We start from the raw sequence: 55,771 nt of genomic DNA, 5'->3' as shown, positions 1-55,771 counted from the left end.
CACAGTAAGCCGCCAAGGGAGTGTACCGGTGACGCCGCCGGTACAATTTTTCGCACGATATCAACCAGCCCAGAGATCGCCGTTGGGACCGGTACGCGGCGCAGTAACGCCGAAGTGGGTATACGCCAGCGGCGTTGCCACCCGACCGCGCGGGGTGCGCTGCAGATAGCCTTGCTGGATCAGATAAGGCTCGAGCACGTCTTCAATGGTGTCGCGTTCTTCGCCGATCGCTGCGGCGAGGTTGTCGAGCCCGACCGGTCCGCCGTTGAATTTGAACAGCACCGCTTCGAGCAGCTTGCGGTCCATCACGTCGAAGCCGACCGGATCGACGTCGAGCATGACCAGCGCAGCATCGGCCATCGCTTGCGTGATCCTGCCGTTGCCCTTCACCTCCGCATAGTCGCGCACGCGGCGTAGCAGGCGATTGGCGATGCGGGGGGTGCCGCGGCTGCGCTTGGCGATTTCCAGCGCGCCTTCTTCGACGATGGGCGCGTTGAGCAAGCCGGCGCTGCGCGTAACGATGCGCGCCAGTTCCGGCGGGGTATAAAACTCCAGGCGCGCGACGATGCCGAAACGGTCGCGCAGCGGATTGGTCAGCATGCCGGCGCGCGTCGTGGCGCCGACCAGCGTGAACGGCTGCAGGTCGAGGCGCACCGAACGCGCCGCCGGGCCTTCGCCGATCATGATGTCGATCTGGTAATCCTCGAGCGCGGGGTAGAGGATTTCTTCCACCACCGGCGACAGCCGATGGATCTCGTCGATGAACAGCACGTCGTTGGCTTCGAGATTGGTCAGCAGCGCCGCGAGGTCGCCCGCGCGCTCCAGCACCGGGCCCGAAGTCTGGCGCAGGTTGACGCCCATTTCACGCGCGATGATGTGCGCCATGGTGGTCTTGCCGAGACCCGGCGGGCCGAACAGCAGCGTGTGATCGAGCGCTTCGCCGCGCTGGCGCGCCGCCGAGATGAAGATCTCGAGCTGGCCGCGCACTTTTTCCTGGCCGACATATTCGTCGAGCTGCTTGGGCCGCAGCGCGCGTTCGATCGCTTCCTCGTTGGCCGAGGCCGGCGTGGCGGCGATGATGCGTTGTTCGGAAAAGTCGTCGGTCTGGATGCTCATGATTTACCGTTCAGGCTTTGGACAGGGCTTTCAGTGCATGCTTGATGCCGTCGGAGACGCTGGCGTCGGCCGGCACCTGCTTCAGCGCGAGGGTCGCTTCCTTGTCGGAATAGCCGAGCGCCAGCAAGGCGTTGAGGATATCCGAAGTCGCATCGTGACGTACCGCGCCGCCGACCGCACCGAGGTCGGCGCCGAGCTTGCCCTTGAGTTCAAGCAAGAGGCGTTCGGCGGTCTTCTTGCCGATGCCGGGGACCTTGGTGAGACGGCCGGCTTCCTGCAGCGTCACGGCCTGCGCCAGATCGCTGACCGACATGCCGGACAGGATCGACAATGCGGTGCGCGCGCCGACGCCGGATATCTTGATCAGCTCCTTGAAGGTGTTGCGCTCTTCGGCGCTGCCGAAACCGAACAGCACGTGCGCATCTTCACGGATCGCCAGGTGCGTCAGCAGCACCACTTTTTCGCCGAGGCCCGGCAAATTGTAGAAGGTGCTCATCGGCACGCCGACTTCGTAGCCGACGCCGTTGCAGTCGACCAGCAATTGCGGGGGATTTTTTTCGAGCAGGATTCCGGAGAGGCGACCGATCATGATGGCAGGTATCGAAAGTGAGTCGAAAAATGGATTATCGAATGATACAGTACTGTTCGGATAAACAGTATCTCTATCCGTCCGGAATCATCCCGAGCGGTCCGCCCTGCTTGCCTTGAAGCGCCCTGCCGGGATATCGTCTGGCCTCACGCACCAATCACCACGCAAGGATCCCATGGCAGGCAGCAGCTTTTTCGCATTGATCGACGACATCGCCGGCATCCTCGACGACGTTTCCGCCATGACCAAGGTGGCTGCCAAGAAAACCGCCGGCGTGCTCGGCGACGATCTGGCGCTCAATGCGCAGCAGGTGTCCGGCGTCAACGCCGACCGTGAGTTGCCAGTGGTATGGGCGGTGGCGGTCGGCTCGCTGAAGAACAAGGCGATCCTGGTGCCGGCGGCACTCGCGATCAGCGCCTTCGCGCCGTGGGCGGTGACGCCGCTGCTGATGCTGGGCGGCGCCTTCCTGTGCTTTGAAGGCTTCGAGAAGCTGGCGCACAAATACCTGCCGCATGAAGACGAGCACCATGGCGAAGCTGCAGCGCCTGAGGCCATGGAAAGCGAACAGGACAAGATCAAGGGCGCCATCCGCACCGATTTCATCCTGTCGGCGGAAATCATCGCCATTACCTTGGGCACGGTCGCCGACGCGCCGCTGCAGCAGCAGATTACCGTGCTGATCGGCATCGCGCTGATCATGACGGTCGGCGTCTACGGCGTGGTCGCCGGCATCGTCAAGCTAGACGACGGCGGCCTCTACCTGCTGCGCACCGGCGGCGCCATCGGCCGGCGCATCGGCCGCGCCATCCTGGTGGCGGCGCCTTACATGATGAAGAGCCTGACCGTGATCGGCACGGTGGCGATGTTCATGGTCGGCGGCGGGATTCTGACGCACGGCTTTGCGCCGGTGCATCACTGGATCGCCGACGTCAGCGCACCGCTGGCGGCGGTGCCGGCCATCGGCGGCTTGTTATCGGTATTGGCGCCGTCGGCGCTGGATGCAGTGTTCGGCGTGGTCGCCGGCGGTGCGGTGTTGCTGCTGGTGACACTGATGCAGCGCGTGCTGAAAGTCTTTAAAAAGGACTAGCCGACCAGACGACCGCCGCGCATGCGCAAGCCTTTCTTCGCCAGCCCCGGCGCCAGTCCGCCCAGCGCGCTGAGGATGTCGCCGCTGTGTGCATGGCAGATCGCCACTCCGAGCGCGTCGGCCGCATCGGTGCCGGGCAAACCCGGCAGCGCCAGCAAGCGCTGCACCATATCCTGGACCTGCTGCTTCTGCGCCTTGCCGTGACCGGCGACGGCTTGCTTGACCTGCAGTGCGGTGTATTCCGCGACCTGCAGATCGGCCTGCACCAGCGCACAGATCGCCGCGCCGCGGGCTTGGCCGAGCAGCAAGGTGGATTGCGGATTGACGTTGACGAAGACTTTTTCGATCGCCGCACAATCGGGCGCATACGTCTGGATGACTTCGCCGACGCTGGCCAGGATGACCTTGAGCCGCTGCGGCAAGTCGCCGTCCGGCGTCTTGATGGTGCCGGAAGCGATGTAGGTGAGCTTGCTGCCCTGCTTGTGGATCACGCCAAAGCCGGTGGTGCGCAAGCCGGGGTCAATGCCGATAATTTTCATGCAAAAAATAAGAGTTAATCGCTTCAGACGGAGGCCAGGGTGACTTGACAATCAATGTCCCTTGACCACCTTCACTATTTTCCAGTCGCCGCCCTGGGCTTCATATACGGTGAACACCGGATCATTCAGATTGCCGTCCCGGTCGAAGGAAATGACGCCGCTCAGCCCCTTGAATTTTTCCGCATGCAGCGTGTCGATCAGTTTGCGGGGATCGACGGAATTGCTCAACCGGATCGCTTCGCCCGCCATCTGCACCGCATCATAGGCGCGCAAACTGCTGACGTCGATATACGATGAAGAAAATCGCGCGACGTAGTTCTTTTCAAAATTCTTCCATCCCGGCAGTTTATCGCGTTGCTGGTCGGATTCGAGCGTAAAGATATTGCCGGCGCCGTTCACCTGAGCGAGGAAGTTCTGGTTGTTCATTCCGTTCATCGCATTCAGGAAGCGCGTCTTCACGCCCAGCCGCCTGGCGCTCACGATCATCTTCGCGGCCTGCAAATGCGTGCCGCCCCAGAATATCGCGTCTGCCCTGCTCTCCCTGATATCGGCCAGCGCCTGGTTGAAATCTGAAGTCTTGTCGCTCACCGAATAGCGCCCCAGCAACAGACCGCCGGCCTTCGTGAAGCCCTCGCTGAACTGGTCCGCCATGGTCATGCCCGACGGCGTCTTGTCGTCGATCACCGCCATGCGATCGACCTTGAGGTCGCCATATACATACTGCCCGAAAAGAATGCCGCCCTGTTCGCTGTGGCCGAACATGCGAAACGTGTTGTCGTAGCCGAGCTGGGTGAATTTGTGGTTGGTCGCGCCGACCGAGATGTACGGAATGCCCGCGGCCTGGACCTGTTCGGCGGTGGCGATGCACACCGTCGAACTGTGGCAGACCAGCGCCGCGAGATTTCTCTTCAGCAGATAGTCCGTCGCCAGCTTGCCGGCGTTGGCGTCGAAACGATCGTCCTGCGGAACCAGTTCGAAGACAAGCTTGAGGTTGTTGACCCTCATGGCTTTCTTGTTCAGTTCATCGATCGCCAGTTGCGCGCCGTTGGTCATGCTGACGCCGCGCGCCTGATTGGATCCGCTGAGGGGCGCCAGAAAACCGATGAAGACCTTGCTCTCCTGCGCCAAAGCCTGGGCAGGAAAGACGCTGAGCCCGAACCCGAACAGCAGCAGAAACACCCCGAGGCGCCATTCGGAACTGCGTGGATGCGTGCTGTGAAACGACAGAAACAGACGGTTCATCGACAACCTCCAACGAGAGAAAGTGTTGGCTCATTATCTATCGAAGAATTGTCTTGATGACAATTTGAGGCCGCGCCTACGCAAAAAACAACAAGCCCGGCACGTATGCCGGGCTTGGATGCAATGTTGCAGCGTCAGGGAAGAAGCCGCCAGGGATCAGCTAAGGATCAGTGACGGAAGTGACGCGTACCGGTCAGCAGCATCACGACGTCGCGCTCATTCGCGGCATCGATCACTTCCTGGTCGCGCATCGAGCCGCCCGGATGGATCACGCTGGTCGCGCCGGCGTCGACCACCACGTCCAGGCCGTCGCGGAATGGGAAGAAGGCATCCGACGCCACTGCCGAACCGGCCAGCGTCAGGCCGGCGTTCTGCGCCTTGATCGAGGCGATGCGGGCGGAATCGATACGGCTCATCTGGCCGGCGCCGACACCCAGCGTCATGCCATTGCCACAGAACACGATCGCGTTGGACTTGACGAACTTGGCGACGCGCCAGGCGAACATCAGGTCTTGCAGTTGTTGCGGTGTCGGTTGCTTCTTGCTGACGACCTTGACGTCGGCCAGCAGCACGTTCCTGGCGTCCGGCGATTGCACCAGCAGGCCGCCGCCGACGCGCTTGAAGTCATGCGTATTCAAACCATTGCCGAGCGGGATTTCCAGCAGACGGACGTTTTGCTTGGCGGCGAAAATCTTCTTCGCCTCGGCGCTGAAAGATGGCGCGATCAGCACTTCGACGAACTGCTTGGCGACCGCTTCGGCGGCGGCGCCGTCGAGTTCGCGGTTGAAGGCGATGATGCCGCCGAAGGCCGAAGTCGGATCGGTCTGCAGAGCCTTGCTATAAGCCTCCAGCGGATTGCCCCCGACCGCCACGCCGCAAGGATTGGCATGCTTGATGATGACGCAGGCGGTAGTGTCGGCAGCGTCGAAGGTCTTGACGCATTCCCACGCCGCATCGGCGTCGGCGATGTTGTTGAACGACAGTTCCTTGCCTTGCAACTGGGTGTAGCTGGCCAGCGCGCCGTCAATCTTCCTGACGTCGCGGTAGAAGGCGGCCGACTGATGCGGGTTTTCACCGTAGCGCATGTCTTGCACTTTTTCGAAGTGCAGGTTCAGCGTTTCAGGATACGCGCTGCGCGTGGCATGCTGCTTGTCTTCGCCCAGCGAGGTGAAATAGTTGGTGATGGCGCCGTCGTATTGCGCGGTGTGGGCGAATACTTTCTTGGCCAGCGCGAAGCGCTTTTCGTACGGCAGGTCGCCGCCGGCTTGCAGGTCGGCCAGTACGCCGGCGTAGTCGGTCGGATCGCAGATCACGACCACGTCCTTGTGGTTCTTGGCCGACGAACGCAGCATCGCCGGGCCGCCGATGTCGATGTTTTCGATCGCGTCTTCCAGCGAGCACTCTTCCTTGGCGACGGTCTGCTGGAACGGATACAGGTTCACCACCACCATATCGATGGTCGGGATGCCGTGCTTGTCCAGTGCGGCCACGTGCTCAGGGAAATCGCGGCGCGCCAGGATGCCGCCATGCACTTTCGGATGCAGCGTCTTGACGCGGCCATCCAGCATTTCCGGGAAACCGGTGTAGTCGGCGACTTCCGTCACCTTGACGCCATTGTCGGCCAGCAGCTTGGCGGTGCCGCCGGTGGACAGGATGTTGACGCCCAGGGCGGACAGCGCGCGCGCAAAGTCGAGCACGCCGGCTTTGTCGGAAACGGAAATGAGTGCTTGTTTGATCATGATGGCATGAAGATGGAGAAAACTGCGTGGATGAAGGAATTCGACGTGATACGGATAAAGGTGCGGGTGCAGGTACAAGACCGGCGGCGCGCTTGCGGGCGCACCGCCGCATGCAAGTGTTGCAACAATTACAGCAAGCCGTGCTGCTGCAATTTCTTGCGCAGGGTATTGCGATTGATGCCGAGAATTTCTGCGGCTTGCGACTGATTGCCGTCGGCGCGCGCCATCACTGCTTCGAAGATCGGTTTCTCGACCGTCAAAACAACCATGTCATAGACATTTGATGGCAGCTGCTCGCCCAGGTCCTTGAAATACTTGTCAAGGCTCTTCCTGACGACATCCTCGATACTTTCTTTACTCATTACGAAATGCTTCTGTTCTTTTTAGTGTGTTAGTCAATGAAGCCGATACACGCTGCAGCTAAGCTGCCAGCGCCTCTCCGGCAATCCCGTATTGTAACCGCTCGCCATATGCCGCCTGCGATTCAAAGAAATCGCGCACTGCGTTCCACTGCAGCTGAGTATCCTCGAGGCGGTTCATGCGCTGCCGGAATTGTTCCCCCTCCGGCAGGTCGCGGACATACCATCCGATGTGCTTGCGTGCCGTGCGTACGCCGAGATACTCGCCGTAAAACGCGTAGTGCGCCTGCAGATGTTCCAGCATCAGTTCCTGCACTTCGGCCACCATCGGCGCCGGCAGATGCGTGCCGGTGCGCAGGAAGTGGTCGATTTCACGGAAGATCCACGGCCGTCCCTGCGCCGCCCGGCCGATCATGACAGCGTCGGCGCCGGTCACCGTCAACACGTGTTTTGCGCGCTCGGGCGTGGTGATGTCGCCGTTGGCGACCACCGGGATCTTCACCGCCGCCTTGACGGCCGCAATCGTTTCATACTCGGCTTCGCCGCTATAGCCGTCGGCGCGCGTGCGGCCGTGCAGCGTCAGCATGGCGATGCCGCTTTGTTCGGCCATGGCGGCGATGGCCAGGGCATTCTTGTTTTCCCGATTCCAGCCGGTGCGGAATTTCAGCGTCACCGGCACGTCGACGGCGTTCACCACTGCGTCGAGAATCCGGCCGACCAGCTTTTCGTTCTGCAACAGGGCCGAACCGCACCAGCTGTTGCATACCTTCTTGACCGGGCAACCCATGTTGATGTCGATGATCTGCGCGCCGCGGTCGACGTTATGTTTCGCGCAATCGGCCAGCATGGCGGGATCGGCGCCGGCAATCTGCACCGCTTTCGGCTCCATCTCGCCGTCGTGGTTGGTGCGGCGGGACGTCTTCTCGCTTTGCCACAGGCGCGGATCCGAGGCCGCCATTTCCGACACGGCATAACCCGCCCCCAGTTGCTTGCACAACTGGCGAAAAGGCCGATCCGTCACACCAGCCATCGGGGCGACGAAAACGTTATTGCGCAGGGAATGCGGGCCGATATTCACAGGTCGTTGGACGGTGCGGTCGTGTGGTTGCCGGGGAAGGGCGCTATTTTAGCGCGATTGGTCCTGCGCCCCAACAAGAATCGGTCTTGCAGCGCAGCGGCGGCAACATATTGCCGAAGCGACAAGAACTGCCGTGCAGCGTCGCGTTTCAGCCGATACGGGCGGGGTCAGCGATCCACTTCGTCCAGCACATCGGCCGACAAATGGGCCACGTCGGCCCATTGCACGATGTGCAGGCGCTCGCCGTCCCATTGCATGCGATTGATGCCGGCGTTGAAAATGTCGAAATCGCGCGCGTGCGCAAAGCCGGTCCGGCGCGACCAGCGATAAATGCATTCGAGCACGCCGCCGTGCGTGACGATGGCGATCTTGCGGTGCTGTCGGCTGTTGCTGTGCTGGATCAGGCGCGTGACCGCGCCGACGGCGCGCTCTGAAAACTCGCGCATGGTTTCGGCGATACGTTCACCAGCTGGATAGCGGGCATCGAGTTCGCGTGCTTTCCAGGCGGCATAGTCTTGCGGATAGCGCTGTGCAATGTCGTGATGCTGCAGGCCTTCGAAGCCGCCGTAGCAACGCTCGCGCAAGGCTTCATCAATGTGCACGTCCTTGCCCTGCAGCGTCGCCACCGCCTGCGCGGTGTCGCGCGCGCGTTGCAGGTCGCTGGCGTAGATGGCGTCGAGCGGCTCGTTACCGAGCGCCCGGCCCAGCGCCGCCGCCTGCCGCTGCCCTTCGGCGTTGAGCGGGATGTCGATGTGGCCTTGCAGGCGCTTGTCGACGTTCCAGTCGGTTTCACCGTGGCGGATCAGCAGGATGTCCGTGGTTGCAGCGGTTGCAGCGGTTGCAGCGGTTGCAGCGGTTGCAGCGGTTGCAGTCGTGGCGGTCATGGCGCGTTACGGTATTTATTTGATCAGGTCGGGGTTAAGCGTGTACGTGCCGGTGATCGCTGCCTGCCCCAGCACATGGCCTTGCAGCGCGTTGCGCACGTCGGTGCCGGTGAACTTACCGGTGACGGTAAGTTGCTCCTGGTCGATGGCGTACAGCGTGAAGATGTAACGGTGCGCGATGGCGTCGTTCCATGGCGGACATGGGCCGTCGTAGCCGAAGTAATCGCCGCTCATGTCGCCGTCGCCGGCGAACCAGCTGGTGTAATCGTTGAGGCCGTGACGCGCGCCCGACAGCGGATCGCCGGGAATCGCCGGACCGGCCTTGCCGCGCGTGGTGACGGCGCTGCTGAATTGCCCCCCGGCCAGTTCGCTTACGCCAGGTGGTATATCGACCAGCGTCCAGTGGAAGAAGTCGACCCGCGGCAGATCGGCCGGCACGGTCTTTCCTTCCTGGTTGACGTCGTCGCCGCGCGACGGCACGTCCGGATCATGCATGACCAGCACCAGGGATTTCGTGCCGGGCGGCAAATCGCTCCAGGCCAGGTGGGGATTCCTGTTCGACGACAGGGCCACGTGACTTTTGGGATCGGGAACGGCGAAGGCGAATTCGCCCGGAATGACTGCGCCGTCCTGAAAAGAATCGCTCCAGAGTTTCATGTGTGCTCTCCTTTGAAAATCAGCCTGCTGTTGAATGCTATCGGAATGCGGCGCCGGCCATCAAGCCGCCGGCTTCAGCTGCAGCCAGAACGTGACGGGGCCGTCATTGGTTAGCGACACTTGCATGTCGGCGCCGAAACGACCGGTCTCCACCACGCCGTGCCTGGCTTTCGCCTGGGCGACAAAATGGTCGAACAGTTGGCGGCCTTCCGCCGGCGCGGCTGCCGGCGTGAAGGACGGCCGCGTGCCGGAGCGGGTATCGGCCGCCAGCGTGAATTGCGGCACCAGCAGCAAGCCGCCCTGCACGTCGGTCACGCTGCGGTTCATCTTGCCCGCATCGTCGGCAAACACGCGATAGGCCAACAACTTGGTCAGCAGCGCATCGGCTTCCCTGACGGTGTCGCCGCGTTCGGCGCAGACCAGCACCATCAGGCCGGAGCCGATGGCGCCGATTTGCTCGCCTTCCACTACGACATCGGCTTTGCGGACTCGTTGCAACAATCCGATCATGGCGCCGCTACCGGTGCTGTCGCGGTCGTTCTCATTGTGACAAGGTCACGCGGGCGAACTTGCGCTTGCCGACCTGCACCACGAACACACCCGCTTCGACCTTCAGCCCCTTGTCGCTGATCACCGTGCCGTCGATGCGCACGCCGCCCTGCTCCACCATGCGCAGGGCTTCCGAAGTGGAAGCGCACAGGTTGGTTTGCTTGAGCAACTGGCCGATGCCCAGCGGCGCCCCGGTCAGGCTGACTTCCGGCACGTCGTCCGGAATGCCGCCCTTGGAGCGGTTGACGAAATCGGCCAGCGCGTCTTCGGCGGCCTGTTGCGAGTGGAAGCGCGTGACGATTTCCTGCGCCAGCGCGACCTTGATGTCGCGCGGGTTCTTGCCGGCGGCGACATCGGCCTTGAAGCCGGCGATGTCGGCAATCGAACGGAACGACAACAGCTCGTAATAACGCCACATCATCACGTCGGAGATGCTCATTACCTTGGCGAACATGGTGTTGGCCGGCTCGGTGATGCCGATGTAATTGTTCTTGGACTTGGACATCTTGTCGACGCCGTCCAGGCCTTCCAGCAACGGCATGGTCAGGATGCATTGCGGCTCCTGGCCGAAATCCTTTTGCAGCTCGCGACCGACCAGCAGGTTGAACTTCTGGTCGGTGCCGCCAAGCTCGAGATCGGACTTCAGCGCGACCGAGTCGTAGCCCTGCATCAGCGGATACAGGAATTCATGCACGGAAATCGGCGTGCCTTCCTTGAAGCGCTTGGTGAAATCATCGCGCTCCATCATGCGCGCCACGGTATAGCGCGAGGCCAGCTGGATCATGCCGCGGCTGCCGAGCGGGTCGCACCATTCCGAGTTGTAGCGGATCTCGGTTTTGGCCGCGTCCAGCACCAGGCTGGCCTGGGCGAAATAGGTCTTGGCGTTGACTTCGATCTGCTCACGCGTCAGTGGCGGGCGGGTGGCGTTGCGGCCGGACGGGTCGCCGATCATCGAGGTGAAATCGCCAATCAGGAAAATCACGTTGTGACCGAGGTCCTGCAACTGGCGCATCTTGTTCAAGACCACGGTATGGCCCAGATGCAGATCGGGTGCAGTCGGGTCCAGGCCCAGCTTGATACGCAGCGGCTGGCCGCTCTTTTCGGCACGCGCAAGTTTTTGCGCAAATTCGCTTTCGATGAGCAACTCGTCGACGCCGCGCTTGGTGATGGCCAGCGCTTCCTGGACTTTATCGGACAGGGGCAGAGGGGCTTGAGGTGTAAGTTGTTCGGCGGTCATTGATATAACTAAAAAATAGGCTTTTGTAGGACAGTACCGGATTGACGCTTTGCTATAATCACGCTTTTCGTCTTTCTGCCGCACGCCATCTTAGAAGCGCAATCAGCAGAGAATTTAGCATTCATCGCCTGTCGAGAATCTGTAAAAAGCGTGCGTCATCGGGGAGTCATTGACGACGCTTGCGGTTGAATGGCAACCTGATTGGCCGGTATATGTTTCACCTACCGGCGACGCGGAACGATCCGCCCATCTCATTGCCATCCTGCAACAGAATTCGGAACAAGCGTAAACGGTAGATTTTAACGTATTGCATGTTCCCTAAAGATAAATTCGCGCGCGCCGCCTCCCTGTACCGCACTACCCATCTCTTCTGCCAGGAGAAATTCCACGGCTCTTCCCGCAAGACCAAGATCCTGTCCGCCGGCGCCCTGTTCCTCGGCGCCTTCACGATCGGCGCCGCCGGCTTCGCCCCGGCCGAGCCGGACACCTCCGATGCGCCGGTCCACGCCATCGTCAAGGACCTGGCCTTGCCTGATTTGCAACAGCAGATCGCACAACTGGCCGACCGTGAAGAGTTTTACGTCAACGAAGAAAAAGTCCGCTCCGGCGACACGCTGGCGACCTTGCTGACACGCCTGGGCGTGGACGACGAGGCGGCCGCCAACTTCATCAAGTCCGATACCCTGGCGCGCGCGGTCATGCAGTTGCGCGCCGGCAAGCGCGTGATGGCGCGCACCTCCGAAGACGGCGAGCTGCAACAGCTGACGGCGACGCTGAGCGACGGCCGCGACGGCCAAGCGGTCAACAATCTCGTGATCGAGCGCAGCGGCGACAGCTTCAAGGCCAGCACCGCGCCGGCCGTGCTGGAACGTCGCGTCGAAATGCGCTCCGGCCAGATCCGCTCGTCGCTGTTCGCGGCGACCGACAATGCGCAGATCCCGGACAGCGTGGCGACCCAACTGGTCGACATGTTCTCCACCAACATCAACTTCGCGTCCGACCTGCGCCGCGGCGACCGCTTCAACGTGGTCTATGAAACCTTCTACAACAATGGCGAACCGGTGCGCACCGGCCGCGTGCTGGCAGGCGAATTCAGCAACGCCGGCAATACCTATCAGGCGGTCTGGTTCGACGAACCGGGCAGCAAGATCGGCGGCGGGTATTACTCGTTCGACGGCAAGTCGCTGAAGAAAGCCTTCCTCAAGTCGCCGTTGGCCTTCACACGTATTTCATCGGGCTTCTCGATGCGCGTGCACCCCATCCTCGGCATCTGGAAGCAGCACACCGGCGTCGATTTTGCGGCGCCGACCGGCACGCCTATCCATGCGTCCGGCGACGGCGTGGTTGACTTCGTCGGCAAGCAAAACGGCTACGGCAACATCGTCGTGATCAAGCACTGGAACAATTACTCAACCGCTTACGGCCACATGAGCCGCTTCGCCACCGGCCTGCGCAAGGGCGACAAGATCAGCCAGGGTGAAGTGATCGGCTTTGTCGGCATGACCGGCTGGGCTACCGGCCCGCACCTGCACTACGAATTCCGCGTCAGCAACGTGCCGCGCAATCCGCTGTCGGTTGACGTGCCGAATGCGCAACCGCTGAGCGGCGGCCAACTGGCCCGTTTCCGCGCCGTCTCGACCGACATGAACCGCCGCCTGTCGCTGTTGCGTCCGCCCGGCGAGAACGGCAGCGTGACCCTGGCGTCGCGCTGAACCCAACCTACGGGACGTCAAAACCGGTGAGGGAATCGCTGTAAAATTGCAGCGACTCCATCACCGGTTTTTTTTATGTCCGCCGAACTCTCCTCACCGCAGCGCTCCGCGTCTTCCTCCCTTTATATCGGGCTGATGTCCGGCACCAGCCTGGACGGCGTCGACGGCGTGCTGGCCTCGCTACCCGACGACGGCCAGCCGATGGCGACGCTGGCGACGGCCTACGTGCCGTTCCCGCAAGATTTGCGGGCGGCGCTGATGGCCTTGCAGGCCAACGGCGAAAATGAATTGCAGCGAGAAGCATTGGCGGCGAATCAGTTGGCCAATCACTACGCGCAATGCGTGGCGCAACTGCTTGAAAAAAGCGCGATCCCTGCGGCCTACATCCGCGCGGTCGGCGTGCACGGGCAGACCATCCGCCATCGCCCCGAGCTCGGCTACACGCGCCAGACCAATAACCCCAGCCTGCTGGCCGAACTGTGCGGCATCGACGTCATCGCCGACTTCCGCAGCCGCGACGTTGCCGCCGGCGGCCAAGGCGCACCGCTGGTGCCGGCCTTCCATCAGGCGGTATTTGGCAGCGACAACGACATGCGCGTGGCGGTCAACATCGGCGGCATCAGCAACATCAGCATCCTGCCGGCCGGCAAGCAAGCCGCCACCTCAGGCTTCGACACCGGTCCCGGCAATGTATTGATGGATGCGTGGATCGCGCGACATCAGGGCCAAAGCTATGACGCCGATGGCGCCTGGGGCGCTTCGGGAAAGGTTAATGCAACCTTGCTGGCGGCTTTGCGCAGCGACGTCTATTTCGCGCTGCCACCGCCCAAGAGCACCGGCCGCGACCTGTTCCATATTGAATGGCTGGAAGCGCGTCTGGCGGGTTTCCCGCCACTGTCGCCGGTCGACGTGCAGGCAACGCTGACCGCCTTCACCGCCACCACCATCGCTGACGCAATCGTCGCCCATGCACCTGCTGCCGCAGCGCTGTATGTCTGCGGCGGCGGTGCTTACAGCGGGTATTTGCTGGAATTGCTGGCGCAGGCCTTGCAAACCGGCGCGGGCCGCACGATTCCGGTCATGTCGACCGAAGTGCTGGGCGTGGCGCCGAATCACGTGGAGGCACTGGCCTTCGCCTGGCTGGCGCAACGTTTTTGCCTGCGCTTGCCGGGAAACCTGCCGGCCGTCACCGGCGCTCGCGGCCTGCGCGTATTGGGCGGACTCTATCCCGCGCAGTAGGCGCAGCAGTTACCGCAGTAGTGACAACCCTCAATATCGATACACGCGGCCGCCGTCCACGCGAACACGGTCGCCCGCGCGCAGATTATCGGTGCTGTCTTGCGCGAAACTCTGGATGGAGCCGTCGTTCATGCGCACCCGGATATTGTAGACCTCGCGTCCGCTGTGATTCTTTTGCACCTGGTTGCCCACCACGCCGCCGCCCACGGCGCCGGCCACTGTGGCTGCGGTCCGGCCCGAGCCGCTACCGATCTGGTTGCCCAGCAGCCCGCCTACCACACCGCCAACAACGGCGCCGCCCACACCATTGCTTTGCTGATGGCTGACCTCGATATCTTCGATGACTCCGGTATTGGCGTTGGAATAGGCCGGTGGCGGATTGCCTCCCACCGGGGCCGAACGATAATCCGGTCCGCCGGCACAACCGTTCAGCAACGCGAGCATGCTCAAGCCGACCACGAGCAGGGAAATGTAATGGTGTCTCATGCCGATATCCTTTATGCATCCGTGCCCTTTGCAAGGCGATGGATCCATTGTTCCCCGGTCACCCCGGAGGCGGCATCGGCAAACGACGCAAGTTGCTGTCAGACATCGCCTCATGCTGCGGCGCGAGGACGCAACAACGCTGAGGTTCGCGGAAGAAGAGAGAGGATACCGGCGCGCTGGCGCCGGGCGCGCTCAACGGACGATCAGTTGAGCCAGCCGCGCCGGCGGAAATACCAGAACGGCGCGATGGCCGAAGCAATCATCATGGCAATCGCCAAGGGATAGCCCCCGGCCCAATGCAGCTCCGGCATCCAGTCGAAGTTCATGCCGTAGATGCTGGCGATCAGCGTCGGCGGCAGGAAGGCCACCGAGGCCACCGAGAATATCTTGATGATCTTGTTCTGATTGATGTTGATGAAGCCGACGGTGGCGTCCATCAGGAAGTTGATCTTGTCGAACAGGAAGGCAGTGTGGCCGTCCAGCGATTCGATGTCGCGCAGGATCTGGCGCGCATCCTCGAACTGGTCCGAATTGAGCAGGCGGCCGCGCATCAGGAAACTGACCGCGCGGCGCGTATCCATCATGTTGCGGCGGATGCGGCCGTTCAAATCTTCTTCGTGGGCGATGGCGTTGAGCACTTCGGCGGCGGCCTGGTCGGACAGGCTTTTCTTGAGCACGCTGTGGCTGACCGTTTCGAGCTTCTGGTAAATGCCTTCGAGCGCGTCGGCCGAATACTCGGCGTCGGTTTCGTACAAATCCAGCAGCACGTCGCGGTAGTCGCCGATCGAACCGGGGCGCGAACGGGCGCGCATGCGCACCAGGCGGAACACCGGCAAGTCTTCGGCATGCATGGAAAACAGGATGTTGCGCGCCAGGATGAAGGCCACGGTCATGGTGGCCGAGGTGTCGTCATCGCCTTCAAACAGGAAATCGGTGCGCAGGTGCAGGTCGCCGTTCTCGGCTTCGAAATAGCGCGCCGAGGCTTCGATGTCGCTGAACTCGTCTTCGTCGGGCAGCGTTACGCCGTAGATGCTCTTGACCCAGGCGCGCTCGTCGTCGGTGGGCTCGGTCAGGTCGACCCAGACTGGCGCAGCCGTTTCCAGATCGCTGCGGCTGTCGATGTTGACCTGGTTCAGTCGACCGTTCTGCAAAACAAAAACATTAATCATGTGATCTCACTGTCAGGACAAGACGACTGAAGATGCTGGCGGGCCGGTTAACAAAACTTGCAGAAACTTGCAGAATCGACATGCACTGCAATGGGGCCGCCCGCGAAACGAACGCAAGTGTACGTTTTAGCTCCACGGCAGGCAAGCACGTTCCTGCAGCGGCGACGTCCGGGCGATCTATTTCTTCGCTGCAGACTTGGCGACCGGCTTGGTGGCGGGCTTTTCCACCGGTTTGGCCGGCGGCAGTTCGGCTGCGTTCATGCGGCGCAGGATCAGGCCGGTGCGATTGGCGAGGTAGGCCGAGCCGGGATTCTTGTCGTAAAAGCGCGGCCGCGGCAGCATCACCGCCAGGCGCGCCGCCTGGCTGGGACCGAGATTGGCGGCGGGCGCGCCATAGTAATGCAGCGAGGCGGCTTCGGCGCCGAACACGCCGTTGCCCCACTCCACCACGTTGAGATAGATCTCGAAGATGCGTTGCTTGTCCATCAGGAACTCAAGCATGTAGGTGATGATGAATTCCTGCGCCTTGCGCAGGTAGCTGCGTTCGCCCGACAGGAACAGGTTCTTGGCCAGCTGCTGGGTGATGGTCGAGCCCCCGGCCACCACCTTGCCCTTCCTGGTGTTCTTTTCGTACGCCTTTTGCAACGCATCCCAGTCGACGCCTTCATGCTCGGAGAAGTTGGAATCCTCCGACGCGATGATGGCGCGCTTGAGGTTGTTGGAAATGCGGTTGTACGGCACCCACTTGAATTGCAGCTGCGCATTGGGATTCTTTTCCTGCAGCAGCGACAACTGGTGGCGCATGAAGCTGGTGGAGCCGGGATTGTGGTCGACCCACCACCAGATCTGCACGAAGAAATACAGTTGCAGCAGAAACAGCAAGGTGATCGGCAGGACGATCAGCCACAGGAACAGCTTGCGCAGGAGCTTCATTTTCTGGTGTTGTTATCTGAGTTTGGCGTTATGCGGAGAAGCGTAGTCGGTGCAGCGCAAAGTCGCAAGCGGGGGGCTGCGACTTCGCTATTGGCTGAGTTGCCGGCGCAACGCGGTAAATACCCCGGCGGTCTCCGGACGCACGCCGCGCCACAGCAGGAACGCTTCGGCAGCCTGCTCAACCAGCATCCCCAGGCCGTCGCGCGTGACCGCGCCGTGGCGATGGGCGAACTCCATGAACACCGTGGGCTGCTTGCCGTACATCATGTCGTAGGCCAGCGTGGCGCCGGAAAACACGCTCGCCGGCAGCGGCGGCACGTCGGCATCGAGACTGGCGGAGGTCGCGTTGACGATGACGTCGAAGCTGCCTTGCAAGGTAGTGAATCCGGCGGCGTCGAGCGCGCCGAAGCCGGCGAATTGCGTGACCAGTTCCTGTGCCTTGACATGCGTGCGATTGGCGATGGTCAGCGTGGCCGGTTGCTGCTCCAGCAAGGGCAGCAGCGCGCCGCGTGCGGCGCCGCCGGCGCCCAGCAGCAACACGCGCTTGCCGGCCAGCGGGACGCCGGCGTTGTGCACGATGTCTGCCACCAGGCCGGCGCCGTCGGTGTTGTCGCCGAGGATCACGCCGCCTTCGAATTTGAGTGTATTGACCGCGCCGGCCAGGCGCGCGCGTTCGGTCAGGCGATCGGCCAGTGCATGGGCGTCGAGCTTGAACGGCACGGTGACGTTGGCGCCCTTGCCGCCGTTGGCGATGAACACCTTGACCGCTGCCTTGAAGCCTTGCAGCGGCGCCAACAAGCGCTCGTAACTCAACTGCTGAGCGGTCTGCGCGGCGAACTGCGCGTGGATTTCAGGCGATTTGCTATGGGCAATCGGATTGCCGATGACGACGTATGCATCCATGGTGCCGGCCTTCTTGTGTTCTTAGTTGGAACTGCTCAAATCGGTTTGCAGCGTCTCATCGCGCGTAAAGCGGAAGCGCGTGATGACTTCCCAGATGTCATCCTTGCCGCCGGTGGTGCGCATGTTGTCGGGGAAGCGGCCGAACGGCGCCGAGCGCCGCACGATGGTCAGCGCCGCCGCGTCCAGCGCCAGGTTGCCGGAACTGCGTTCGACCCGCACGCCGCCTTCCTTGTCGTAAATGCTGCCGTCCTGGTACACCGGAATATAAATGACGAGCTCGCCGTACAGCTTCCTGCCGTCCCGCTGCGGGAAATTCAGCGTGCCGATTTTTTCGATCTTTTCCTGCAGCGCCTTGTAGTACATCGCGTAGCCGGCTTCACGCGTGCGCGCGGTAATCTGGGTCTTCTTCGGCCGCTTGTTGTATTCCTCGATGTTCTTGGCGACTTCGGCTTCCATGCGCGCGACCGCCTTGGCGGTGTCGAGCAGGTCCTTGGCATTCAACTGCGGCTGCACTTCCTTGTGCGGCTCGCGCTCGGGCGTGGCGACCACGGGCGCGTTCTTGTTCATCTGCGCGAGGATCTTCTGCTGCTGCGCTTCGAGCTCGGCCACCTTGCGCTGCGCCGCCTTGACGCTGTCGCCGGTTTCGACCTTGCGCATGTCCGGCAAGGGCGACTTGGCGCGGCCCTGGTTGGCGTTGCCGCCGCCGTCGAGATTGGCTTGCGCGATCGCATCGGCCTTGACCGGCGCCTTGTCGTGCTTGGCGTTGACCAGGATCACTTCCAGCCCGGGATCGGCCGGCTTGAGGCGGAACGCGTCCGGCGCGGCAAACCGCACCGCCAGCAAGGCCGCGTGCACCAGCACGGACCCGGCGATGGCGATGGTCAAAAAGCGGTTTTCAGCGAAAAATTTCACAGGCGCATGGACAAAGAATAAAACGCGATTTTACGACAAAGACCGGCTCATTCCGCAGCGGAAGGTGCGCCTGCGGTTTGGTCGCCGGCGGCAGGTTCGGCCTCGCCGGCCTCATCCGCAACAGGCTCGTCGGCAGCATTCTTCATGCCGTCGAGCAAGGCTTCCTCTTCTTCGTCCATCGGCTCTGCGCCCTCAGCCGGCTGCGCGGCCGGGATGTCCAGCAGGCGCGCCTCCACCGTCAGGTCGACTTCATCCCAGCGCAGCAGATCGAGCTTGACCTGCAGGCCGCGTGCGACCTGCGGCATGCCCGGCAAACGAATCACCAGCGGGATGTCGACCAGACGCAGGATTTCGTCCTTGAGCACGACGGCGTCGACCTGGCGCGCTTGCTCTTGCGCCAGCCAGCGCAGGCACCAGTAGCGTTCCATGCCGGACTGGAAGTCGGCATAGCCGGAGTACGCCGAGTCGAAACCGGAGACGATCGCGAACAGGTCGGCGTCGCGGGGCTTGAACGGCGCCGCCAGCGGTGCGGTCACGCCGTGCTCGAGACAGGCCAGTATCTGCCATTGATTGACCAGGTCGGTATAACGACGCAGCGGCGACGTGCTCCACGCGTATTGGTCGACGCCCAGCCCCTGATGCGGCGCGGCGTGCGTGACCATGCGCACCTGCATCTTGGCGGCCCAGCCTCCGGCCCCTCCGCCCTGTGCGCGATAGATGCCCGGCACGCCGTGGTCAGCCATGAACTTGCCCCAGGTGCTGTTGGCGAAGATCATCAGCTCGGCGACGATCTTGTCGAGCGGCGCGCCACGCTTGCGGCGCGTGATGGTGACGACGTCGTCATCAACGTAGAAGTTGAAATCGACGCGATTGTTCTGTTCCGGCCGCAGGCCGAAACTTTCGCGCTTGGCCATGCGGCCCTGTTCCAGCACCTGCACCCATTGCCACAGCAGCGTGATGTCGTCCTTGTGCGGATACTCGCCGCTGTTGTTCGCCAGTGCCTCTTCCGTGACCAGCGCGTCCAGATCGTTGTGGCGCAGGTTGGCGGAAATCGGCACGATCTCGGCGCGCGTCTCGGTCGAGATCACCGACCAGTCAGCCGGATTGAGCGTGGCGTAGAGCGACAGCGCCGGGCAGTTCTTGCCTTCGTCGAGCGTGAAGGCTTCGACCAGCACGTCGGGCAGCATGGTGATCTTTTCGCCAGGCATGTAGACGGTCGACATGCGCTGGCGCGCGATCGCGTCGAGCGCATCGTCGCGCTTGATGCCGAGGCCGGGTGCAGCGATATGGATGCCGACGCGCACATTGCCGTCGGCCAGCCTGACCACCGACAGCGCATCGTCGATTTCGGTCGTGGTGACGTCGTCGATGGAGAACGCCTGCACGTCGGCCAGCGGCAGATCCTTCGGCACGGCCGGGATCGTCACTTCAGGGAAGCCGCTGCCTTTGGGGAAAAACTCGAACAGGAACTTGGCGTAATGCAAATCCTTGGGCGAAGCGAGACCGCCGGTTTGCAGCATCAGGCGCTGCGGCGTGGTCTGCAATTCCTTGCAGGCAGCGTCGAGGGCCTTGAATTCGATGCTGTTCTTGTCGGGACGGAACAGCAAGGTCAGCGCCAGCGGTTTGAAGGACTCGGGCAACTTGCCGGCTTTCAACTCGTCGACGTATTGCGCCTGCACCAGCGCCTGCTGCTTCTTCTTTTCCAGACCGGCCTGAGCCGCCTGCAGCGAAGCCAGCGGCGCCGCCTTGTAGCGGCCCTTGCCCTTCTTGTAAAAATAAATCGGCGCCGAATGCAGGCGCAACAGCAGGCCGGCCGCTTCGTGCGGCAGCGGCGCGTGGCCGAAATACTCGGTGCCCAGTTCGGCGAAACCGAACTCGTCTTCGCCTGCGACTTCCCACAGGAAATCGAGGTCGATGTCCTGCAGGACGGCTTGCGCCTCCTCCAGCAACTGGGCCGGGGCCGGCGATGCGAATTGCAGCATCACGTCCTTGGACTTGACCTTGGTGCGCTTGCCGGAAGCCATTTCGACCTGATAGGCCTCGCCTTGCTGCGACAGCACGGCGCCAGCCTTGAAATCGCCGGATTCTTCAAAAAATAAATTCATCGGGTGCTTGCTTGCGTATTCAATGCCATCAGTTTGCTGAGGGCGGGTAAAAAAACATCGGTCACCAGCATGACGCTGCCGTGGCGACGGAACAGGGAGCGGCGCGCATACAGCGGTAGCTGAGGCGGCAACTTGGAACGGAGATCAATCACGGTGCCGATGCGGCGCACCAGCGGATGATTGGCATGCAGACGCGCGTACTGCAGCGGCGCGCGCGTGACCAAAGGATCGGAAAACAAGCTGGCGCCCAGCGGCCGCACGCCGAGATGGCGGAAGAACGGCCATGCCGAGGCCGATGCCAGCGGCGTCACCGTATGTCCGAAGATCACCGGTTCGCCGTCGCAATACAGAATCACGTCGCGCTCTTCGACCGGCTGGCGCGGCGTTGCCAAACCGAGAAATCCTGCCTCGTCGGCTTGCGCATTGCCGGGACGCTGACGCAGGCGCAGCACGCGCAATTCATTGCAGCGGGCGCGCAGCTTGAACGTCATCGAACCGGGATCGGTCAGCCATGCGCGCAACTGCGGCGCCGGTTGCAGCGCATTGGCATGATCGAACCAATGCGCGTGGGTCTTCTTCATCATCAGCTTAGCGCCTCGCCGCCGTCTTGCAAGGCGTTCAGCGGATCCGGCGAGATGCCGCAAAACGCCAGCACGCTGTCGGCATGATCGGCGAATTCGGCGATGCCGTGGTCGCTGCCCTGGATCACGGTCTGCCGTGCACCGGGGTAATGCGCCACCATCTCGCGCCAGTCCAGTACTTCGTCGCCGGTGGCGGCGATCAGGAAATAACGTTCGGGCCGGGTAATCTTGTCCACCGCCAACGCGCGCAATTCGTCGATATAGGCGTGCTTGAATTCGAACGGCTCGTCGGAATGGTAATGCGTGGTCACGCCGACGTAGGATTCCAGATCGCGCGGCGGCTTGACCGCGGGATTGAGCAGCACGGCGCGGCAGCCCAGGTGTTCGGCCAGCCAGGTGGCGTAAAAGCCGCCCAGCGAGGAGCCGATCACGGTCAGTTGTTGCGGCGGAAATTGTTCAGCGTAGTCCAACGCCAGCCGGATCGCCTCGGCGGGCGAAGCCGGCAGTTGCGGGCAGTAGTACTCGTCAGCCCGTCCCAATGCCTGCAAGCGCTCGGCCATGTGGCGCGCCTTGAAGGAATGCGGCGACGAGCGGAAGCCGTGCAGGTACAAAATCATGCCAGCGCGTCCAGCAGCTTCTGATGGACGCCGCCGAAACCGCCGTTGCTCATGACCAGCACATGGTCGCCCGGACGCGCCGCCTGCTTGATGGCCTGCACCAGCGCGCCGAGATCATCGAAGGCGCCGGCCTTTTCGCCCAGCGGCGACAGCGCCTGCGCCAGGTCCCAGCCCAAGGCCTCCTTGCCCGAGCCCTTGGCGCCGTAGCCGAACACCAGATCGGCATCGGTCAGGCTGGCCGGCAAGGCGTTTTTCATGGTGCCCAGCTTCATGGTGTTGGAGCGCGGCTCGAGCACGGCGAGGATGCGCCCGCCACCGTCCTTGCCGATCTTCTTGCGCAAGCCGGCCACCGTGGTGGCGATGGCGGTCGGATGATGGGCGAAGTCGTCATAGACGGCGATGCCGTTGACGGTGCCGCGCAGCTCCATGCGGCGTTTGACGTTTTCGAATTTTCCCAGGGCGGCGATCGCCTGCGCAGCCGGCACGCCGACGTGACGCGCGGCGGCGATTGCCGCCAGCGCGTTCATGCGGTTATGCTCGCCGGTCAGCGACCAGTTGACCGTACCCTGCGGCACGCCGTTGAAGCCGATGTCGAAGCTGCCGTCGTCACGCGTCTCCAGCGACCAGCCGCTTTGGCCAGGATTGACGCCGAAGTTCTCATGCTCGCTCCAGCAGCCGCGCGCAATCACGCGCTCCAGCGCCGGCTCGCGGCCGTTGACGACCAGCCGGCCGATGCCGGGTACGGTGCGCACCAGATGGTGGAACTGGGTTTCGATCGCGGTCAGATCGGGGAAGATGTCGGCGTGATCGTATTCCAGGTTATTCAGAATCGCAGTCCTGGCGTGGTAGTGCACGAACTTGCTGCGCTTGTCGAAGAAGGCGGTGTCGTACTCGTCGGCTTCGATGACGAAGAAGATGGAGTCTTGCTTCTTGCCGTCTTTCATGCCGGACAAGCGCGCCGAAATGCCGAAGTTCATCGGCACGCCGCCGATCAGGAAGCCCGGCGCGTAACCGGCGTCTTCGAGGATCCAGGCCAGCATCGCCGAGGTGGTGGTCTTGCCGTGCGTGCCGGCCACCGCCAGCACCCATTTGTCGCGCAGGATGTGGTTGCCCATCCATTCCGGGCCGGATACGTAAGGCAGTCCGCGGTTGAGGATTTCTTCCATGAGCGGGTTGCCGCGCGAGACCACGTTGCCGATGACGAACAGATCGGGTTGCAGCTTGACTTGCCCGGGATCAAACCCCTGGATCAACTCGATGCCCTGCGCCTCCAGCTGGGTGCTCATCGGCGGGTAGACATTGGCGTCGCAGCCGGTGACCTTGTGGCCGGCTTCTTTCGCCAGAACCGCCAGACCGCCCATGAAAGTGCCGCAAATGCCGAGGATGTGAATGTGCATAGTGAATCTTGATAAGGAATCCCGGGATTTTACCTGAGCCGGCGGCCTCGCCGGGCGATAACTGCACGCCCGGAGTATTATTGCGGCCATGCACCAAACTGATATCGAACTCCTGCGTGCGGAAATCGCCGCGGCAGCCGCCCGCATGATCGCCGAGGACGGCGCCGATTACGCCAGCGCCAAGCGCAAGGCGGCGCGCCAGATCCTGGGCGACGCCAAAACGCGTGGCGAGATCCTGCCTGATAACACGCAGATCGAAGACGAAGTACGCGCGTATAACGAATTGTTCTTCGGCGACACCCAGCCGGCGCGGTTGTTGCACTTGCGGCAACTGGCGGTGCAGGTGATGGAGGAACTTGCGCGCTTCAATCCCTACCTGACCGGCGCCGTGCTCAACGGCACCGCCGGCGAGCATTCGGACATTCATTTGCAATTATTTACGTCCAGCGCCAAGGACGTGGAGATTTTCCTGCTGAACAAGAACGTCAACTTCGAGGTCAGCGAGAGCAATCATTTCAAGGGCGGCCAGGCGATGGTGGAGACGCTGAGCTTCCTGCTGCCGCAAAAAGGCCGGGCGCCGGAAGGCGTGCACCTGGCCGTGTATGATGTCGACGACCTGCGCGGCGGCGTGCGGACCGCGTCAGGGAAACGCACTGCGCGCACCGAACGCGCCGATATCGACGCAGTTCGACGTCTCATCGTGGAAGAAGACTCATGAAAAAGCGAAATTACCTGCTGTTTGTGCTGATTGCGATCATCGCCGCCGGTGTCGGCGTGTATACCAGCCACAAGCAAAACCAACCCGCCCCGCAAACCCCGGAAGCGCGCGCCGTCGCCAACCTGTTTGCGCAGACCATGCCCGACGCCGCCGGCAAGCCGCAAGCCTTGTCGCAATGGAAAGGCAAGCCGCTGATCATCAACTTCTGGGCCACCTGGTGCGCACCTTGCGTCGAGGAAATGCCGGAACTGGCGGCGCTGCAAGCGGAAGTCGCACCGGTGCAAATCATCGGCATCGGCGTTGATTCCCAGGAGAACATCGCGCAGTTTGCGGAAAAATTCCATATCTATTATCCTCTCTATGTTGCCGGAACCGGCGCCACCGATCTGCTGCGGCAGTTCGGCAATCAGGCCGGAGGTCTTCCCTTCACGGTCCTGGTGGGACTGGACGGCAACCTGAAAAAGGTCTATCTTGGGCGCCTGAATTTTGATGAGCTGCGCCGCGACCTCGCCTCCCTCAAAAACATGTAAATTAAAGTTTTTCTTGCCAAATGAAGTCATTTGACGGCAAAATGCGCGCATCGTCGTCAAACGGAGCTTTATCTCCATGGCAATAAACCTTCTCCTCCTCAATGGGCCCAACCTGAATCTGCTGGGCTCGCGGGAGCCTGAAGTCTACGGATCGACCACCCTGGCTGACATCGAGCAGCGTGCATCTGAGCAAGCAAGCAAAGCCGGTGCGCGCCTGAGCGCTTTCCAGAGCAACCACGAAGGTGCACTCATCGACCGCATTCATGCCGCCCGCAAGGAAGGCGTGGACGCCATCGTGATCAATCCGGGCGGACTCACCCATACCAGCGTGGCATTGCGCGATGCGCTGGCGGGCGTGGCCATTCCTTTCGTCGAAGTGCATATCTCGAATATCCACCAGCGCGAGGAATTCCGTCACTTTTCCTATCTTTCCGGCATCGCCAAGGCCGTGTTGTGCGGCTTCGGCGTCGATGGTTACCGGCTGGCGATTGATCACCTGCTGCTGCAGCCATAAGGATCCCGTCCCATTCTTTTCTATCCGCATCGCCATGTTGCATGGAGCAGGAGGCGATGATGGCCCAATCAACTAGTTATATCCCTATTTAATACTGAGGAATTCACATGGATTTACGGAAACTCAAAACCCTGATCGATCTGGTCGCGGAATCTGACATCGAAGAGCTGGAAGTCACCGAAGGCGAGAGCAAGGTCCGCATCGTCAAGTCGTCGGCCACACCGCAAAATCAGGTCGTGATGATGCAGCCTCAGGCAGCGTATCCGCAAACCCTGCAAGCCGGCGCCGCGCCGGTTGCCCCGGCTGCCGCAGCAGCGCCGGTCGCGCCTGCCGCACCGGAAGGCCACATCGTCAAGTCGCCGATGGTCGGCACCTTCTATCGCTCCTCCGCTCCGGGCGCTCCGGCGTTCGTCGAAGTCGGCAAGGAAGTCAAGGAAGGCGAAACCATCTGCATCATCGAAGCAATGAAGCTGCTCAATGAAATCGACGCCGACAAGGCCGGCGTGATCAAGCAGATCCTGGTTGAAAACGGCCAACCGGTCGAATTCGGTCAACCTCTGTTTGTGATCGGCTAATCCTGCCAGAATACGGATGCATGTCCGGCGCGCCTGCCTGCGCAAGCTCATGGCAGGCGGATGCGCCGGCCATCCCTGGCGGATCTGGTTACCTGTTTGTAAACGCTTGACTATTGGCGACGCACATCCCTCATATGTTTGAAAAAATCCTTATCGCCAACCGTGGCGAAATCGCTCTCCGTATCCAGCGCGCATGCCGTGAAATGGGCATCAAGACCGTGGTCGTGCACTCCGAAGCGGACCGCGAAGCGAAGTACGTGAAGCTGGCGGATGAATCGGTCTGCATCGGCCCGGCTCCTTCCGCGCTCAGCTACCTGAACATGCCGGCGATCATCAGCGCCGCTGAAGTGACCGACGCCCAGGCGATCCATCCGGGCTATGGCTTCCTGTCGGAAAACGCCGACTTCGCCGAGCGCGTCGAGAAATCCGGCTTCGTCTTCATCGGCCCGCGTCCTGAAAACATCCGCATGATGGGCGACAAGGTGTCGGCCAAACAAGCGATGATCCGCGCCGGCGTGCCGTGCGTGCCCGGTTCGGAAGGCGCCTTGCCCGACAATCCGAAAGAGATCGTGCAGGCTGCACGCAAGATCGGCTACCCGGTCATCATCAAGGCGGCAGGCGGCGGCGGCGGTCGCGGCATGCGCGTGGTGCATACCGAAGCAGCGCTGATCAACGCCGTCACCATGACCAAGACGGAAGCCGGCGCAGCGTTCGGCAATCCGGAAGTCTATATGGAGAAGTACCTGGAGAATCCGCGCCACGTGGAAATCCAGATCCTCGCCGACGAACACAAACAGGCCATCTGGCTGGGCGAGCGCGATTGCTCGATGCAGCGCCGCCACCAGAAGGTCATCGAAGAAGCGCCGGCGCCGGGCATCCCGCGCAAGATCATCGAGAAGATCGGTGAGCGCTGCGCCGAAGCCTGCCGCAAGATGAACTACCGCGGCGCCGGCACCTTCGAATTCCTGTATGAAAACGAAGAGTTCTACTTCATCGAAATGAACACCCGCGTGCAGGTCGAACATCCGGTCACCGAAATGATTACCGGCGTCGACATCGTGCAGGAGCAGATCCGCATCGCTTTCGGCGAAAAGCTGCGTTACCGCCAGCGCGACATCGAGCTCAAGGGCCACGCCATCGAGTGCCGCATCAACGCCGAAGACCCGTTCAAGTTCACGCCGTCGCCGGGTCGCCTGACTGCATGGCACGTGCCGGGCGGTCCTGGCATCCGCGTCGATTCGCACGCCTACGCCGGTTACTTCGTGCCGCCGAACTACGACTCGATGGTCGGCAAGGTGATCTCCTACGGTTCGACCCGCGAACAGGCGATCCGCCGCATGCAGATCGCGCTGTCGGAAATGGTGGTCGAAGGCATTTCGACCAACATCCCGCTGCACCGCGAGTTGATGGTGGATGCCCGCTTCATCGAAGGCGGCACCAATATCCACTATCTCGAGCACAAGCTGTCGGAGCGCCCGACCGCGCCGGCGGCTGACAAGCCGGTGAAGAAATAAGTTGAAGCAGTAAGTTGAAGAAGTAAGTTGAAGAAGTAAAGGCAAAGAAACCGATGGGCTGGACCGAAATTGTCATTCAAGTCACGCGCGACCAGGCTGAGGCGCTCTCCGACGCCTTGATGGAGTCCGGCGCGCTGTCGGTTTCGGTGGAAGACGCCGACGAAGGCACCGTCGCCGAGCAGCCGCTGTTCGGCGAGCCCGGCATGGAGCCGACCGAAGCGGCGTGGGAACGCAGCCGCGTGGTCGCTTTGGCCGACGTCGATGCCGACCACGCGACCATCGTCAACGACGCCGCCAAGGCGATTGGCCTGGACTACGCCCTGCCGTTCGCCTTGCGTTCGGTGGAAGAGCAGGACTGGGTGCGCCTGACGCAATCGCAATTCGAGCCGATCCACATCGGCAAACGCATCTGGGTGGTGCCGAGCTGGCACGATGCGCCGGAACCTGATGCGCTGGTGCTGGAGCTTGACCCCGGCCTGGCCTTCGGCACCGGCAGCCATCCGACCACCCGTCTATGCATGGAATGGCTGGAGCAGCATGCCGTCGATGCTGCGACAGTGCTCGACTACGGCTGCGGCTCCGGCATCCTGGCGCTGGTCGCCAGGAAACTCGGCGCGCAGCACGTCATCGGCGTCGACATCGATCCGCAAGCGCTGGAATCGGCGCGCTTCAACAGCGAGCGCAACGCCTGCGACATCGAGTATCACCTGCCGGAAGCCTTCGTCCGCAGCTATCCCGAGAACCAGACCTTTGCCATCGTGGTCGCCAACATCCTGGCCGGCCCGTTGCAACTGATGGCGCCGATGCTGGCCGGTCGCGTGGCGCCGGGCGGTTCGCTGGTGCTGTCGGGCGTGCTGGATCGCCAGGCGCAGGACGTCATCGCCGCCTACGCACCTTACCTCGAACTGAGCGTATGGGCCGAGCATGAAGGCTGGGTCGCCCTGGCCGGCCGCGCGCCGACGGTGTAAGCATGCAGCACGGCTTCGTCCATCGCCGATACAACCGTGCCGGATCAATTCCGGCGCCGGCCCGCATCACTCCCGACGAGGTCCGCTGATGGCGCTGGCGACCCAATGTCCCTTCTGCCAGACGACATTCCGCGTCGCCCAAGATCAGCTCAAACTGCGCGGCGGCCTGGTCCGCTGCGGCGCTTGCAAGGAAGTCTTCAACGGCAACGACCACCTGGTCGCCCCCGAAATCGCCCAGCAACTGGTAGTCGCGCCGTCGTCGCCTGCCGCTCCTCCCCGTTCCACTGAATCCGCAGAGCCGCATGCGCCGCTCGGCTGGCCGCCTTTGCCGGGCTCGCCGCCGGTGCCGCCAGTGCAAGTTGCGACTGCCCCGACGTCTCCTGCAGCAGAACCATCCGCGCCGGCAGCACCACCGCCATGGATGGCCACGGCCAATCTGTCCGCCGCCTTCGCCAGCATTGCAGCGGAAACCAACGACGCCCCTTGGGGTGCGCCGCCGGTGCCGAAGAACGAGGCGCCGGATGCTGCGCCGGCGAGCGCGCAAGAGACCACGCCTGAACCAGCGCCGATGGTGTCGTTTCCGCTGCCGGGCTCGCCCACGACCGCCCCGGCTTCTGCCGACAATGCGGCGTCGCCGCTTGCCGCACCGGACGCCAGCATCAACACGCTGACACAGGCCTTGTCGTATCCGATTCCACAGACCTCTTCCGTCGCGCTGACAGACGTCGGCGCTTCTGAAACGCAGGCTGAAGCGGCAGCAGTTCTCACACCGAAACAGCAAGCTCACGAAGAGCCCGACGCAGAAGAAGAACTTGCAGAGGAGGAGGAAGAAGCCGAAGAGACTGAAGACGACGAAGACGCCCCCGCCTTCGTCCAGAAAGCCGAACGTCGCGAGCGCCTGGGCCGGATCGTCCGCGTCGTCATGATCGTCGGCGCCGTCATCCTCGGCATCGCGCTGTTGCTGCAGGCGACTTATGTCTGGCGCAACACCATTGCCGCGTGGCTGCCATCGACGCGACCGTTGCTGGCGGCCGCCTGCGCGCCCTTGCATTGCTCCGTGGGCCTGCCGACCAGCATCGACCAACTGGTGCTGGAGTCGAGCGAACTGCAATTGGTGCCGCCCAATCAGAACATCTACGCCTTGTCGGCGCTGCTGCGCAACCGCGGCTATGGCGCGCAGGCGTGGCCTTATCTGGAACTCACGCTCAACGATGGCGATGAAAAGGCCATCATGCGCCGCGTCTTCACGCCGCGCGAATACCTGGGCTCGACGAAACTGGTCGACAGCGGCCTGGCCGGCGAAGGCGAACAGCAGATCAAGCTGACCTTCGAACTGACCCAACCCGCTGCATCGGGCTACCGCATCTATCTGTTCTATCCCTGATTCCGAGGATCCCGCAGGCCACGCGCGGCAACAAAAGGCGCAAAGACGGCAGGATTCTTCTACAATGCTGCATTCCCAACTTTTCCAGACTACGCCATGAGTTCACTGATTTGCGGCTCGCTCGCCTACGACAACATCATGCAATATGACGGCCGCTTCTCCGAAGCGCTGCTGGCCGATCAGCTGCACAAGATCAACGTGTCCTTCCTGGTGCCGACCATGCGCCGCGAATTCGGCGGCTGCGCCGGCAACATCGCCTACAACCTGAAGCTGCTCGGCGGCGAACCGGTCATCATGGCCACCGTCGGCCAGGACAGCGCACCGTACCTGCAACGCTTCAAGGATCTCGGCATCTCTACCGACAGCATCCGTGTGATCGACAACTCGTTCACCGCGCAATGCTTCATCACCACCGACGCGGGCAGCAACCAGATCACCGCTTTTCACCCCGGCGCCATGACCTTCTCGCATGAGAACAAAGTCGCCGACGCCGGTGCGGTCAAGTTTTCCATCGTGGCGCCGGACGGTCGCGACGGCATGTTGCAGCACGCCGAGCACAGCGCCCAGCAAAATATTCCGCTGATTTTTGATCCGGGCCAGGGCCTGCCGATGTTCAGCGGCGACGACCTGAAACATTTCATCGAGCTCGCCACCTATGTCGCAGTCAACGATTACGAAGCCGAGTTACTGACCACACGCACCGGCCTGAACCTGGAGCAGATCGCCCGGCAAGTCTCGGCGCTGATCGTCACGCGCGGCGAACTGGGTGCAGAGATCTACGCCGATGGTCAGAAGATCGACATCCCTTGCGTGCCGGCCGAGACCATCGCCGATCCGACCGGTTGCGGCGACGCCTTCCGCGCAGGCATGCTGTTCGGCCTGGAAAAGGGCATGGACTGGGCCACCATCGGCCGCCTGTCCAGCCTGATGGGTTCGATCAAGATCGCTTCGCAAGGACCGCAGAATCACGCCCCCACGCTGGCCGAAATCGACGACCGGTTCCACAAGGCCTTCGGTTACCGCTTCGCCTGATCGCACCTGGCGCAGCCGCAGGGCGCCGCTCATTGAAAGGATTGATCATGAAACGCCTCGTTTCCACGCTCCTCATCTCATGTGCGGCATCCCTGCTGGCGACACCCGGCGCCATGGCCGCGCTGAAAGCGGGTGACAAGGCGCCGGACTTCACGGCGCAGTCCTCGCTCGGCGGCCAGGTATCGACGTTCTCGCTGGCCGATGCGCTCACGAAAGGGCCGGTGGTGCTGTACTTCTATCCCGCCGCCTTCACCACCGGCTGCACCATCGAAGCCCACTTGTTCGCCGACGCCATCGACCGCTACAAGGCGCTCGGCGCCACCGTGATCGGCGTGTCTAACGACAAGATCGAAACGCTCAATAAATTTTCCGTGAGCGCATGCCGCAGCAAGTTTGCGGTGGCTGCCGACACCGACCAGAAGATCATGAAGGCCTATGATGCCGTGATGATGATCAAGTCGGATTACGCCAGCCGTACGTCCTACGTTATTACTCCGGACCATGCCATCCTGTACGAATACAGCAGCATGAACCCGGACAAGCACGTCGAAAATACGCTGCAGGCGCTACAGCAATGGGCAGCCAAAAAGAGGTAAAACAGACAAAGCAAGAAGGCAGAAACAACAAAGCCGGCGATGGTTTCCCATGCCGGCTTTGTTGCGTCTGATGCGTCTGATGCGTCTGATGCGTCTGAGGCATCGGGGCCCAGGCCACTCTTTGTTTTATCCGATCGACAGGATCAAAGTGCTGACCAGGCGCACCGCAATTTGCAGCAGGATCAACGCTGCCAGCGGCGACAGGTCGACGTTGCCGATCAGCGGAAGGACCTTGCGCAGCGGACGCAGCAAAGGCTCATTCAGCGCGCGCACGAACGGCGCGAGCGGTGCATACGGATTGACCCAGCTGAAGATCGCTTCGATGATCAGCGTGGCCATGAAACCGTAGAAAATCCATTGGAAGAACCGCACCAGCGAGAACAGAATGATGGGCTGGAAATCAAACCCCGAGGCGAATCCCAGCGCCGCAATGATCGACAGCAATACCACCAGGAACGCGCCGACCAGGCTGGCCCAGTCATAACCGCCCACTCCGGGAAAAATCCTGCGCAGAGGCTTCACCAGCCAGTCCGACAGCTGGAACACGAACTGCCCCACCGAAGCCGGCGGGCGCACCTGCACCACCTGCATCCAGAAACGCAGCAACAGCACCCCGGCGAGCACGCTGGCGATGGCGTCAACGATCAACATGAAAATGCTATGCAACACGGTCACTCTCCATAAGAAGCTGTTTGCTTATCGATCTCCGCCCCGCGGAGGCCCTCTGGTGCACATACTAAACCATGCAGCCGTTTTCCCTATGTGGGGACGGCGAATAATTAAAAAAGACCAAGATGCCCGGTCGGCCCTCACCGTGCAGGCAAAAAAAACCGCTGCATGAACGAGTCACACAGCGGTATTTTTGCACCTGATTACTCAGGCGCCAGGCCAGGTCCGATTAAGGACGTGTTGTGCCTGTTGGGAACGGCCAAGCTGCTGCCGGGTTCAGCACAGTCTTCACAGCAGGAGCTGCTGCAGCGGCTGGCTTAGCTGCCGGCTTTTTAGCCGCAGGCTTGGCGGCTGCCTTCTTGGCGACTGGCTTCTTCGCTGCTGGCTTGGCTGCTGCCTTGACGGCCGGCTTTGCAGCAGGCTTGGCGGCTGGCTTCTTGGCCGCTGGCTTGGCGACTGCCTTCTTCGCGACTGGCTTCTTCGCTGCAACTGCCTTCTTAGGAGCTGCTGCCTTCTTCGCCACTGGCTTCTTCGCTGCTACCGGCTTCTTCGCTGCGACTGCTTTCTTGGCGACTGGCTTTTTAGCGGCGACTGCCTTCTTCGCTACTGGCTTCTTGGCTGCAACTGCTTTTTTAGGAGCTGCTGCTTTCTTCGCCACCGGCTTCTTCGCTGCTACCGGCTTCTTCGCTGCGACTGCTTTCTTGGCGACTGGCTTTTTAGCGGCGACTGCCTTCTTCGCTACTGGCTTCTTGGCTGCAACTGCTTTTTTAGGAGCTGCTGCTTTCTTCGCCACTGGCTTTGCTGCTGCCTTGGCTACTGGCTTCTTGGCGGCGACTGCCTTCTTAGGAGCTGCTGCCTTCTTGGCTGCAACCGGCTTCTTAGCGGCGACCGCTGGTTTCTTTGCAGCCGGTTTCTTGGCTGCTGGTTTCTTTGCTGCTGTTGCCATTTTGTTTCTCCTTCTTCACGTGATGGAAAAAATCAAGCTTGATTTAAGAAACCCGTCTGTACCATCGCGATGATGCAGGCGGATTATTCATCGGCACAAGCAAGCTTCTGCTTGCGCTAATGAATTCGGCACCAGCTGAACTGCTGCATCCCCTCATGTATGCAGCACTTCAGCTATCTTGGCTGGACCTCTGCCCCGCTTGTCCAGGGGCTCAGAGCCTCGTTTCGCGCCTTCGCGAACGTCACAACCAAAAAAAACGCCAGCGGATTACACGCTAGCGTCAGGAATACGATTCCCGAAAAACCTTCAGGTTTTTCAAAGGAAAAGCCGCCTGACCCGACTTGATCGAGTTAAGCGGCGATAACAGAGAAGATCGTTTCGGTCTTTTACTGTTCATTAAATTTGGTGAAAGCCTTCCGTTTTTGGCAGTCGGATATCTTGCAAGCTATCCGACCGCTGTGTGCCTCACAGATCTCGCTGAAGAGCATTGACGAGATGGGCACATCATTCCCAGTTAAGCGCGCCTCCGGTTTGATACTCGATGACTCGGGTTTCGAAGAAGTTGCGCTCCTTCTTCAAATCGATCATCTCGCTCATCCACGGAAACGGATTTTCTTCTTGCGCGAACAGCGGATCGAGTCCGATTTGCTGTGCGCGACGATTAGCGATGAACCGTAAGTAGCCTTTGAACATCGGCGCATTCAAACCTAGCACGCCTCGCGGCATTGTATCCTCTGCGTAACGATATTCCAACTCTACGGCGCTTAAAAACAACGATTTAATTTCGTTTCTGAATTCCGGCGTCCACAAATGCGGGTTCTCCATCTTCACCGTGTTGATCAGATCGATCCCGAAATTGCAGTGCATCGATTCATCGCGCAGGATGTATTGATACTGTTCGGCGGCGCCCATCATCTTGTTCTGGCGACCCAGCGCAAGGATCTGCGTGAAGCCGACGTAGAAGAACAGGCCTTCCATGATGCAGGCGAAAACGATCAGCGACTTCAGCAGCTTCTGGTCGTTCTCGGTGGTGCCGGTGGTGAACTGCGGATCGGTCAGCGTGTTGATGAACGGGATCAGGAACTCGTCCTTGTCGCGGATCGACTTCACCTCGTGATAGGCGTTGAAGATCTCGGCTTCGTCCAGGCCCAGCGACTCGACGATGTACTGATAGGCGTGGGTGTGGATCGCTTCTTCAAACGCCTGGCGCAGCAGGTACTGGCGGCATTCCGGCGCAGTGATGTGGCGGTAGGTGCCGAGCACGATGTTGTTGGCGGCGAGCGAGTCGGCGGTGACGAAGAAACCGAGGTTGCGCTTGACCAGACGGCGTTCGTCTTCGGTCAGGCCGTTCGGATCTTTCCACAGTTCGATGTCGCGCTGCATGTTGATTTCCTGCGGCATCCAGTGGTTGGCGCAGCCGGCCAGGTACTTGTCCCAGGCCCATTTGTATTTGAACGGCACCAGCTGGTTGACGTCGGTGTGGCCGTTGATGATGCGCTTGTCGGCGGCGTTGACGCGGCGGGTCACATCAACCGGCGCTTCGTCTTTGGTAACCAGAGCAGGATTCAGGGCCACGTCGGAAAACTGCGGACGTGCATTTACGGCGGCCGATTGCAATTGAGGCTGAGGCGTTTGCGAGGCGTGCGGCGCGGATGGTGCCGGCGTCGCCTTCACTTCATCATCCCAAGAGAGCATTTTTTGATCCTTTACTTTATTTACTTTTGACGTCCCGGCGCGGCCGGGATGTGATTTGTGACATTGATTCAGGCGCCCCGTTCATCTTCCGGAGAAGACTGCCGCCGGACTTGCCGGCGGCGGTGGCCTGAATTTACTGCGTTTTGGTTACTGGCAAGCTTCGCACTCTTCAAAACCATCATCGCCGGGACGCAGGTAGCACGCGGCGCCGTCGGCTTCGACTTCTGCCGCCGCCACGGTTGCCATGCTGGCTGCAGACGCCGTCATCGATGCCGGCGCAGAAGCTGCCGCTGCACTGTGGCTGACGCCGCCATCCACCGCCACCGCGTTCAGCGCGCCGGTCTTGGAAGTCGACTTCTCGGTATGCGTCGCGCCGATGGTGCGGAGGTAGTAGGTGGTCTTCAGACCGCGCAACCATGCCAGCTTGTATGTTTCATCCAGACGCTTGCCCGATGCGCCGGCCATGTAGATGTTCAGCGATTGGGCCTGATCGATCCACTTCTGACGGCGCGATGCAGCTTCCACCAGCCAGGACGGTTCGACTTCGAAGGCGGTGGCGTAGATATCGCGCAGGTCTTGCGGGATGCGGTCGATCTTGGCCAGGCTGCCGTCAAAGTATTTCAGGTCGGAAATCATGACTTCATCCCACAGGCCGCGCGCCTTCAGGTCACGCACCAGGTACTCGTTGATTTCGGTGAATTCGCCGGACAGGTTCGACTTCACATACAGGTTCTGGTAAGTCGGTTCGATGCAAGCCGAGACGCCGATGATGTTGGAAATCGTTGCCGTCGGCGCGATCGCCACGCAGTTCGAGTTGCGCATGCCGAACTCGGAAATGCGCGAACGCAGTGCCGACCAGTCCAGCGTTTCGGACATGTCCGCTTCCAGATAGCCGCCGCGTTCCTGCGCCAGCAGCTTCAGGGAGTCTTGCGGCAGGATGCCGCGATCCCACAGCGAACCGCGGTAGGAGCTGTAACGGCCGCGCTCTTCCGCCAGTTCGGTCGATGCCCAGTAAGCGTAGTAGCAGACGGCTTCCATCGAACGATCGGCGAATTCCACTGCGTCCATCGAAGCATAAGGCACGCGCTTCATGTGCAGGCAGTCCTGGAAGCCCATGATGCCCAGGCCGACCGGACGGTGGCGCAGGTTGGAATCACGTGCCTTCTTGACGGCGTAGTAGTTGATGTCGATCACGTTGTCGAGCATGCGCATTGCCGTGCGGATGGTCTTTTGCAGCTTGGCGTGGTCGATCTCGCCATTGACCAGATGGGCCGGCATGTTGACCGAACCCAGGTTGCAGACGGCGATTTCGGATTCGTTGGTATTCAGGGTGATCTCGGTGCACAGGTTCGAGCTGTGGACCACGCCGACGTGTTGCTGCGGCGAACGGATGTTGCATGGGTCCTTGAAGGTGATCCATGGGTGGCCGGTCTCGAACAGCATCGACAGCATCTTGCGCCACAGGTCCAGCGCAGCAATCTTCTTGAACAGCTTCAGTTCGCCGCGTGCGGCCTTGGCTTCGTAGCCGGTGTAGGCTTCTTCGAAGGCCTTGCCGAACTTGTCGTGCAGGTCGGGCGCATCGGATGGCGAGAACAGGGTCCACTCGCCCTTTTCCATGACGCGCTTCATGAACAGGTCGGGAATCCAGTTGGCGGTGTTCATGTCATGCGTACGGCGGCGGTCGTCGCCGGTGTTTTTACGCAGGTCGAGGAATTCCTCGATATCCATGTGCCAGGTTTCCAGGTAGGCGCAGACCGCGCCCTTGCGCTTGCCGCCCTGGTTGACCGCCACGGCGGTGTCGTTGACCACTTTCAGGAACGGCACCACGCCTTGCGACTTGCCGTTGGTGCCCTTGATGTGCGCGCCCAGCGAACGGACCGGGGTCCAGTCGTTGCCCAGGCCGCCGGCGTACTTGGCCAGCAGCGCGTTTTCCTTGATGGCTTCGTAGATGCCGTCCAGATCGTCGGCAACGGTGGTCAGGTAGCACGACGACAGTTGCGAACGCAGGGTGCCCGAGTTGAACAGGGTCGGGGTCGAGCTCATGAAGTCGAACGACGACAGCAGGTTGTAGAACTCGATGGTGCGCTCTTCGCGGTTGATTTCGTTGAGCGACAGGCCCATCGCGACACGCATGTAGAACGCTTGCGGCATTTCGATGCGGGTGCCCTGGATGTGCAGGAAGTAACGGTCGTACAAAGTCTGCAGGCCGAGGTAGCCGAATTGCAGGTCGCGCTCGGGCTTGATGGCCTCGGCCAGCTTGACCAGATCGAACTGGGCCAGCTTGGAGTCGAGCAGGTCGGCGGCGATGCCCTTCTTGATGTACTTGGCGAAGTAATCGAGGTACTCGGCCGGCGCGTCGGCTTGCGCCACTTCCTTGCCGAATACTTCCTTGCGGATCGTGTGCATCAGCAGGCGCGCGGTGACCTGGCTGTAGGCCGGGTCTTTTTCCATCAGCGCGCGGGCAGCCAGGATGGCCGACTTGTGCAGCTCTTCGACCGGCACGCCGTCGTACAGGTTCTTGACCGTTTCAGCCAGGATGGCGTCGGCGTCAACGTGCTTTTCCAGGCCGACGCAGGCGGCGGTGATCAGGGTGCGGACTTCGTCGAGGTCCAGCAGGCGGCTCTGGCCGTCTTCCACCACATGCAGTTGCGGGGCGGCGAAATCGGTCTTGGCGGCGCTGCCTTGTTGCTGGGCGCGCTCTTCCATGCGCTTGGCGCGGTACAGCACGTAAGCGCGGGCGACATCGTGTTCGCCGGAACGCATCAGCGCCAGTTCGACCTGGTCCTGGATGTCTTCAATATGGAAAGTGCCGCCGGTCGGCTGGCGACGCACCAGCGCCGACACGACGCTGGTTGTCAGTTGCTCGACCATTTCGCGCACGCGCGCCGATGCCGCGCCCTGACCGCCGTTGACGGCGAGGAACGCCTTGGTCACCGCGATCGAAATCTTCGATGGTTCAAAACCGACCACCGCGCCGTTGCGGCGGATGATTCTGTATTCGCCCAGACCGGAAGCCGGCTTGATCAGCTGCGACGACGTGGTTTCGTCATGATTGCCTGCGGCGGGAATGACGCCAAAATCTGTGGGGGATTTAGCGGAAATTTCTTGAGTAGAGCGCACTGAGCCTCCTAAAACTGTGATTGATGGGCAGCAAAAACTGCCCGCGTTGCCAATAGAACCTTCTCTCTATATAGATACTGAAACGAAGAGAGGTTCACGAAATACCGGGAACAGGACGACATCAATGCCGCTGTCTATGCGCAGCCGCCTGGTTGCCACCTGTTCCGAACTGTTAAATAAAAGCTGAAAAACCTGAAAAATCTGAGATGAGAGGACTGCCGAGACATCGTTTGAATTGTTGCTTGCCTCAAGACCCGTCACCTTCAATGGAGCCCAACCGTGAAGCCCAACTCTGCCGAACCTGCCGGGCCCCTCTTGAGAGCCTGATCCGGCGCTTTATACGTACCGCAGCGAACCGTGAACAGCTACTTCCAACCCGACGACCGACTAAAGATTTACTTACCAAAAACACTACATCTAGTCCCAAAGGAATGATTGAGACTAATTCTAGTGTCTGCAATCGTCAGATGCAACCGCTATTTCTGGATATTTTTATATGTTTTACGCTTGACTTCCGCTACCCCCAGCAGGGAAGCGCAATTGCGCTTGTTCTACAAGGCAATAGAAATTTTTCCGGAATCTCGCCCAGTCGAAAAATGGACCGGGGTCGGTCTTGCGACCGGGAGCGATGTGCTCGTGACCGGCCACATCGGCCAGCGGATAGCGCCGGTACAGGGCATCGGTGAGCGCCGCCAGCACTTCGTACTGAGGCTCGGTGAAGGGCTCGAAGTCGGTTCCCTCGAGCTCGATGCCGATGGAAAAGTCGTTGCAGCGCTCTCGCCCATTGAAGCTGGACACTCCGGCATGCCAGGCACGGTCATTGGCCGAGACGAACTGGATCAGGCTGCCGTCGCGCTGGATGACGAAATGGGCCGACACCCGCAAGGGACGCAACTGGTCGAAATACGGATGGGCATCGCAGTCCAGCCGGTTGCAGAACAGATCGCCGATGAACGGTCCGCCGAACTGGCCCGGCGGCAAGCTGATGTTGTGGATCACCAGCAGCTCGGCCGCCACGCCTTCGGCGCGCGCGTCGAAGTTGGGCGACGGCTGGCGGTGCGCCTGGCCGCACCAGCCGTCGGCCGCGATGTCCAGGAGCGGCGCCGGCATGTTCATCTCAGGATGCGGCCAGGCGCAGGTGCTCTTCGCTGCAAAATACGGTGCCGGCAGCGTTGCTGATGGACTCCGAGGCCGGGAAATGGATGCCGCAATGCGCACATTGCACCATGGCCTCGATCTGCTGCCGAGGCTCGTCGCGCTTGCGCGCGAACGGATTACGCCGCGCACCTTCGCGGTCCGGGGAAGATGCTGCGCCGGCCGTCATGGACTTCTTGGTGCGCTGGAACCAGACCACGACCGCCAGGGCGATCACCAGCCAAATGAGATATTTCATACGAGTATCCGATGCAACACGACTTCAAGCACGAAGCGGCTGCCGACATAGGCGAGCAGCAAAATGGCAAACCCGGCGAGGGTGAAACTGAGCGCGGTGCGACCGCGCCAGCCTTGCCATTTGCGTCCCGCCAGCAATAAACCGAACAGGCACCAGGACAGCAAGGTGAAGATCGTCTTGTGATCCCACCGGAACGCCTTCTGGAACAACTGCTCGGAAAAAACAACGCCCGACAGCACCGTCAGGGTCAACAAAATGAAACCGAATGCGATCAGGCGAAACAGGATTTTTTCCATCGTCAGCAGCGCCGGCAGGCGGTCCAGCGCGATCGAGAACCAGCCCGGCTGCGCCGCGCCCATCTTGGGGCGCGTATGCAGGCGCGACTCCTGCAGCACCATCAGCACCGCGTGGAAGGCCGCAATGGTCAGCGTGCTGTAGGCCAGGATGGAAACCGCGATGTGCCAGAGGAACCAGTCCGACTTGCCGGCCAGCTCGACCATGTTGCCCGGGAACACGCTCGGCAGGATCACCGCCACGGCGGCCACCGGCAGCACCAGAACGCGCAGGCTGTCGAGCGAGAAGTTGCGGTTTTCCAGCCAGTAAGCGGCCACCGAGACCCACATCGTGGCCGATAGCATCACCGCAAAACCGACGCGCACGGCGTCGGGCGCAAACATGTCGTAGACCAGCGCGCCGCCGTGCAGCAGCCATCCGATCACCGTGCCGAGTGAAATCGGCAGGCGCCGCTCGGAAGGCAGGAAGGCGCAGCCCAGATAGAGCAGCGCAGCCAGAATGAAAAAATAAGTTTGCATCGGCTAAGTTTACACCATGTCGTCACTTCGCCGACTGTCGCCGGTCGCCGGAAACGTGTTCCGGCAGCGCTGAATGGTCTTGCCGGGGAGTAAATACGAAATCACCATATCGCTTCGGACCAAAGCAATATGGTGGGGACAAAACGGTAAAAATCAATGAGACAAAGAGGCCTCAGTCGACCGCGGCGGCGCGCATCTCATCGTGATGATGGCGCTGCTGTTCTTCCATGACCAGTTGGCCGAGTTCGCGTTTCAAGGCGTTGAACTCGGGGTCGGCCGGATCACGCAGACGCGGCAGCGTGACCGTGATGTCGCGCTTGATGGTGCCGGGACGATAAGTCATGACGACGATGCGATCGGCCAGGTAGATCGCTTCTTCGATGCTGTGGGTGACGAAGACGATGGTCTTCTTGAACTCGTCCCAGATGCGCAGCAACTCGTCCTGCAAATTGCGCCGCGTCAAGGCGTCGAGCGCGCCGAACGGCTCATCCATCAGCATGATCGGCGAATCCAGCGCCAGCACGCGGGCAATCGCCACGCGTTGGCGCATGCCGCCGGACAGGTCTTTCGGGAAACGGCTGCGAAAATCGATCAGGCCCAGCTTGTCCAGCAACTGCGTCACGCGCGCCTGGATCTCGGCCTTGCCGACGCCCTTGATTTCAAGGCCGAAGGCAACGTTCTGCTCGACCGTCATCCAGGGGAACAGCGCGTACTCCTGGAACACCATGCCGCGATCCGGTCCCGGTTCGGTGACCAGCTTGCCGTCGGTGGTGATGTTGCCGCTGCTGGGCAGCGCGAAGCCGGCGATGGCGTTGAGCAGGGTCGACTTGCCGCAACCCGACGGACCCAGCAGGCAGACGAACTGGCCGTCCGGGATATCGAGGTTGATGTCCTTGAGCGCCACCACTTCGCGCTCGTCGCTCTTGAAGACCTTGTTGACGCCGGTGACGACGATTTGGGAGGCGCTCATGTCAGTTCTCCAGTCCGCGATGCCAGCGCAGCATGTAATTGTTCAGGCGGCTCATGCCGAGGTCGATCGCCAGGCCGAGCAGGCCGATGGTGATCATGCCGGCGATGATCTTGTCGGACCAGAAGTACTCGCGCGCTTCCATGATGCGGAAACCGAGGCCGTTGCTGACCGCGATCATCTCGGCCACGATCACCACGATGAAGGCGGTGCCGATGCCGATGCGCACGCCCGACAGGATGTACGGCACGGCGGCCGGCAGCATCACGCGCACGAACAGGGTGCGCTGGCTGGCGCCGAGGTTGCGCGCCGCGCGCAGGTAGATGCTGTCGACCTGGCGCACGCCGGCGATGGTATTCATCAGCACCGGGAAGAAGGCGCCCAGCGAAATCAGGAACAGCGCCGGCGGATTGCCCAGCCCGAACCACAGGATCGCCAGCGGGATGTAGGCGATCGGCGGAATCGGGCGGATCACCTGCACCGTCAGGTTCATCAGTCCGTAGACGCGCTGGCTGGAACCCATCAGCAAACCGAGCGGCAAGGCCAGCCCGGCGCCGATCAGGAAGCCGACCACCACGCGGTACAGGCTGCCGATGGCGTCCATCAGCAACTCGCCGGAGAACAACCAGGCCAGCCAGTTGCCCTCGGCGGGGTCGTACGGCTTCAGCGGTGCGGCGTACTCGAACCACTTGTGCACCACCGCCCACGGCGACGGCAAAACCAGCGGATTAATCCAGCCCAGCGAAGATGCCGCCTGCCAGATGGCGATCACCGCCACCGGCACCAGCAATCCCTCCAGGGCTCCCCCAATTTTCTGTTTTGCCATCGCGGCTTCCTCTTTAATTGCTTTACTTCAGGTTCATGCTCTTCTTGGCTTGCTCCAGCAGATCGGTTTTCACCCAATCCTTGGCGATCGGCGGCTTGGCCATCTTGCCGGTGCCGTATTTGGCCATGGTGTCGGTGGTGACCTGGATATGCTCGGCGGTGATGTCATAGGCGTAAGGCGAATTGCCGATGGCGTCGTAGAAATCTTCCTTGGTGATCTGGTTCTTGAAGATGACTTCGCGCACGTATTTCTCGGCGGTTTCCTTGTTGTCGATGAAGGTCTTGGTCGCCTCCAGGAAACAGCGCATGAACTTCTCGGCCAGCGGACGCTTCTCCTTGTAGAACTTCTCGGTCATCACCATGGTGCGCACCGGCTCGCCGATCGGGGTGTCGTACGGCTTCATGACTTCCACGCCGAACCCCTTGTTGATCGCCTGCGAGGACTGCGGCTCGCTCTGCATCATGGCGTCGATGTTCTTGCCCAGCAGCGCCTGGTTGAGGTCGGCGAAGGCGAGGTAGACGATGGTCACGTCCTTGGCCGTCAGCCCGTTCTGGCCGAGTTCGGCGTCGAGCAGTACTTCATGGATGCCGCCGCGGGTGACGCCGACTTTCTTGCCCTTCAGGTCCTTGACCGACTTGATGCCGGAATCCTTGGCCGCCACCAGCCGCGCGCCGCCCTTGGCGAAACCGGCCACGACATAGATCGGCGCGCCGTTGGCGCGGCCGGAAATGGCGGCTTCCGAAGCGGTCGTGCCGACGTCGAGTTCACCGGCAAGGATGCCCTGCATCACGTCGGGCCCTTTGGCGAAGACTTTTTCGTCGACCTTGATGCCGCATTTCGGGGCGATTTCCTTGATGTACGAGACCGCGCCGTAGTGGGCGAACTTGAGGTTGCCGAGGCGGATGACTTCCTGTGCGCCTGCGCTGGATGAAGCGCCTGCCGCCATGATGGCGACTGCCGCCGCCGCGATGAGTTTCTTGTGCATCTCTCTCTCCTGTCGTTATGTTTGCGCCGCGGGCAAAGTACGCCGCGGGTTGATATGCGCCTTCCTCGTGGGAAGAACCGTCCATTCATTCTGTGCAACGCCACTGTATACACAAATCCTGCAGCGAGAACAATACCGTAATTTCCCCTACTCTTGCTCAAGCCCGGGCAGGGACACCCGCTGAGGCGCGGTGCGATCAGGTAAAATGGTCGTTTACCCTGCGGTTTCGCCCGGACGATTCTGCCCGAATTTTCCAGCGCGGCCCGTCTCCATTTCTTCAAGATAACGGTTCATCATGCTCGACAATCTCACCCAACGCCTTGCCAAAGTCGTCAAAACCATGCGCGGCGAGGCGCGCCTGACCGAATCCAATACCGCAGAAATGCTGCGCGAAGTGCGCCTGGCGCTGCTGGAGGCCGACGTCGCCCTGCCGGCCGTGCGCGAGTTCATCGCCAAGGTCAAGGAAAGATCGGTCGGCGAAGAAGTCATCGGTTCACTGACTCCTGGCCAGGCGCTGGTCGGCGTGGTCCAACGCGAACTGGCCAGCCTGATGGGCGCCGACCTCGGCCCCGAAGCCTCCCAGCTCAACTTCGCCACCCAGCCGCCGGCGATCATCCTGATGGCCGGCCTGCAAGGCGCCGGTAAAACCACCACCGTCGGCAAGCTCGCCAAGTACCTGCGCGAGAACACCAGGAAAAAAGTCCTGACGGTCTCCGCCGACGTGTATCGTCCGGCCGCGATCGGCCAGCTGGAAACCGTGACCGCCCAGGCCGGCGCCGACTTCTTCCCGACCAAGACCACCGACAAGCCGGTCGACATCGCCCTGGCCGCACTCGACTACGCCAAGCGCCATTTTCATGACGTGCTGATCATCGACACCGCCGGCCGTCTCGGTATCGACGAAGCGATGATGCAGGAAATCAGCGCCGTGCACGCCGCCGTCAAGCCGATCGAAACCCTGTTCGTGGTCGACGCCATGCTCGGCCAGGACGCCATCAACACCGCCAAGGCCTTCAGCGATGCGCTGCCGCTGACCGGTATCGTACTGACCAAGCTGGACGGCGACTCGCGCGGCGGCGCCGCCTTGTCGGTGCGCCACATCACCGGCAAGCCGATCAAGTTCGCCGGCGTGGCCGAAAAGCTGGACGGCCTGGAAGCCTTCGATCCGAGCCGCATGGCCAACCGCATCCTCGGCATGGGCGACATCCTGGCGCTGGTCGAAGAAGCACGCAAAGGCGTCGACGTCGCCGCTGCGAACGACCTCGCACAAAAGATCAAGGGCGGCGGCAAGTTCGATCTCAACGACTTCAAGGCCCAGCTCGGCCAGATGAAAAAAATGGGCGGCATGGCCGGCCTGCTCGACAAGCTGCCGGCGCAGATGCAGCAAGCCGCCGGAAAAACCAACATGGATCAGGCTGAAAAACAGGTGCGCCGCATGGAAGGCATGATCAATTCGATGACCCTGCAGGAGCGCGCCAAACCTGAGCTGATCAAGGCCACGCGCAAGCGCCGCATCGCCGCCGGCGCCGGTGTCCAGGTGCAGGAAGTCAACCGCATGCTGGCCCAGTTCGAGCAAATGCAATCGATGATGAAAAAGCTCAAAGGCGGCGGCATGATGAAAATGATGCGCAGCATGAAGGGCATGATGCCGGGCATGCGCTGAGGCGCTTCAGAGGGATGCCCCGTAGCGGTGCAAAGCCGCGCCGGGCGGCTTTTTGAGAGGAGCGATGCGGGTTTTCACAATCGTCGTTGCTTATAGCGTGTTTTCGCCCCGAAAAGCGCTAAAAAACACTTGCATCGCCGGGAAAACCGCACCACTATTGCTGGTGCGTGATTTGCGCATTCAACTCTTTCCTTGCTTGATCCCTTATTAAGGAGGCTTACAGATGGCCACAGCCAAAAAACCCGCAGCCGCAGCGAAGAAGCCCGTAGCAAAAGCAGCACCGAAAGCAGCTCCAAAGAAAGCAGTCGCAGCACCGAAAAAAGCAGCACCGAAAGCAGCAGCAAAGCCTGCAGCAAAAGCAGCAGCACCCAAGAAAGCCGCAGCGCCAAAAGCAGCAGCAAAGAAACCAGCCGTCAAACGTACTCCCAACGCCGCCTTCATGAAGCCGCTGACACCATCCGCAGCGCTGGCTGAAGTCGTGGGTGCGAAGCCTCTGCCACGTACCGAAGTGACCAAGAAGGTCTGGGAATACATCAAGAAACACAATCTGCAAAACCCTGAGAACAAGCGCAATATCGACGCGGACGATAAGTTGAAAGTCGTGTTCGGCGGCAAGAAACAGGTATCGATGTTTGAAATGACCAAGCTGATTTCCGGCCATTTGAAATAGGCAATACAGGTTTTTGCAGACTTGCTTGCAAAACAAAAACGCCCGCAACGCGCGGGCGTTTTTGTTTTTGGAGGCATCGGGTTGCCATGCGCCGACAGTGTATTCCTACAGGGCGCCGATATCTCTGTCGCCGGCTGAACTTTGGGTTTTCGGCCGGAGTCTAGATGTCACGGACGTAACCTGAAAGGATTTCAGCATGACATTCCCTCAACAGAAACCGGCCCGCACGGGCTTGCGCAACACCGCCGCCGCACTCAGCATCGCCGCAGCAGGTTTGCTCGCGACGACCTGCGCTTTCGCGGCTGGCAAGAGCAATGCCGAACTCGACGCGCAATATCAACGTGAAAAAGCCGTCTGCACCAGCGGCCAGTCCAATCAGGACAAGGCCACCTGCCTGCGCGAAGCCGGCGCCGCTTACCAGCAGGCCAGGCAAGGCCGATTGAATGACGGCCAGCAAGCCCAATACTCTTCCAACGCGCTGGAGCGCTGCAAGGCCCTGCCTGCCGGCGATCAGGCGGATTGCCAGCGGCGTATCGAAAACCCAAGTGATGTGGAAGGTAGCGTGCCTTCCGGCGGCATCCTGCGCAAGGATGTGACGATTGTGCCGGCGACGACGCAGTAAGAAATTTTCAGTAAAGATTTACCCGGCAGACTGGACTAGCGACGCCGGCAGAGGGGATCAGCGCACGACGGTTGCGGCGCTGCTTCCCTCTCCTTTTTGGCCGGCGGAATTGCCGTACTCCCAATGCTTCCACGCACTCAGGACTGCGTTTGGATACTCGGCCTGACCGCGACTGCCGTTGTACCGTCCCAGCGCCATGAAATAATCGCCGCCCTCCTGGTCCAGATAGAGCCGCAAAATCACGCAGCCGTAGCGCAAGTTGCTGCGCATATGGAACAGCTTGCGGCGATCGCCGTCGCCGATAACGCGCGTCCAGAATGGCATCACCTGCATGTACCCGGTAGCACCGGCTGACGAGATCGCATATTTGCGGAACGCCGATTCGACCTGGATCAATCCCAGCACCAACGCCGGATCGAGTCCAGCGCGGCGCGCTTCATACCAGGCGCTCTCCAGCAACTCCAGACGGCCGCGCCGGTCAGGGACGATTTCGCGCAAACGATCGGACATCTCGCCCAGCCAGTTGAGGTAGGCGATACGTTCTTCGATGGTGGAAAATTGCGGCTTCGGCGGACGGGCGTCCGCCACCGCTTGCGTGAGCAACGAGCGGAGCGAATCCGCCAGCTGCTCTTCTTGTTGATTGCCGGCGTGGGCGGCAACGGCAACAAACCATTGCAGACCGCACGCCAGCATCAGGGTCAGGGTCAGCCGGAAAAACCGCATGTTGCGGCAAGCTCCGATCAGGCCAGCTTGCCCTTGATGAACGCCAGCGCGTCGACCAGCGGCACCGGTGTGGCGGCGGTATCGCGGCGGCCCTGGTATTCAATCTGACCGTCCTTGAGACCGCGGTCGCCGATGACGACGCGGTGCGGCACGCCGATCAGTTCCCAGTCCGCAAACATCGCGCCCGGACGTTCGCCGCGATCATCCAGGATGACGTCGACGCCGGCCGCGACCAGCGCGTCGTACAGTTTATCGATCTCGGCCTTGACCGCTTCGCTGCGGTCATAGCCCATCGGGCACAACACCACTTCGAACGGCGCCAGCGTGGCCGGCCAGATGATGCCCTTGTCGTCGAAATTCTGCTCGATGGCGGCGCCCAGAATGCGCGTGACGCCGATGCCGTAGCAACCCATCTGCAGCGGTTGCGGTTTGCCGGCTTCGTCGAGGTAAGTCGCCTTCATCGATTCCGAGTAGGCGGTGCCGAGCTGGAATACGTGACCGACTTCGATGCCGCGCTGGATCGCCAGCACGCCCTTGCCGTCCGGCGAAGCGTCGCCTTCGACGACGTTGCGGATATCGGCGACCACCGGTTCAGGCAGGTCGCGGCCCCAGTTGGCGCCGGTGAAGTGGAAATCGACTTCATTGGCGCCGCAGACGAAATCGCTCATGTTGGCGACGGTGCGGTCGGCCACGACCTTGACCGGCTTCCTGGTGCCGATCGGGCCGAGGTAGCCCGGCGGCGTGCCGAACCATTCGACGATTTCGGCCTCATTGGCGAAACGATAGCCTGCCAGGCCGGGGATCTTGCCGGCCTTGACTTCATTGAGCTCATGATCGCCGCGCAGCAGGAGCAGCCAGACTTCCTTGTCGGCCGGCTGGTCTTTTTCCACGGTCAGGACGATGGACTTGATGGTGCGTTCCAGCGGCAGCTTGAGCAGCTCGGCCACCGCCTCGCACTTGGCCTTGCCCGGCGTCGCAGTCTTGGTCAGCGCTTCGCTGGCCGCGCCGCGCGTGGCGTTGACGGCGACCGCTTCGGCCGCTTCCATGTTGGCGGCGTAGTCGGAAGTCGGGCAATACACCAGCGCATCTTCGCCGGTGGCGGCGATGACGTGGAACTCATGCGAACCGGAACCGCCGATGGCGCCATTGTCCGCGGCGACCGCACGGAACTGCAGGCCGAAGCGCGTGAAAATGCGCACGTAGGCGTCGTACATGACCTGGTAGGACTTCTTCAGTCCGTCGATGTCGCGGTCGAAGGAGTAGGCGTCCTTCATGGTGAATTCGCGGCCGCGCATGAGGCCGAAACGCGGACGGCGCTCGTCGCGGAATTTGGTCTGGATGTGATAGAAGTTGACCGGCAACTGCTTGTAGCTGCGCAGCTCGGTGCGGGCAACATCGGTAACCACTTCTTCGGAGGTCGGCTGGATCGCGAAGTCGCGGCCATGACGATCCTTCACGCGCATGAGTTCGGCGCCCATCTTGTCCCAGCGGCCGGTTTCCTGCCACAGCTCGGCCGGCTGCACTACCGGCATCAACAATTCGATGGCGCCGGAGCGGTTCATTTCTTCACGCACGATCGCTTCCACCTTGCGGATTACCTTCAGGCCCATCGGCATGTACGTGTAGATCCCGGAGCCGAGCCGCTTGATCATCCCGGCCCGCATCATCAGCTTGTGGCTGACGATTTCGGCGTCGGAAGGAGCTTCTTTCAAGGTGGAAATAAAAAATCGGGAGGCGCGCATGACGATGAGTTCTTTTTAAAAGAGGAAGGTTTATAATCAACCTAATTTTAAAGGATTAGCTGGCTGATGCGCCCACTCTTTGCATATTTGATCCCTGTTTCATGCACATCGCTCGTCGATGTGCCGGTCTTTGCCGCGCCTGATAAAGGCGCGTGCTGACAATTATCGAGCAATTGCCAGCGGAGGCCGGATAGGGCAAGAGAGGACGCCCTGCCGCAGAAAGTTTTGAGGTACACCATGCTGGATCGAGAAGGCTTCCGCCCGAACGTCGGCATCATCCTGCTCAATGCCCAGAATGAAGTCTGGTGGGGCAAGCGGGTTAGAGAACATTCGTGGCAATTTCCACAAGGCGGAATCAAACATGGCGAAACTCCCGAACAGGCGATGTTTCGCGAACTCGAAGAAGAAATCGGCCTGAAGGCGGAACACGTCAAGATCATCGGTCGCACGCGCGACTGGCTGCGCTATGAGGTGCCCGATCATTTCATCAAGCGTGAAATCCGCGGCCATTATCGCGGGCAAAAACAGATCTGGTTCCTGTTGCGCATGGTCGGCCGCGATTGCGATGTCAACCTGCGCCTGACCTCGCATCCCGAGTTCGACGCCTGGCGCTGGCACGACTATTGGGTGCCGCTGGACGTGGTCATCGAGTTCAAGCGCGACGTTTACCAGCAGGCGCTCAAGGAGCTGTCGCGCTTCCTGGCGCGGCCGCATGCAGCACATCGCCGTCCCGATGCTACGGGCAAAACGGAGCACGCAGCATCCGATCATCCCGGCAACGCCCAACAGGCAGATCCCTGCGGATCCGCCACTCCGCCCACCATTAAGTGAATCTTCATGTCCCAACGCTTCTGGAATACCTTTGCTCCACACCGACTTGTCCGCGCCTTGGCGGCAGGTCTGCTGCTGTGTTCGGCCACGCTCAGTTTCGCTCAGCAGTTGGGCAACTTCGACGAAGAATTCGACGATGAAGAAAAACCGTGGCAAGAAATCGCCGTGCAATTGCCACCCGCACCGCTGCCGGAAAATCTTGCCGAGTTCTACGTCGGGCCGACCACGACCTCCAAATCCTACGTCGACCTCAAGTCGCTGAGCATCGGCAGCGACAACGTCGTACGTTACATCATGGTCACCAAGAGCAGCGGCGGCGCCACCAATGTCATCTACTCCGGCATTCGCTGCGAAACCTACGAGATCAAGCAATACGCCTTCGGCCGCAGCGACGGCAGCTGGTCGCGTTCGCGCCACGACAAATGGGTGCGCATCAAGGATACCGGCGCCAATCGCCAGGATGCGGCGCTCTACAAGAGCTATTTCTGCCAGGTCGGCATACTGGACGGCGACCTGAGAAAAATCAGCAACCGCCTGCGTGAAAATCGTCCGATCGATCCGGCCAGGGACTGAATCCCGGCGACGCAGAATGCAAAAAGGGGCGCAGTTGACTACTGCGCCCCTTTTGTTTTTCCGGCGTATTTTTACCGGCTTACAGCAGCACCAGATTGTCGCGATGGATCAATTCGGATTCTTCGACGAAACCGAGGATGGACAGGATTTCCGACGAGGGATGACGCACGATGCGACGCGCATCCGAGCTGGCGTAATTGCTGATGCCGCGCGCGACAGGCTTGCCGCTGGCGTCAACGCAGGTAATGACATCGCCGCGACCGAATTCACCGGCCACTTCGGTGACGCCGATAGGCAGCAGCGACTTGCCTTCGGCCGTGAGTTTCTGCACGGCGCCGTCATCCAGCATCACGCGACCGGCGGTCTGCAGATGATCGGCCATCCATTGCTTGCGTGCGGTCAGTTGCGCGGTCTGCGCGGTCAATTGCGTGCCGATGGCTTCGCCGGCAGCGAGGCGGCTCAACACGCTCTCTTCACGTCCCCAGGCAATCACTGTGTGCGCACCTGAGGTGGCGGCACGCTTGGCCGCGAGGATTTTGGTGAGCATGCCGCCGCGACCGATGCCGCTGCCGGCGCCGCCCGCCATGGCTTCCAGAGCAAGATCGCCGGCCTTGGCTTCGTGCACGAATTGTGCATCCGGATCGCGCCGCGGGTCGGCCGTATACAGGCCGCGCTGATCGGTCAGGATGATCAGCGCATCGGCTTCGATCAGGTTCGCGACCAGTGCGCCGAGCGTGTCGTTGTCGCCGAACTTGATTTCATCGGTAACGACGGTGTCGTTCTCGTTGATGATCGGCACCACGCCGAAACGCAGCAGCGTGAACAAGGTGGAGCGCGCGTTGAGGTAACGTTCTCGGTCGGCCAGGTCGGCGTGCGTGAGCAGCACTTGCGCAGTGCCGAGTTGATGCGCGCGGAAACTGGTTTCGTAGATCTGCGCCAGGCCCATCTGGCCGACGGCGGCGCAAGCCTGCAATTCGTGCACGCCGGTCGGACGACGATCGAAGCCGAGGCGTTGCATGCCTTCGGCGATCGCGCCGGAACTGACCAGCACCACTTCCTTGCCGAGCGTGCGCAAGTGCGCGATCTGCTCGGCCCACATGGCGATGGCAGCGCTGTCGAGCCCCTTGCCATCGTTGGTCACGAGCGATGAACCGACTTTGATGATCAGCCGCTTGGCTTGTTGTATGACGGAATGCATGTTGTTGGAGGAAGATCGGCCGGGCCGTAAAATTCAAATGTCCGCCGCACCATGGGTGTCGACGGACATGCATCGAGAACAAGATAGTAAACGATTTACCTGCAAATTTACCGCAGATGCTCAGTCGAGCACTTTGAAACGAGGATCGTCCGGATCGATCGAGGAAATACCGCGCGCTTCTTCGGTCATCTGGGTTTCTTCGGCGCGATGTTCCTGATGACGCTTGGTTTCCAGATAGCCGTAGATTTCAGTGATCAGGTCTTCGCAACCGTCGCGCGTCAGCGCGGAGATTTCAAACACCGGACCCTTCCAGCCGAAGCGCTTGACGAAGTCCTTGACGCGCTTCTTGCGGTCCGCTTCCGGCACCACGTCGAGCTTGTTGAGCACCAGCCAGCGCGGCTTGTCGAACAGGGAATCGTCATACTTCTGCAACTCCTTGACGATGGCCTTGGCTTCCTTGACCGGATCAACCGTGTCTTCAAACGGCGCCAGATCGACGATGTGCAACAGCAAGCCGGTGCGCTGCAAGTGGCGCAGGAACTGCACGCCCAGGCCGGCACCATCGGCGGCGCCTTCGATCAGGCCCGGGATGTCGGCGATCACGAAGCTCTTTTCATGGCTCACGCGGACCACGCCCAGGTTCGGATGCAGGGTAGTAAATGGATAGTCGGCAATCTTCGGACGCGCGTTCGAGACGGCCGAGATAAAGGTCGACTTGCCCGCGTTGGGCATGCCCAGCAGGCCGACGTCGGCCAGCACCTTCAGCTCCAGGCGCAATTCGCGGCGCTGGCCTTCCTTGCCTTCGGTCTTTTGACGCGGGGCGCGGTTGGTGGACGTCTTGAAATGGATATTGCCCCAGCCGCCTTCGCCGCCTTGCGCCAGCAGCACGACCTGCTCGTGCTCGGTCAGATCGGCGATGTGTTCGCCGGTGTTGTGGTCGACGATCAGCGTGCCCACCGGCATGCGCAGGAAAATATCGTCGGCGCCCTTGCCGTAGCAATCCGAGCCGCGACCGTTTTCGCCGTTGCGCGCCTTGTGCAGCTTGGAATAGCGATAGTCGATCAGGGTGTTGACGTTACGGTCGGCGACTGCCCAGATGCTGCCGCCCTTGCCGCCGTCACCGCCGTCGGGACCACCGAATGGACGGAATTTTTCACGGCAAAAACTGGCAACGCCGTTGCCGCCATCGCCCGCGATCAGTTCGATCTTTGCTTCGTCGATAAACTTCATGATTGTTACCGCTAACTTAAAAGTAAGAAGCTCTGCTTAAAATAAACTTAGCCGGGCAAGCGGTAGGCATGAATGAAGACCGTTCGCCGGAGACAGTGTCCGAACGACAGCGGCGCCACGGAGAAAAACAGCATGGGCCATGAGATCGGAACACGGGTAGCTTAGGCAGAGATTCCTAGAGCTACAAGTACAGTCGCGTTGCCGGGCCGATGGTCACCTTGGTGACGCCGGACGCCAGACCTGCGCGCTGCAGGATGAAAACAAAACCAGACAGCTAAAAACTAAAAAAGGCTCCACCAGAGGCAGAGCCTTAAAACAACTTTTGCTAAGGCTTGCGCCTCATGTAGTCACTAATGTGCAGGACTCAAGTAAAACTTAAGCAGCCGCCGCAACAACAGTAACGTACTGGCGCTTCGCAACGCCCTTGATCACGAACTGGACTTTACCTTCTGTCAATGCGAACAGAGTGTGGTCCTTGCCCATGCCAACGTTTTCACCAGGATGAACCTTGGTGCCGCGTTGACGAATGATGATGCCGCCAGCGTTGATCGCTTGGCCGCCATAGACCTTGACGCCGAGTCGTTTCGACTCTGAATCACGGCCGTTGCGCGTAGTGCCGCCGCCTTTTTTATGTGCCATTTAAGGACTCCTTGTATCTAGTTTGACCTGCGCTATTAAGCGTTGATCGAGACGATTTGCAGTTCGGTGTAGTTCTGGCGATGGCCTTGACGCTTCTGATAATGCTTACGACGACGCATTTTGAAGATCTTGACCTTGTCGTGGCGACCCTGCGCTATGACAGTAACCAGCACCGTTGCACCCTCGACCAATGGCGCACCGAATTTCACGGTATCGCCTGCGCCCACTGCGAGCACTTGATCCAAAGTGATTTGGGAGCCAATGTCTGCCGGTATCTGTTCTACTTTAAGTTTTTCACCAGCGGCAACTTTATATTGTTTGCCGCCGGTTTTTATGACCGCGTACATGTGAAACCTCATCGAAAATGAATGAATAAATTTTCTTTTCCTCCTCTGCGAGGCCCATGAAAAGCGGCTTTCGAATCGGGAAAACCTCCAATTATACATAGACTTAGCCAGCTCGTCAAAAGCTCTTGACTTTCGTGTGCAACCCCTGATGAAATGGCAATACGGCAATTTCCACCAGGAAAAGCACAATCCGAAACAGTCGCGACGGTACGTGGCGGCGGCTTTGTCATCGTATAATCACGGCAATCTTGATTTTTCACAGGTTCAGCCTTGTCCGCCGCTCTCCAAACCGCTACGCCCAATTCCTTCATTGACCCGATAGCTGCCGACATGGGCGAGGTCAATACCGTTATCCGCCGGCAACTTTATTCCGAAGTCCCGCTGGTGAATCAGGTTTCCGAGTACATCATCAGCGCCGGCGGCAAGCGCATCCGCCCCGTGCTGGTGCTGCTGATCGCCAATGCATACGCCTATAAAGGCACGGCCCACCATTCGCTGGCGGCGGTGATCGAATTCATCCACACCGCGACCCTGCTGCACGACGACGTTGTTGACGAATCGTCATTGCGCCGCGGCAAGGAAACCGCCAACGCGCTGTTCGGCAATGCCGCTTCGGTGCTGGTGGGCGATTTCCTGTATTCGCGCGCCTTCCAGATGATGGTGACCGTGGGCAACGCCCGCGTCATGCAAATCGTCGCCGACGCCACCAACGTGATCGCCGAAGGCGAAGTGCTGCAGTTGCTCAACATGCACAACCCGGACGTCAACGAAGAAGATTACCTGCGCGTGATCCGCTCCAAGACCGCCAAGCTGTTTGAAGCCGCCGCCCAGCTCGGCGCGCTGATCTCCGGCGCCGACGAAGCCGGCATCGAAGCCGCCGGCGAATACGGCCGTTCGCTTGGCACCGCGTTCCAACTGATCGACGACGTGCTGGACTATTCCGGCAACGCCGCCGAAATCGGCAAGAACGTCGGCGACGACCTGCGCGAAGGCAAGCCGACGCTGCCACTGATCTATCTGATGGAAAACGGCAGCCCGGAGCAACGCGAACTGGTGCGCAGCTGCATCGAAAACGGCGACGAGCAGCATTTCGACCAGATCCTGGCCGCTATTACCAGCTCGGGCGCGCTCGACTACACCCGCCGCGAAGCACAGAAAGCGGCACAACGCGCGGCCAACGCCGTGCAGTCGCTGCCGGATAGCAAGTACAAAAATTCTTTGCTAGAATTATCGACGTTCGCTGTTGACCGCAACCACTGATCAACGACAAAACACCACACCGTCGGGGTGTAGCTTAGCCCGGTAGAGCGCTACGTTCGGGACGTAGAGGCCGGAGGTTCGAATCCTCTCACCCCGACCAGGTTTCCTTCCCCGTGTTTCAAAGCCTGACTCGTCCTTCAGGCGCCCGATCTGCGGCGACCTGACATCCAACTCCTTTTATTTCCGGCGCCCCAGGCCAGGACCTCAGGCTTGCTCGGTCACATCCCGATACTGCTCGGCAACCTTGAGCAGCCACGCCAAAAACAACTGCACTCCCTGCGACGCCTGCTTCTGCTCCGGCACGACGAAGTAATAGTCCTTCGCGCCCGGCACCACCATCTCCCACGGCACGGTCAGTTGCCCCGACTCGATGTCGTCCATGACGTAAGTGCGCGGCACCAGCGCGATGCCGGCGCCGCGACGGGCGGCTTCGATCGACATCGCGTACATGTTGTAGCGCGGACCTTTCAGCGCGCGCGCATCGGGACAGCCGGCCAGTTCGAACCAGCGCGACCATGCTTCCGGGCGGCCGGTCTTGTGCATCAGCACGTAGTCCAGCAAGTCGGCCGGCTTGCGGCAATGCTTGCCGCCGATCAACTGCGGGCTGCAGATCGGGATCAGTTCCTCGGTAAATAAATAGGTGCTGGTGGCGTTGGCCCAGACCGGATGATCGAAATGGATGGCGGCGTCGAACGGCGCTTCCGAAAACAGGAAAGGCTCTTCACGCGCGGCAACATGGATCGTGACTTCGGGATGCAGTGCGTTGAACTCGTGCAGGCGCGGCATCAGCCACTTCAACGCAAACGTCGGCAACACCGCCAGCTCAAGTGAAATGCGCCCGGCGTCGTGCGCCATGGTCAACGTGGTGTCCATCTCGAGCTTGTCCAGGCTCTCCTGCACCCGCTGGCTGTAGCTCTTGCCGGCGTCGGTCAGCTGCAGTCTTTTCTTGACGCGGGTGAACAGCTGGACGCCGAGATACTCCTCCAGCAAAGCGATCTTGCGGCTGATTGCGCTCTCGGTGAACGACAGCTCGTCGGCCGCGCGGGTGAAGCTCAAATGGCGCGCGGCAGACTCGAAAGCCTCCAACATGCTGGTGCTGGGAATTTTTCTGCGCATCGACTTTGTTCCGGAATGGCACTACGTAACAACGATATATATCAATTGTGAGGTGCTGCTACTTATTTTAGCATTGGCCGTCGCTAGTCAATTCAACACAAGGACCGGTCGCAAGCACATCGCCACGCGCATTTCGCTTGTTGCGTCCACCAACGCGAACAAATGCAGAAGACATGCATGCCGAGGTCGCCGGCAAGGCCGCATTCAGCCTGCAAGCTCTGGAAGTAAATACGCCGGCGTAAAACAAAACGGGGTTGCCGGCAAAGGCAACCCCGTCTTTCATGGCGTCGGAGAAATCACACCGCCCTGCGCCGTTCGCTCCAGTCCAGCACCTCGCCGACAATGCCGCGGCGGAACGCCAGCACGCAGACGATGAAGATGAAGCCCGTCACGATGGTGACCGAGTCGCCCAGCGTGTTGAACCACTCGATATGCGTCACGCTAGCCAGCCAGTTGCCGATGTCGCCCAGCTTGTTTTCCAGCATGATGATGATCACCGCGCCGACGATAGGACCGACGATCGTGCCCAGGCCGCCAACCAGCGTCATCAGCACCACCAGGCCGGACATGCTCCAGTGCACGTCGGTCAGGGTTTCGAAGCCCAGTATCAGCGCCTTGGTCGAACCGGCAAGACCGGTCAGCGCTGCCGACAGCACGAAGGCCAGCAGCTTGTAGCGGTCGACGTCGTAGCCCAGCGAGATGGCGCGCGGTTCGTTTTCCTTGATCGCCTTGAGCACCTGGCCGAACGGCGAGTGGATGGTGCGCACGATCAGCGCGAAGCCG

The 55,771-nt window shown here is 61.1% G+C and carries 56 protein-coding genes and 1 tRNA gene; 19 read left to right on the top strand and 38 right to left on the bottom strand.

All coding sequences use genetic code 11. The annotated features are described in order from the left end of the window. Positions 1-60: 60 nt before the first annotated feature. A complete protein-coding gene (ruvB, locus tag DXT88_RS01490) occupies positions 61-1,116 on the bottom strand; it encodes a Holliday junction branch migration DNA helicase RuvB (RefSeq protein WP_016834290.1) in 1,056 nt (351 codons plus the stop codon). 10 nt (positions 1,117-1,126) lie between these two features. Continuing rightward, a complete protein-coding gene (gene ruvA, locus DXT88_RS01485; RefSeq protein WP_265211214.1) occupies positions 1,127-1,705 on the bottom strand; it encodes a Holliday junction branch migration protein RuvA in 579 nt (192 codons plus the stop codon). Between the two features lie 175 nt (positions 1,706-1,880). Between ruvA and DXT88_RS01480 the strand changes: the two genes are divergently transcribed. Then, positions 1,881-2,792 (top strand): DUF808 domain-containing protein, encoded by a 912-nt coding sequence (locus DXT88_RS01480; RefSeq protein ID WP_016834289.1) that lies wholly within the window; start codon positions 1,881-1,883, stop codon positions 2,790-2,792. Here the strand turns inward: DXT88_RS01480 and ruvC are convergent. The 9 genes from ruvC to tyrS all read right to left on the bottom strand — a co-directional run bounded on the left by ruvC (position 2,789) and on the right by tyrS (position 11,076). Continuing rightward, complete coding sequence (gene ruvC / locus DXT88_RS01475) at positions 2,789-3,331, bottom strand: crossover junction endodeoxyribonuclease RuvC (protein ID WP_016834288.1); 543 nt, start codon at positions 3,329-3,331, stop codon at positions 2,789-2,791. The genes DXT88_RS01480 and ruvC overlap by 4 nt on opposite strands. A gap of 51 nt (positions 3,332-3,382) precedes the next feature. Continuing rightward, positions 3,383-4,573, bottom strand: coding sequence for a branched-chain amino acid ABC transporter substrate-binding protein (locus DXT88_RS01470; RefSeq protein WP_265211211.1), 1,191 nt, complete (start codon positions 4,571-4,573; stop codon positions 3,383-3,385). 167 nt (positions 4,574-4,740) lie between these two features. Beyond that, positions 4,741-6,312: a bifunctional phosphoribosylaminoimidazolecarboxamide formyltransferase/IMP cyclohydrolase gene (gene purH / locus DXT88_RS01465; RefSeq protein WP_265211210.1), complete on the bottom strand. Its 1,572-nt coding sequence runs from the start codon at positions 6,310-6,312 to the stop codon at positions 4,741-4,743. 128 nt (positions 6,313-6,440) lie between these two features. Beyond that, a complete protein-coding gene (locus DXT88_RS01460; RefSeq protein ID WP_007883354.1) occupies positions 6,441-6,674 on the bottom strand; it encodes a Fis family transcriptional regulator in 234 nt (77 codons plus the stop codon). A 58-nt stretch (positions 6,675-6,732) separates the two neighbouring features. Further along, positions 6,733-7,749, bottom strand: coding sequence for a tRNA dihydrouridine synthase DusB (gene dusB / locus DXT88_RS01455; RefSeq protein WP_016834285.1), 1,017 nt, complete (start codon positions 7,747-7,749; stop codon positions 6,733-6,735). 167 nt (positions 7,750-7,916) lie between these two features. After that, the gene (locus DXT88_RS01450) at positions 7,917-8,633 is read right to left on the bottom strand and encodes a histidine phosphatase family protein (RefSeq protein ID WP_265211205.1); all 717 of its coding nucleotides are present in this window, start codon (positions 8,631-8,633) and stop codon (positions 7,917-7,919) included. Positions 8,634-8,648: 15 nt separating this feature from the next. Further along, on the bottom strand, positions 8,649-9,290 hold the full coding sequence (locus tag DXT88_RS01445) for a YbhB/YbcL family Raf kinase inhibitor-like protein (protein WP_265211203.1): 642 nt from the start codon (positions 9,288-9,290) through the stop codon (positions 8,649-8,651). A gap of 60 nt (positions 9,291-9,350) precedes the next feature. Then, positions 9,351-9,800 carry a D-aminoacyl-tRNA deacylase gene (dtd, locus tag DXT88_RS01440; protein ID WP_265211202.1) on the bottom strand — a complete coding sequence of 150 codons (450 nt, stop codon included), beginning with the start codon at positions 9,798-9,800 and terminating at the stop codon, positions 9,351-9,353. Between the two features lie 31 nt (positions 9,801-9,831). Beyond that, complete coding sequence (gene tyrS / locus DXT88_RS01435; protein ID WP_016834280.1) at positions 9,832-11,076, bottom strand: tyrosine--tRNA ligase; 1,245 nt, start codon at positions 11,074-11,076, stop codon at positions 9,832-9,834. A 311-nt stretch (positions 11,077-11,387) separates the two neighbouring features. On the opposite strand from tyrS, the gene DXT88_RS01430 reads away from it, so the two are divergent. Beyond that, a complete protein-coding gene (locus DXT88_RS01430; protein ID WP_265211201.1) occupies positions 11,388-12,788 on the top strand; it encodes a M23 family metallopeptidase in 1,401 nt (466 codons plus the stop codon). 75 nt (positions 12,789-12,863) lie between these two features. Further along, positions 12,864-14,027 carry an anhydro-N-acetylmuramic acid kinase gene (locus DXT88_RS01425; protein ID WP_265211200.1) on the top strand — a complete coding sequence of 388 codons (1,164 nt, stop codon included), beginning with the start codon at positions 12,864-12,866 and terminating at the stop codon, positions 14,025-14,027. 30 nt (positions 14,028-14,057) lie between these two features. Here DXT88_RS01425 and DXT88_RS01420 read toward each other — a convergent pair whose 3' ends face one another. From DXT88_RS01420 to mpl, 9 genes are all read right to left on the bottom strand, one after another. Then, complete coding sequence (locus tag DXT88_RS01420; RefSeq protein WP_265211198.1) at positions 14,058-14,513, bottom strand: glycine zipper 2TM domain-containing protein; 456 nt, start codon at positions 14,511-14,513, stop codon at positions 14,058-14,060. A 203-nt stretch (positions 14,514-14,716) separates the two neighbouring features. After that, complete coding sequence (corA, locus tag DXT88_RS01415) at positions 14,717-15,682, bottom strand: magnesium/cobalt transporter CorA (RefSeq protein WP_265211196.1); 966 nt, start codon at positions 15,680-15,682, stop codon at positions 14,717-14,719. Positions 15,683-15,859: 177 nt separating this feature from the next. Beyond that, a complete protein-coding gene (mtgA, locus tag DXT88_RS01410; protein WP_016834275.1) occupies positions 15,860-16,615 on the bottom strand; it encodes a monofunctional biosynthetic peptidoglycan transglycosylase in 756 nt (251 codons plus the stop codon). Between the two features lie 87 nt (positions 16,616-16,702). Next, the gene (gene aroE / locus DXT88_RS01405; RefSeq protein ID WP_265211193.1) at positions 16,703-17,518 is read right to left on the bottom strand and encodes a shikimate dehydrogenase; all 816 of its coding nucleotides are present in this window, start codon (positions 17,516-17,518) and stop codon (positions 16,703-16,705) included. A 21-nt stretch (positions 17,519-17,539) separates the two neighbouring features. Beyond that, the gene (locus tag DXT88_RS01400; RefSeq protein ID WP_265211191.1) at positions 17,540-18,430 is read right to left on the bottom strand and encodes a TonB C-terminal domain-containing protein; all 891 of its coding nucleotides are present in this window, start codon (positions 18,428-18,430) and stop codon (positions 17,540-17,542) included. Between the two features lie 47 nt (positions 18,431-18,477). Continuing rightward, positions 18,478-20,535 carry a ribonuclease catalytic domain-containing protein gene (locus DXT88_RS01395; RefSeq protein ID WP_265211190.1) on the bottom strand — a complete coding sequence of 686 codons (2,058 nt, stop codon included), beginning with the start codon at positions 20,533-20,535 and terminating at the stop codon, positions 18,478-18,480. Beyond that, positions 20,532-21,119: a chorismate--pyruvate lyase family protein gene (locus tag DXT88_RS01390; protein ID WP_321161091.1), complete on the bottom strand. Its 588-nt coding sequence runs from the start codon at positions 21,117-21,119 to the stop codon at positions 20,532-20,534. Before DXT88_RS01390 ends, DXT88_RS01395 begins: the two co-directional genes overlap by 4 nt. Further along, positions 21,119-21,733, bottom strand: a complete 615-nt coding sequence (locus tag DXT88_RS01385; RefSeq protein ID WP_265211188.1) for a YqiA/YcfP family alpha/beta fold hydrolase — start codon at positions 21,731-21,733, stop codon at positions 21,119-21,121. Before DXT88_RS01385 ends, DXT88_RS01390 begins: the two co-directional genes overlap by 1 nt. Next, positions 21,730-23,130 (bottom strand): UDP-N-acetylmuramate:L-alanyl-gamma-D-glutamyl-meso-diaminopimelate ligase, encoded by a 1,401-nt coding sequence (gene mpl, locus DXT88_RS01380; protein WP_265211186.1) that lies wholly within the window; start codon positions 23,128-23,130, stop codon positions 21,730-21,732. The genes DXT88_RS01385 and mpl overlap by 4 nt, the downstream gene beginning before the upstream one ends. 88 nt (positions 23,131-23,218) lie before the next feature. Between mpl and DXT88_RS01375 the strand changes: the two genes are divergently transcribed. The 9 genes from DXT88_RS01375 (at position 23,219) to DXT88_RS01335 (ending at position 30,961) form a co-directional block, all read left to right on the top strand. Continuing rightward, positions 23,219-23,848 (top strand): hypothetical protein, encoded by a 630-nt coding sequence (locus DXT88_RS01375; RefSeq protein WP_265211184.1) that lies wholly within the window; start codon positions 23,219-23,221, stop codon positions 23,846-23,848. Beyond that, positions 23,845-24,378: a TlpA family protein disulfide reductase gene (locus DXT88_RS01370; protein WP_016834268.1), complete on the top strand. Its 534-nt coding sequence runs from the start codon at positions 23,845-23,847 to the stop codon at positions 24,376-24,378. The genes DXT88_RS01375 and DXT88_RS01370 overlap by 4 nt, the downstream gene beginning before the upstream one ends. A gap of 76 nt (positions 24,379-24,454) precedes the next feature. Continuing rightward, complete coding sequence (gene aroQ / locus DXT88_RS01365) at positions 24,455-24,892, top strand: type II 3-dehydroquinate dehydratase (RefSeq protein WP_016834267.1); 438 nt, start codon at positions 24,455-24,457, stop codon at positions 24,890-24,892. 107 nt (positions 24,893-24,999) lie between these two features. Further along, entirely contained in the window at positions 25,000-25,467 is a 468-nt protein-coding gene (gene accB / locus DXT88_RS01360; protein WP_265211179.1) for an acetyl-CoA carboxylase biotin carboxyl carrier protein, read from the top strand. A gap of 134 nt (positions 25,468-25,601) precedes the next feature. Continuing rightward, positions 25,602-26,981, top strand: a complete 1,380-nt coding sequence (gene accC / locus DXT88_RS01355; RefSeq protein WP_016834264.1) for an acetyl-CoA carboxylase biotin carboxylase subunit — start codon at positions 25,602-25,604, stop codon at positions 26,979-26,981. Positions 26,982-27,034: 53 nt separating this feature from the next. Continuing rightward, positions 27,035-27,949, top strand: coding sequence for a 50S ribosomal protein L11 methyltransferase (gene prmA / locus DXT88_RS01350; protein WP_016834263.1), 915 nt, complete (start codon positions 27,035-27,037; stop codon positions 27,947-27,949). A gap of 88 nt (positions 27,950-28,037) precedes the next feature. Next, positions 28,038-29,333, top strand: a complete 1,296-nt coding sequence (locus DXT88_RS01345) for a DUF3426 domain-containing protein (protein ID WP_265211173.1) — start codon at positions 28,038-28,040, stop codon at positions 29,331-29,333. A gap of 96 nt (positions 29,334-29,429) precedes the next feature. Further along, on the top strand, positions 29,430-30,365 hold the full coding sequence (locus tag DXT88_RS01340) for a carbohydrate kinase family protein (RefSeq protein ID WP_016834261.1): 936 nt from the start codon (positions 29,430-29,432) through the stop codon (positions 30,363-30,365). Between the two features lie 47 nt (positions 30,366-30,412). Beyond that, entirely contained in the window at positions 30,413-30,961 is a 549-nt protein-coding gene (locus tag DXT88_RS01335) for a peroxiredoxin (protein ID WP_016834260.1), read from the top strand. Positions 30,962-31,087: 126 nt separating this feature from the next. On the opposite strand, the gene DXT88_RS01330 is transcribed toward DXT88_RS01335, so the two are convergent. From DXT88_RS01330 to DXT88_RS01285, 10 genes are all read right to left on the bottom strand, one after another. Beyond that, positions 31,088-31,630, bottom strand: coding sequence for a YggT family protein (locus tag DXT88_RS01330; protein ID WP_265211171.1), 543 nt, complete (start codon positions 31,628-31,630; stop codon positions 31,088-31,090). Positions 31,631-31,859: 229 nt separating this feature from the next. Then, on the bottom strand, positions 31,860-32,576 hold the full coding sequence (locus DXT88_RS01325; protein WP_265211169.1) for a histone H1-like DNA-binding protein: 717 nt from the start codon (positions 32,574-32,576) through the stop codon (positions 31,860-31,862). 504 nt (positions 32,577-33,080) lie between these two features. Next, complete coding sequence (locus DXT88_RS01320) at positions 33,081-34,271, bottom strand: ribonucleotide-diphosphate reductase subunit beta (RefSeq protein ID WP_029363445.1); 1,191 nt, start codon at positions 34,269-34,271, stop codon at positions 33,081-33,083. Between the two features lie 147 nt (positions 34,272-34,418). Then, a complete protein-coding gene (locus tag DXT88_RS01315; protein WP_265211167.1) occupies positions 34,419-37,391 on the bottom strand; it encodes a ribonucleoside-diphosphate reductase subunit alpha in 2,973 nt (990 codons plus the stop codon). 501 nt (positions 37,392-37,892) lie between these two features. Continuing rightward, positions 37,893-38,501: a 1,6-anhydro-N-acetylmuramyl-L-alanine amidase AmpD gene (gene ampD / locus DXT88_RS01310; RefSeq protein WP_265211165.1), complete on the bottom strand. Its 609-nt coding sequence runs from the start codon at positions 38,499-38,501 to the stop codon at positions 37,893-37,895. Between the two features lie 7 nt (positions 38,502-38,508). After that, complete coding sequence (locus DXT88_RS01305) at positions 38,509-38,784, bottom strand: PP0621 family protein (protein WP_265211163.1); 276 nt, start codon at positions 38,782-38,784, stop codon at positions 38,509-38,511. Beyond that, on the bottom strand, positions 38,781-39,596 hold the full coding sequence (locus tag DXT88_RS01300; RefSeq protein ID WP_265211161.1) for a cytochrome C assembly family protein: 816 nt from the start codon (positions 39,594-39,596) through the stop codon (positions 38,781-38,783). Before DXT88_RS01300 ends, DXT88_RS01305 begins: the two co-directional genes overlap by 4 nt. 172 nt (positions 39,597-39,768) lie before the next feature. Beyond that, positions 39,769-40,566, bottom strand: coding sequence for an ABC transporter ATP-binding protein (locus tag DXT88_RS01295; protein WP_016834252.1), 798 nt, complete (start codon positions 40,564-40,566; stop codon positions 39,769-39,771). Position 40,567: 1 nt separating this feature from the next. Further along, a complete protein-coding gene (locus tag DXT88_RS01290) occupies positions 40,568-41,389 on the bottom strand; it encodes an ABC transporter permease (RefSeq protein ID WP_029363444.1) in 822 nt (273 codons plus the stop codon). Between the two features lie 22 nt (positions 41,390-41,411). Next, a complete protein-coding gene (locus DXT88_RS01285; RefSeq protein ID WP_016834250.1) occupies positions 41,412-42,374 on the bottom strand; it encodes an ABC transporter substrate-binding protein in 963 nt (320 codons plus the stop codon). 295 nt (positions 42,375-42,669) lie between these two features. Here DXT88_RS01285 and ffh point away from each other — a divergent pair, with 295 nt between their 5' ends. The 3 genes from ffh (at position 42,670) to DXT88_RS01270 (ending at position 45,329) form a co-directional block, all read left to right on the top strand. Then, positions 42,670-44,037 (top strand): signal recognition particle protein, encoded by a 1,368-nt coding sequence (gene ffh, locus DXT88_RS01280; protein WP_265211158.1) that lies wholly within the window; start codon positions 42,670-42,672, stop codon positions 44,035-44,037. Between the two features lie 223 nt (positions 44,038-44,260). Further along, complete coding sequence (locus DXT88_RS01275) at positions 44,261-44,707, top strand: SWIB/MDM2 domain-containing protein (RefSeq protein WP_265211157.1); 447 nt, start codon at positions 44,261-44,263, stop codon at positions 44,705-44,707. 196 nt (positions 44,708-44,903) lie between these two features. After that, positions 44,904-45,329, top strand: a complete 426-nt coding sequence (locus DXT88_RS01270) for a hypothetical protein (protein WP_016834246.1) — start codon at positions 44,904-44,906, stop codon at positions 45,327-45,329. Between the two features lie 57 nt (positions 45,330-45,386). Here DXT88_RS01270 and DXT88_RS01265 read toward each other — a convergent pair whose 3' ends face one another. Both DXT88_RS01265 and DXT88_RS01260 read right to left on the bottom strand, forming a co-directional pair. Beyond that, a complete protein-coding gene (locus DXT88_RS01265; protein ID WP_265211154.1) occupies positions 45,387-46,052 on the bottom strand; it encodes a lytic transglycosylase domain-containing protein in 666 nt (221 codons plus the stop codon). Positions 46,053-46,069: 17 nt separating this feature from the next. Continuing rightward, positions 46,070-47,794 carry a proline--tRNA ligase gene (locus tag DXT88_RS01260; protein ID WP_265211153.1) on the bottom strand — a complete coding sequence of 575 codons (1,725 nt, stop codon included), beginning with the start codon at positions 47,792-47,794 and terminating at the stop codon, positions 46,070-46,072. A gap of 237 nt (positions 47,795-48,031) precedes the next feature. Here DXT88_RS01260 and DXT88_RS01255 point away from each other — a divergent pair, with 237 nt between their 5' ends. Both DXT88_RS01255 and DXT88_RS01250 read left to right on the top strand, forming a co-directional pair. Next, positions 48,032-48,625, top strand: a complete 594-nt coding sequence (locus DXT88_RS01255) for an RNA pyrophosphohydrolase (RefSeq protein ID WP_265211152.1) — start codon at positions 48,032-48,034, stop codon at positions 48,623-48,625. Between the two features lie 6 nt (positions 48,626-48,631). After that, positions 48,632-49,198 carry a CNP1-like family protein gene (locus tag DXT88_RS01250; RefSeq protein ID WP_040503431.1) on the top strand — a complete coding sequence of 189 codons (567 nt, stop codon included), beginning with the start codon at positions 48,632-48,634 and terminating at the stop codon, positions 49,196-49,198. A gap of 79 nt (positions 49,199-49,277) precedes the next feature. Here DXT88_RS01250 and proB read toward each other — a convergent pair whose 3' ends face one another. The 4 genes from proB to rplU form a co-directional block, all read right to left on the bottom strand. Then, on the bottom strand, positions 49,278-50,396 hold the full coding sequence (gene proB, locus DXT88_RS01245; protein ID WP_016834241.1) for a glutamate 5-kinase: 1,119 nt from the start codon (positions 50,394-50,396) through the stop codon (positions 49,278-49,280). A gap of 120 nt (positions 50,397-50,516) precedes the next feature. Further along, complete coding sequence (obgE, locus tag DXT88_RS01240) at positions 50,517-51,626, bottom strand: GTPase ObgE (protein ID WP_016834240.1); 1,110 nt, start codon at positions 51,624-51,626, stop codon at positions 50,517-50,519. Positions 51,627-52,001: 375 nt separating this feature from the next. Further along, on the bottom strand, positions 52,002-52,265 hold the full coding sequence (gene rpmA / locus DXT88_RS01235) for a 50S ribosomal protein L27 (RefSeq protein ID WP_016834239.1): 264 nt from the start codon (positions 52,263-52,265) through the stop codon (positions 52,002-52,004). Positions 52,266-52,300: 35 nt separating this feature from the next. Then, a complete protein-coding gene (rplU, locus tag DXT88_RS01230; protein WP_007878066.1) occupies positions 52,301-52,612 on the bottom strand; it encodes a 50S ribosomal protein L21 in 312 nt (103 codons plus the stop codon). 270 nt (positions 52,613-52,882) lie between these two features. Here rplU and ispB point away from each other — a divergent pair, with 270 nt between their 5' ends. Together ispB and DXT88_RS01220 are read left to right on the top strand one after the other, a co-directional pair. Next, entirely contained in the window at positions 52,883-53,872 is a 990-nt protein-coding gene (gene ispB, locus DXT88_RS01225; protein WP_321161090.1) for an octaprenyl diphosphate synthase, read from the top strand. Between the two features lie 23 nt (positions 53,873-53,895). Further along, a tRNA-Pro gene (locus DXT88_RS01220) sits at positions 53,896-53,972 on the top strand. Between the two features lie 104 nt (positions 53,973-54,076). On the opposite strand, the gene DXT88_RS01215 is transcribed toward DXT88_RS01220, so the two are convergent. Together DXT88_RS01215 and DXT88_RS01210 are read right to left on the bottom strand one after the other, a co-directional pair. Then, positions 54,077-54,988, bottom strand: a complete 912-nt coding sequence (locus DXT88_RS01215) for a LysR substrate-binding domain-containing protein (RefSeq protein ID WP_265211144.1) — start codon at positions 54,986-54,988, stop codon at positions 54,077-54,079. Between the two features lie 296 nt (positions 54,989-55,284). Next, the coding region (locus tag DXT88_RS01210) for a branched-chain amino acid ABC transporter permease (protein WP_265211142.1) at positions 55,285-55,771 on the bottom strand (487 nt) is incomplete at its 5' end.

It is taken from the genome of Herbaspirillum lusitanum, assembly GCF_026127345.1.
GTDB classification, from domain to species: Bacteria; Pseudomonadota; Gammaproteobacteria; order Burkholderiales; family Burkholderiaceae_D; genus Herbaspirillum; species Herbaspirillum lusitanum.
Note: the sequence above shows the minus strand (reverse complement) of the source record. Positions and strands in the feature narration are given on the sequence as shown.

Excerpts from the sequence above, each read along its gene's own strand:
- DXT88_RS01255 (WP_265211152.1), top strand. The coding sequence starts at position 48,032 with ATGCTGGATCGAGAAGGCTTCCGCCCGAACGTCGGCATCATCCTGCTC.
- DXT88_RS01270 (WP_016834246.1), top strand. The coding sequence starts at position 44,904 with ATGACATTCCCTCAACAGAAACCGGCCCGCACGGGCTTGCGCAACACC.
- DXT88_RS01385 (WP_265211188.1), bottom strand. The coding sequence starts at position 21,733 with ATGATTTTGTACCTGCACGGCTTCCGCTCGTCGCCGCATTCCTTCAAG.
- ffh (WP_265211158.1), top strand. The coding sequence starts at position 42,670 with ATGCTCGACAATCTCACCCAACGCCTTGCCAAAGTCGTCAAAACCATG.
- purH (WP_265211210.1), bottom strand. The coding sequence starts at position 6,312 with ATGATCAAACAAGCACTCATTTCCGTTTCCGACAAAGCCGGCGTGCTC.
- DXT88_RS01425 (WP_265211200.1), top strand. The coding sequence starts at position 12,864 with ATGTCCGCCGAACTCTCCTCACCGCAGCGCTCCGCGTCTTCCTCCCTT.
- ruvC (WP_016834288.1), bottom strand. The coding sequence starts at position 3,331 with ATGAAAATTATCGGCATTGACCCCGGCTTGCGCACCACCGGCTTTGGC.
- DXT88_RS01335 (WP_016834260.1), top strand. The coding sequence starts at position 30,413 with ATGAAACGCCTCGTTTCCACGCTCCTCATCTCATGTGCGGCATCCCTG.
- DXT88_RS01420 (WP_265211198.1), bottom strand. The coding sequence starts at position 14,513 with ATGAGACACCATTACATTTCCCTGCTCGTGGTCGGCTTGAGCATGCTC.
- DXT88_RS01275 (WP_265211157.1), top strand. The coding sequence starts at position 44,261 with ATGGCCACAGCCAAAAAACCCGCAGCCGCAGCGAAGAAGCCCGTAGCA.
- mtgA (WP_016834275.1), bottom strand. The coding sequence starts at position 16,615 with ATGAAGCTCCTGCGCAAGCTGTTCCTGTGGCTGATCGTCCTGCCGATC.
- DXT88_RS01320 (WP_029363445.1), bottom strand. The coding sequence starts at position 34,271 with ATGCTCTCTTGGGATGATGAAGTGAAGGCGACGCCGGCACCATCCGCG.
- accC (WP_016834264.1), top strand. The coding sequence starts at position 25,602 with ATGTTTGAAAAAATCCTTATCGCCAACCGTGGCGAAATCGCTCTCCGT.
- DXT88_RS01300 (WP_265211161.1), bottom strand. The coding sequence starts at position 39,596 with ATGCAAACTTATTTTTTCATTCTGGCTGCGCTGCTCTATCTGGGCTGC.
- accB (WP_265211179.1), top strand. The coding sequence starts at position 25,000 with ATGGATTTACGGAAACTCAAAACCCTGATCGATCTGGTCGCGGAATCT.
- aroE (WP_265211193.1), bottom strand. The coding sequence starts at position 17,518 with ATGGATGCATACGTCGTCATCGGCAATCCGATTGCCCATAGCAAATCG.
- corA (WP_265211196.1), bottom strand. The coding sequence starts at position 15,682 with ATGATTAATGTTTTTGTTTTGCAGAACGGTCGACTGAACCAGGTCAAC.
- obgE (WP_016834240.1), bottom strand. The coding sequence starts at position 51,626 with ATGAAGTTTATCGACGAAGCAAAGATCGAACTGATCGCGGGCGATGGC.
- DXT88_RS01390 (WP_321161091.1), bottom strand. The coding sequence starts at position 21,119 with ATGATGAAGAAGACCCACGCGCATTGGTTCGATCATGCCAATGCGCTG.
- DXT88_RS01460 (WP_007883354.1), bottom strand. The coding sequence starts at position 6,674 with ATGAGTAAAGAAAGTATCGAGGATGTCGTCAGGAAGAGCCTTGACAAG.
- rplU (WP_007878066.1), bottom strand. The coding sequence starts at position 52,612 with ATGTACGCGGTCATAAAAACCGGCGGCAAACAATATAAAGTTGCCGCT.
- DXT88_RS01450 (WP_265211205.1), bottom strand. The coding sequence starts at position 8,633 with ATGACCGCCACGACTGCAACCGCTGCAACCGCTGCAACCGCTGCAACC.
- ampD (WP_265211165.1), bottom strand. The coding sequence starts at position 38,501 with ATGCCGGCGCCGCTCCTGGACATCGCGGCCGACGGCTGGTGCGGCCAG.
- DXT88_RS01285 (WP_016834250.1), bottom strand. The coding sequence starts at position 42,374 with ATGCACAAGAAACTCATCGCGGCGGCGGCAGTCGCCATCATGGCGGCA.
- DXT88_RS01215 (WP_265211144.1), bottom strand. The coding sequence starts at position 54,988 with ATGCGCAGAAAAATTCCCAGCACCAGCATGTTGGAGGCTTTCGAGTCT.
- aroQ (WP_016834267.1), top strand. The coding sequence starts at position 24,455 with ATGGCAATAAACCTTCTCCTCCTCAATGGGCCCAACCTGAATCTGCTG.
- proB (WP_016834241.1), bottom strand. The coding sequence starts at position 50,396 with ATGCATTCCGTCATACAACAAGCCAAGCGGCTGATCATCAAAGTCGGT.
- DXT88_RS01370 (WP_016834268.1), top strand. The coding sequence starts at position 23,845 with ATGAAAAAGCGAAATTACCTGCTGTTTGTGCTGATTGCGATCATCGCC.
- DXT88_RS01480 (WP_016834289.1), top strand. The coding sequence starts at position 1,881 with ATGGCAGGCAGCAGCTTTTTCGCATTGATCGACGACATCGCCGGCATC.
- DXT88_RS01375 (WP_265211184.1), top strand. The coding sequence starts at position 23,219 with ATGCACCAAACTGATATCGAACTCCTGCGTGCGGAAATCGCCGCGGCA.
- DXT88_RS01325 (WP_265211169.1), bottom strand. The coding sequence starts at position 32,576 with ATGGCAACAGCAGCAAAGAAACCAGCAGCCAAGAAACCGGCTGCAAAG.
- DXT88_RS01470 (WP_265211211.1), bottom strand. The coding sequence starts at position 4,573 with ATGAACCGTCTGTTTCTGTCGTTTCACAGCACGCATCCACGCAGTTCC.
- DXT88_RS01395 (WP_265211190.1), bottom strand. The coding sequence starts at position 20,535 with ATGAATTTATTTTTTGAAGAATCCGGCGATTTCAAGGCTGGCGCCGTG.
- ruvA (WP_265211214.1), bottom strand. The coding sequence starts at position 1,705 with ATGATCGGTCGCCTCTCCGGAATCCTGCTCGAAAAAAATCCCCCGCAA.
- dtd (WP_265211202.1), bottom strand. The coding sequence starts at position 9,800 with ATGATCGGATTGTTGCAACGAGTCCGCAAAGCCGATGTCGTAGTGGAA.
- tyrS (WP_016834280.1), bottom strand. The coding sequence starts at position 11,076 with ATGACCGCCGAACAACTTACACCTCAAGCCCCTCTGCCCCTGTCCGAT.
- DXT88_RS01345 (WP_265211173.1), top strand. The coding sequence starts at position 28,038 with ATGGCGCTGGCGACCCAATGTCCCTTCTGCCAGACGACATTCCGCGTC.
- DXT88_RS01430 (WP_265211201.1), top strand. The coding sequence starts at position 11,388 with ATGTTCCCTAAAGATAAATTCGCGCGCGCCGCCTCCCTGTACCGCACT.
- DXT88_RS01340 (WP_016834261.1), top strand. The coding sequence starts at position 29,430 with ATGAGTTCACTGATTTGCGGCTCGCTCGCCTACGACAACATCATGCAA.
- DXT88_RS01305 (WP_265211163.1), bottom strand. The coding sequence starts at position 38,784 with ATGAAATATCTCATTTGGCTGGTGATCGCCCTGGCGGTCGTGGTCTGG.
- DXT88_RS01290 (WP_029363444.1), bottom strand. The coding sequence starts at position 41,389 with ATGGCAAAACAGAAAATTGGGGGAGCCCTGGAGGGATTGCTGGTGCCG.
- DXT88_RS01445 (WP_265211203.1), bottom strand. The coding sequence starts at position 9,290 with ATGAAACTCTGGAGCGATTCTTTTCAGGACGGCGCAGTCATTCCGGGC.
- DXT88_RS01260 (WP_265211153.1), bottom strand. The coding sequence starts at position 47,794 with ATGCGCGCCTCCCGATTTTTTATTTCCACCTTGAAAGAAGCTCCTTCC.
- mpl (WP_265211186.1), bottom strand. The coding sequence starts at position 23,130 with ATGCACATTCACATCCTCGGCATTTGCGGCACTTTCATGGGCGGTCTG.
- ruvB (WP_016834290.1), bottom strand. The coding sequence starts at position 1,116 with ATGAGCATCCAGACCGACGACTTTTCCGAACAACGCATCATCGCCGCC.
- DXT88_RS01250 (WP_040503431.1), top strand. The coding sequence starts at position 48,632 with ATGTCCCAACGCTTCTGGAATACCTTTGCTCCACACCGACTTGTCCGC.
- DXT88_RS01265 (WP_265211154.1), bottom strand. The coding sequence starts at position 46,052 with ATGCGGTTTTTCCGGCTGACCCTGACCCTGATGCTGGCGTGCGGTCTG.
- DXT88_RS01295 (WP_016834252.1), bottom strand. The coding sequence starts at position 40,566 with ATGAGCGCCTCCCAAATCGTCGTCACCGGCGTCAACAAGGTCTTCAAG.
- prmA (WP_016834263.1), top strand. The coding sequence starts at position 27,035 with ATGGGCTGGACCGAAATTGTCATTCAAGTCACGCGCGACCAGGCTGAG.
- rpmA (WP_016834239.1), bottom strand. The coding sequence starts at position 52,265 with ATGGCACATAAAAAAGGCGGCGGCACTACGCGCAACGGCCGTGATTCA.